Source organism: Saccharopolyspora indica, assembly GCF_027853965.1.
GTDB classification, from domain to species: domain Bacteria; phylum Actinomycetota; class Actinomycetes; order Mycobacteriales; family Pseudonocardiaceae; genus Saccharopolyspora; species Saccharopolyspora indica.
In genome coordinates this window covers 1-54,195 of sequence record NZ_JAQGLB010000034.1, presented here as the reverse complement: position 1 = coordinate 54,195, position 54,195 = coordinate 1, and the positions used below count along the sequence as shown (strand labels likewise).

Here is a 54,195-nt window from a genome sequence, read left to right as displayed (position 1 = left end):
GCGGGCCGGCCCACCACCTCTCGTCAGGAACCGGGACCCTCAGGTGGCCGCGGCCAGTTGGCGGATCGTGTGCTCGCCCAGGACCAGTTCCACCGGGAGCTCCACGCCCATCTCCCGGGCTCGCATGACCACCCGCACCGCGCGCAGGGAGTTGCCGCCGGAGGCGTAGAACTCCTGGTGCACGTTCACCGCGTCGACCTCCAGGATCTCCGACCACAGGCGGGTCAGCAGCAGCTCCGCCGGGGTGCGGGGCGACGGGTCGCCGCCCTCCGCCGCCTGCTGGACGGGCGGCGCCTCCGGCAGCGGGGCGTCTTCCAGCGGGCGGGCGTCGGCGATGGGGCAGGGCAGGTCGGCCAGGCGGGTGCTCGGGCTGGTCACCGCGGTACGGAGGATCGCGGTCAGGGACTTTGCCGCCAGGGCGGCCGAGTCCTCGGTGAACAGGTCCGCGGAGAGCGTCAGGGTGCCGGTCAGGGCGTCCTGGTGCTCGGCCAGGTCCGCGGTGATGTCGAAGTGGGCGGAGGTCGTGGGCAGCGGGAGGGGTTCGACCGCCAGACCCTGGATCCCGGTCGCCCGGGGCAGGCTGGTGTTGTTGATCGCCAGCATGGTCTGCACCAGCGGGAGCCGGCCCGCGCGGCGGTCCGGTTTCAGCTCCTCCACCAGGAGCTCGAAGGGGACGTCGGCGTTGCCGTAGGCCGTCAGGGAGCGGTCGCGGACCTGGGTCAGCAGGTCCAGGAAGGTGGGGTCGCCGCTCAGGTCCAGGCGGATCGGCAGGGTGTTCACGAAGAAGCCCACCAGGGGTTCCAGCTCGACCTCGGTGCGGCCCGCCACCGGGATTCCCACCACCAGGTCGGTCTGGCGGCTCCAGCGGGACAGCATCGCGGCGTAGGCCGCCATCGCCACCATGGAGGCCGTCACGCCGTTCGGGCCCACCAGCCGGAGCTGGCGGACCATCGCGGCCGGGACCTTCACCGGAACCGCGTGCGCGCCGGAGGTGGTCCGCGCCGCGCGGTCGGCGGGCAGGCGCAGCTCCTGGACGCCGTCCAGCTCCTCGCGCCAGTGCTCGACCTGGCCGTTCAGCTCGCCGCTGTCCAGCTGTTCCTGCTGCCACACCGAGTAGTCCGCGTACTGGACGGTCAGCTCCGGCAGCTCGGCCGCCGGGTCGGCGTACAGGCCGATCAGCTCGTTCAGCAGCACGCCCATCGACCAGCCGTCGGCCACCGCGTGGTGCACGACGTTCAGCAGCACGTGCTCCTCCGCCGACAGGCGCAGGAGGTGGCAGCGCAGCAGGGGTCCTTCGGCCAGGTCGAACGGGATCGCCGCCAGCTCCTCGGCCCGGGCCACCGCCGCAACCAGCCCACCATCCACTGTGGACTCCTCCAGCGCCACGGGCCCCGGGGCGCGGACCACTTGGACGACGTCGCCGCCCTCCAGCCGCAGCACCGTGCGGAGGACCTCGTGGCGCTCGACCACCGCGGTCAGCGCCCGGTTCAGGGCCGCGGCGTCCAGCGGGCCGCGCAGGTGCAGGGCCGCCGCCATCGTGTACAGCGGGGTGTCCGGTTGCACCTGCTCCAGCAGCCACAGCCGCTTCTGCCCGAAGCTGGCGGGCAGGACGTACAAGTCCTCGGTCATGGGGTCAGCTCCTGCGGGACGGTGGGCGGAACGGGGGCGCGGAAGCGGGAGCGGTCCACCCGGCGCAGGCCGGGACCGCTCGCCGGGCGCCGGGCGCCTTCCCGGACGGCCTGCGCCATGGCGGCCACCGTCGGGGAGGCGAACAGCTTGTTCAGCGGCAGCTCGACGCCGAAGGCCGAGCGCACGCGGAGGACGATCTGGGTGGCCAGCAAGGAGTGGCCGCCCAGGTCGAAGAAGTTGTCGGTGGTGCCGACGCGGGCCACGCCGAGCACTTCCTGCCACAGCCGCACCAGGGCGCGCTCGGTGTCGTCGGCCGGGGGCACGTGCTCGCCCTCGACGTCGGCCGCGGCCGGTTCGGGCAGACGGCGGCGGTCGAGCTTGCCGTTGGGGCTCAACGGCCACTCGTCGACCAGCACGAGATCGGTGGGCACCATGTGCGCGGGCAGCTTCTCCCGCAGCGCCGCGCGCACCCGGCCCAGGTCGGGCTCCGGCGACGCGCGCAGCCAGGCCGCCAGGCGCGGGCCGGTGTGCGCGGTGTGCAGCCCGGCCACCGCCGAGTCCACGCCCGGCAGCGCGGTCAGCGCGGCCTCGATCTCGCCCAGCTCGATGCGCATGCCGCGCAGCTTCACCTGGTCGTCGATGCGGCCCAGGTACTCGACCGCGCCGTCCGGGCGGCGGCGCGCCAGGTCGCCGGTGCGGTACAGGCGCTCGCCCGGGGCGCCGAACGGGTCCGGGATGAACCGGGAGGCGGTGAGCGCCGGGCGGTCGCGGTAGCCCCGGCACACCGGCACGCCGCCGATCAGCAGCTCACCGGGCATGCCCGCGGGCACCGGCGCGAGGTGCTCGTCCACCAGGTGGATCCGGGCGCCGTCCACCGGGAAGCCGATCGGCACCCGGTGGCCGTAGCCGTCGCGGCAGTCGTACCAGGTGACGTCGATCGCGGCTTCGGTCGGGCCGTACAGGTTGAACACCGGCACGTCCGGCAGCAGCCGCGCGCAGTCGTCGACCAGGCTCGCGGGCAGCTCCTCGCCGCTGCACACGATGCGCCGCAGCGCGCCGGCGCGGGCGAGGCCGGGCGCGGTGAGGAAGGCGGCCAGCATGGACGGCACGAAGTGCGCGGTGGTGATCGACGCGGATTCGATCAGCCCGGCCAGGTAGTCCGGGTCGCCGTGGCCGCCGGGCCGGGCGAGCACCACGCGGGCGCCGACCATCAGCGGCCAGAACAGCTCCCACACCGACACGTCGAAGCCGATCGGCGTCTTCTGCAGCACGCCCTCGCCGGGCTCGATCGGGAAGGCCTGGTGCATCCACAGGATGCGGTTGAGCGCGCCCCGGTGCTCGTTCATCGCGCCCTTGGGGCGGCCGGTCGACCCGGAGGTGAAGATCACGTAGGCGAGGTCGCGCTCGGACACCTCGACGGCGGGCCGGGTCTGCGGCTGGGCGGCGATCAGCGCGGCGTCCCGCTGCGGGCAGATCAGCTCGACACCGTCCACTGTGGATGACGTGCTGTCGCCGATCACCACGGCGGCGCGCGCGTCGGCGAGCATGAGCTCCAGGCGCGCGGCCGGGTAGCCGGTCTCCAGCGGCAGGTACGCGCCGCCCGCCTTGAGCACGGCGACCAGCGCCACCAGCAGCTCGATGCTCCTGGGCAGGCACACGCCGACCACGGTGTCCGGGCCGACGCCGCGCGAGCGCAGCAGGTGCGCGAGCTGGTTGGCGCGGCGGTCCAGCTCGGCGTAGCTGATCGCGGTGTCCTCGAAGCGCACGGCCTCGGCGTCCGGGGTGGCGTCGACCTGGGCTTCGACGTGCCCGTGCAGGGTGACCGGCCCGGAGCGCAGCGCGGGCACCGAGGCACCGCTCAGCCGGTCGACCACCTCGGCGCGGTGCTCGTCGGTGAGCAGCGGCAACCGCGACACCGGCAGCTCGGGCTCCAGCGCGGAGAGCACCAGCCGCAGGCTGTCGGTGAGCCGGGCTGCGGTCTCGTCGGCGTACAGCTCGCGGCTGTGCTCGACCTGCCCGGTCCAGCCGCCGTCCGGCAGCGGGGTGAGGTCCACGTTGAGGTCGAACTTGGCGGTCCCGGTGGTCAGCGGCACCACCTCCAGCTCGACCGCGCCCGCGGTGACCCGCTGGAACGGGGCCTCGTCGGTCTGGAACAGGTGCCGCACCAGCGGGGTTCGGCCACCGGCGTCGCGGGCCGGGCGCAGCTTCTCCACCAGGTGGTCGAACGGGATGTCGGCGTTGGAGCGGGCGTCGAGCACCGCCGAGCGGACCTGGCGCAGCAGGTCCCGGACGGTCGGGTCGCCGGAGAGGTCCAGGCGCAGCGGCAAGGTGTTGACGAAGAACCCGACCAGGGGCGCGACCTCGGCGCGGGAACGACCCGCGACGGGCATGCCGATGACCAGGTCCTCCTGCCCGGCCCAGCGGCCGAGCACGGCGGCGAAGGCGGTCAGCGCGACCACGAACGGCGTGGTGCGCTCGGCCTCGGCCAGCGCGGTCAGCGCGCGCCCGGTCTCGGGGGTCAGGCTGAAGGTGTGCGCGCCGCCGGCGAAGCCGGGTTCGGCGGGGCGGGCGCGGTCGGCGGGCACCTCGAGCAGCGGCGCACCGGCGAGGCGGTCGCGCCAGTGGGCGAGCTGCGCGTCGCCCGCCGGGGAGGCCAGCCACTCCTGCTGCCAGGCCGCGTAGTCGGCGTACTGCACGGGCAGCTCGGCGAGCGGGGCCTCGGGATCGCCGTAGCAGGCGACCAGTTCGCGCAGCAGGACCTCCAAAGACCAGCCGTCGCAAGCGATGTGGTGCACGTTGAGCACCAGCAGGTGGTCGTCCGCGGCGACGCGCAGCAGGTGGGCGCGCAGCACCGGACCGGTGGCCAGGTCGAACGGCTCCACCGCCAGACGGCGCGCCTCGGCCATCACATCGTCCACATCGGACACCGGCAGCTCGACGGGCGGTACCGGGCCGACGACCGCTACCGCACCACCGGTGTCGTCGGCGCGGTAGGTCGTGCGCAGCACCTCGTGCCGGGTCAGGATCGCGGTGAGGGCGCGCCGGAGCGCACCGCGGTCGAGGGCGCCGCGGAAGCGGACGCCCCCGGCCACGTTGTACAGCGCGCTGCCCGGCTGGAGGCGGTCGAAGAACCAGAGCCTGCGCTGACCGTGGGACAGCGGGGCGGGCGCGGTCGGGTCGGGGCGGGCCTCGATCCTGGGCACGGCGCCGCCGAGGCCCTTGCGCTGTTGCAGCTGACGCAGCAGGGCCTTGCGGTCCTCGCTCAACCAGGCCGATCGCATGGCAGGGGCTCCCTAGCAGTTGGTGTACCGGTAGGTGCGGAGCAGCTCGGTCAGGCACTGCGTGCCGAACTCGAGGGCCTCCACGGGGATGCGCTCGTTCGCGCGGTGCAGCAGGCTGCGGTAGTCGGTGCCCGCCGGGAGCTTCATGGGCAGCCAGCCGTAGCAGCGGATGCCCAGCTGGGCGAACAGCCGCGCGTCGGTGGACGCCGGGGTGATCATCGGCAGCGGCACGGCGTCCGGGTCGGCCTTGGTGAGGATCTCGACCAGGCAGTCGTAGAAGTCGCCGAACTCGGGCTCGGCCAGCGCGGCCGGTTCGACCTTCGAGCCCTCCAGCAGCAGGTCCACCTGGACGTCCTCGCCGATCAGCTCGCGCAGCTCGGCGGTGAAGTCGGCCACCGAGAACTCGCCGGGCAGGATGCGACCGTCCAGGTCCACCGAGATCTCGCCCGGCACCACGTTGATCTTCTCGGTGGTGCGCACCACGGTCGGGTTGATCGTGTGGCGCAGCACCGAATCCAGGTACAGCGCCTCCTCCAGCGGCAGACCGGCCGGGATGTTGTCGCGGACGCGGTCGGCGCGCAGCCTGCGCACCGCCTCGTCCAGCGGTTCCGGCAGCGCCGCGGCCAGCGCGGCCAGCATGCGGTCGGCGGCGTCGGTCTGGTGGCGGGGCAGGCGCACCCCGCTGAGCACGGTGAGCAAGCGGCCGAGCTTGGCCACCGCGCTGTCCGGCGGGGCCAGGCGCGAACCGTGGCCGCTCGGGCCGCGCAGCGTGATGCGCAGCCAGCACGCCCGCTTCTCCGCGACCACGACCGGGTGGAAGCGGCAGCCGCCGAGCTCGATGCCCGCGCCGCCTTCCTCGCCGATCGCGCAGCGGATGCCGTCGAAGAGCTCCGGGTGGTTGTTCATCAGGTACCCGGCGCCGACGCGGCTGCCGTTCTCCTCGTCGGCCACGACGGCCAGCACCACGTCCCCGGCGGGGCGCTCCCCGGCCTCGCGCAAGCGCATCAGGGCGGAGAGCATCATGGCCAGCCCGCCCTTCATGTCGATCGCGCCCCGGCCCCACACCTCGCCGTTGACGAGCAGGCCTTCGAAGGGCGGGTAGAGCCAGTCCTGGCCGGTCACCGGGACGACGTCGGAGTGGCCGTGCAGCAGCAGCGGGGCCGCCTCGCCCCGGCCGGGGAAGCGGGCGACGAGGTTCGTGCGGTTGTCGTCGGGGCCCAGGACCTGGACGTCGACCTCCGGGCACTGGGCCAGGATCTCGGCGATGTGCGCCACGCAGGCGCCCTCGTCACCGGGCGGGTTGGTGGTGTTGATCCGGATCAGCTCCTGGAGCAGGGGCACCGGGTCGGTGGCTGGGGTCGTCACAACGTCTCCGTCTCAAACCGTGTGTGCGTTCGCGAGCAAGGTGGCGGCCAGGCGGCGCAGCCCGGCCGGGGTGCCGAGGGTGAGTGCGGCGACCGCGGCCCGGCGGTGGAAGACGCTCGCGTCGCACTCCTCGGTCAGCCCGCGCGCACCGTGCAGGTGCACGGCCTCGGCGGCCGCCTCGCGGGCCAGGTCGGCGGCCAGGAACAACGCCTGCGCCGCGGGCATTCGCACGTCCGCACCGGCCCCGGCGGCCCGGTCGGCGGTGCGGGCGAAGGTCAGCACGGCGGTGGTGCGCGCGGCGAGCGCGGCCAGCCGGTGCGCCAGGACCTGCTGGCGGGCCAGGGGCGCACCGAAGGCCTGCCGGTCTTTCAGGTGCGCGGTGGACAGCTCCACGGCGCCGCGCGCGATCCCGGCCAGGTGCGCGGCCAGCCGCAGCCGCGCGTTCGCCAGCGCGGTGGCGTAATGCCCGCCCGAGGTGAGCAGCTGGGCCTGCGCACCGGTCAGGACCACCTCGTAGAGGTCGCCGCGGCCGAGGTCGTCCTGCCTGCGGGTGCGCACGCCCGGCTGCCGCACGGGCACCAGGGCCAGCACCGGTTCCGGGCCGCCGACGACGAGCAGGTGGTCCACGTCGGCGGCGAAGGCGACGAACCGGCGCACACCGGTGACCCGGCCCTCCGCCACGGTCAGCTCGGCCGGCTGGTCGGGTTCGTCGGTGCCGTGCTCGCGCATCGCGACGGCCAGCGTCAGCTCCCCGGTGGCGATGCGGTCGAGCTCGGCGCCGAAGCGCCCGTCCGCGGCGAGCAGCTCGGCGGCGAAAACGGTGTCCAGGAACGGACTCTGGTACAGGCCGGGCCCCATCAGCTCGGCGGTGTCGAGCAGCCCGGGGCCGCGCAACCCGTCCAGCTCGGCGAGAGTGGCCCACACCGTCTCGCGCACCTGGCTGTCCTCTTCGGACGGTCTGGCCCGGCCCGCGCCCTTGGGCCGCTCGCCCAGCCTGCGCAGGGTCGGGTTGAGGTCGGGGTGGAAGAGTTCGGCGACGGCGGTCATCAGAGCAGCCCCAGTCCGTTGGTCGCGATCAGCATCAGCATCACCTCGGAGGTGCCGGAGGCCAGCCGGTGCGAGGGCCCGAACCGGTAGCCGGCCTCCAGCTGACCGAGCGCGGGCGCCTCGCCGTCCCAGGCGGTGAGCACCGCGTCCAGGCCGTCGACGTCGGCCGCGGCGGTCAGGATCGGCTGGAACAGCTCGGTGACGTACCACTTGGACATGGCCGAGGCGACCGGGTCCGGTTCGTGCTCGCCGAGGTTGCGGACCATCTGCCAGGCCAGGGCGTGCCCGGCGCGCAGCTTCGCGTCCAGCTCGGCCAGCGGGATGGCGCAGGCCGGGTCGGCCAGCCGCCCGGTCTCGGCCGCGCGCCGGAGCACGAGGTCGAGCAGGCGGCGGGCCTTGGCGTGAAAGTCGATGCCGGTGCGCTCCAGCTGGAGCAGGTCGTTCATCAGCACCCAGCCGTCGTCCACCCGCCCGACCACGTCGGCCTCGGTGAGCCGGACGCCGTCGATGACGACCAGGTTGAACCGGTCGTTGGCGCTGCTGGGCACGGGTTCGACGTGCACGCCGGGCGAGCGCAGCGGCAGCAGGAACAGCGTGATGCCGTGCATGGCCACCGGGCCGTCGCTGGTGCGGGCCGCGCACAGCGCCACGTCGCCGTGCTGGGACTTCATGTTGAAGACCTTGCTGCCGGACAGGCGCCAGCCGTCGCCGTCGCGGACCGCTCGGGTCTGCAGCGAGGCCAGGTCGGACCCGGCACCGGGCTCGGTGAAGAGCACGGTGGCGATGCGCTCCCCCGCCGCCAGCGCGGGCAGGTGCGCGCGCTTCTGCTGCTCGGTGCCCTCGAGCAGCAGGAACATGCCGACGATGTCGATGCTGAGCACGTGCACGTCGTCGGGGATGCCCGCCAGGGTCATCTCCTCGGTGACGATGGCCGCCTCGACCGAGCCGAGCCCGGCACCGCCGTACTCCACGGGCCAGTTGGGGGCGAGCCAGCCCCGTTCGCCGAGCCAGCGGTAGACCGGCAGCAGCGCGGCCTCGGTGCCCACCGGGTAGCCGGCGATCTCCTCGGCGAGCTCGCGCACCCGGTCCTCGGCGAAGAAGGCCCGCACCTGGCTGCGGAACTCCGCCTGCGCCGGGGTGAGCACCGGGTCGTGGTCGAGCAGCGGCGCGCTCATCCCTCCACCTCCTGCAGCAGCCGCAGCAGCTCCGCGTCGTCGACGTCGGCGATCTCGTTGGCTTCGACCAGTTCGGCGAGCTCGGCGACGCTGGCCCTGGTGAACAGGTCCTGGAGTTCGAGGGTCACGCCGAAGCGGTCGCGGATGCGCGAGGCCAGCCGGGTGATCTTGAGCGAGGTGCCGCCCGCGGCGAAGAAGTTGTCGTGCACGTCGACCGGCGCCTGCTCCGGCAGGCCGAGCAGCTCGCGCCAGATGACCGCCAGGGCCTCCTCGGTGGGGTTGCGCGGTGGCACGGGGTCGTGGACCGCAGTGGCCGCCCCGGGTTCGGGCAGGCGCTTGCGGTCGAGCTTGCCGCTGGCCGCGCGGGGCAGCTCGGGCAGCACCGTGAACACCGCGGGCACCAGGTAGGCGGGCAGTTCGCCGGTGAGGTGCTTGCGCAGCTGCTCGGTGTCCAGCTCCTGACCGTCCACTGCGGTCAGGTAGGCGAGCAGGCGGGCGTCGGCGCCGTGGCGCTGGCCGATCACCGCGACCTCGTCGACCGCGGGGTGCTGCTTGACGACGTGCTCGATCTCGCTGGGCTCCACGCGCAGGCCGCGGATCTTGACCTGGTCGTCCACCCGGCCGACGAACTCCAGGTCGCCGTTGGCGCGGCGGCGCACGAGGTCACCGGTGCGGTACAGGCGGCTGCCCGGGGGCCCGAAGGGGTCCGGCACGAACTTCTCCGCGGTCTGCCCGGGCCGGTTGGCGTAGCCCCGGGCCACGCCAACCCCGCCGATGTGCAGCTCACCGGGCACGCCGACCGGCACCAGGTTCCCGCGCTCGTCGAGCACGTGCGCCTGGTAGTTCGCCAGCGGTGCGCCGATGGGCGGCATCGCGGTGTGCTCGACCTGCGGGCAGCGGTGGTCGATGCACGCCACGGTCGCCTCGGTGGGCCCGTAGCCGTTGTGGAACTCGCGGCCCGGCGTGTTCCACCGGTTGACCAGCTCGCCGGGGAAGGCCTCCAGGCCGACGAACAGGGCGCGCAGGTCGGGGAACGCGGTGGGGTCGAGCAGGCCGAGCACGGCGGGCGGCAGGTCGGTGACGGTGACCCGCTCGGCGCGCATCAGCTCGGCCAGGTCGTCCTGGTCCAGCAGGGTGCGGCGCGGGGCGTGCACCAGGGTGGCGCCGGAGCACAGGGCGGCGAAGAAGTCGAACAGGCTGACGTCGAAGGAGGGGTTGGCGAACTGGAGCACGCGGTCGCCCGCGGTCAGCCGGAACTCCTCGATGATGCCCGCGGTGAAGTTGACGATGGAGCGGTGCTCGACCTGCACGCCCTTCGGGCGGCCGGTGGAGCCCGAGGTGAAGATCAGGTAGGCCAGGTTGTCCGGCCGGGCGGTGACCGGCGGGCGCTGCGCGGACTGCTCGCCGAGCGCGTCCAGGCAGATCGCGGTGACGCCCTCGGGCAGCGCGCCGGCCCGATCGGTGGTGGTGACCACCAGTGCGGACCGGGCCTCGCCGAGCACCAGCTCCCAGCGCGCGGCCGGGTGGTCCGGGTCCAGCGGCAGGTAGGCACCGCCCGCCTTGTGGATGCCGAGGAAGGCCGTGGGCAGGCCGGGGCCGCGCTCCAGCAGCACGCCGACCACGGTCTCCGGGCCGACTCCGCGGGCGCGCAACGCCCATGCCACCTGGTTGGCGCGGGCGTCCAGCTCGGCGTAGGTCAGCGCCGCGCCCTCGAACCGGGTGGCCACCGCGTCCGGCTGTCTGTCCACAACGGACTCGAAGAGCTGGTGCAGGGTGATGTCGGGAACCGGGCGCGCGGTGTCGTTCCAGGTTCCGGTGAGCGCCTCGCGCTCGGCCGCGGTCAGCACCGGCAGCTCGCTCAGCCGCGGTTCGGTGCTCGCGGCGACAGCGGTGAGGATCTCGGTGTAGTGGTCGAACAGGCGCTGGATGCGGTCGGTGTCGAACAGCTCGGTGGAGTACTCCGCCCACAGGCGCAGGCCTTCGGGGATCTCGGTGAGCTGCACGGCCAGGTCGAACCGCGAGGTGCCCATCTCCATCGGGAAGGCCTCGGCCTCGATGTCGCCGACCGTCGCGGACTCCACGGTGGCGTGCTGCAGGGTGAAGCAGGTCTGGAACAGCGGGTTGCGGCTGGGATCGCGGTCCGGGCGCAGCTCCTCGACCAGCCGCCCGAACGGCAGGTCCTGGTGGAAGTGCGCGCCGAGCACGGTCTCGTTGACGCGGGCCAGCAGCTCCCGGAAGCTCGGGTCGCCGTGCACCGGGGTGCGCAGCACGAGCGTGTTGGCGAAGAAGCCGACCAGGCCTTCGACCTCGGGCCGGTTGCGGCCGGAGAACACCGAGCCGAGCACGACGTCCTCCTGCCCGGTGTAGCGGGCCATCAGCGCGGTGAACGCGGCCAGCACCACGGTGAGCAGGGTGACGCGCTCCTCGCGGGCCACCGCGTTTAGCCGGTCCCGCAACTCGGGCGGCAGCAGGACTTCCAGGGTCGCGCCCGCCTGGCTGGGGATCGCCGGGCGCGGCCGGTCGGTGGGCAGGTCGAGCGTGGGCAGGTCGGTGAGGCGCTGCCGCCAGTAGGCCAGCTGCTCGTCCAGGACGTCGCCGGTGAGGTGGCCGCGCTGCCAGACCGCGTAGTCGGCGTACTGCACCGGCAGCGCGGGCAGCAGCGTCGGCCGGTCCTGGCGGCGGGCCTGGTACAGCTCGACCAGCTCGGCGGTGACGATGCCGGTGGAGGCGCCGTCGGTGGCGATGTGGTGCATGTTCAGCACCAGCACGTGCTCGCGGTCGGCGAGCTTGCCCAGCGCCGCGCGCAGCACGGGGCCGCGCTCCAGGTCGAAGGGCTGCTGGGCGAAGGCCGACACCCAGTCCTCGACCTCGGCGCGCGAGGCCCCGGTCAGGTCGGTCACCGGCAGCGGCACCGACTCCGGCGCGGGCTCGATCTCCTGGTAGGGCACGCCGTTCTCGACCGGGTAGCGCGTGCGCAGCACCTCGTGCCGCGCCACCAGGTCGGTCAGCGCGCCCTGGAAGGCCGCGTGGTCCAGCTCGGTGCGCAGCAGCAGCGCGACCGGCGAGTTGTACACGGCCTGGCCCGGCGACCACTGGTCCAGGAACCACAGCCGCTGCTGGGTGAACGACAACGGCAGCGCCCGGTCGCGCGGGACCGGGGTGACGGTGTCGCTGGTGGCGCGCACCGACTTCTGCTGCTTCTCCCGCAGGGCGAGCAGCGCCTTGCGGGTGTCCGCGAGGCTGCGCCCAGCGGGCCGCACCGGACTCGACATCAGTGACTCCCTGCCAGTTCGGCCACCCGCACGCGGGTCCCGGCACCGGCGAGCGCGCTGCTCACCGGGCTGCCGCCGCGTCCGTCGGCGATGACTACCGTGCCCACGCCGCCCCGGAGGGCGTCGCGGGCGGCTTGCAGCTTGACGGTCATGCCGCCGGTGGCCTCCGCGCCGACCGGACCCTCCGGCGGCACCCGGAAGTCGGGCAGCAGCGTGCTCTCGTCGGTGTGGTCCGCCAGCACCCCGGGCGCGGCGGTGAGCAGCACCAGGTCCGTTGAGACCACTGCGGACAGCGCGGCGGCGATGGCCGCGGCGGCCCGGTCGGCGTCCACGTTGACCGGCTCGTCGTCCTCGCCCAGCGCGGGTGGGGACACCACCGGCACGATCCGCTGGTCCAGCAGCGCGGTCAGGATCGCGGGGTCCACGGCGGAGATGCGGCCGTTGTGGTCGTCGCGGACGACCACCTTGCGCCCGTCCAGCACCGCCCGGTGGGTGGCGGTGCGCTTGGCGCGCACCAGGTTCGCGTCCATGCCGGTCAGACCGGCGGCGCGGGCGCCGTGCCGGGCGAGCGCGGCCACCAGGCCGGGTTTGACCTTGCCGACCAGCGCCATCAGCAGCACCTCGAGCGTGGCCGGATCGGTGTAGCGGCTGGAGGAACCGCTCGGCGTGGTCAACCTGCGCTGAGGCACGCCGAGCCGCCCGGCCAGCTGGTCCGCGTCGGCCGCGCCGCCGTGCACCAGCACCACCGGCTTCCCGGCGGCGGACAGCTCGGCCAGGTCCCGGCAGACCGCCTCCCGGTCCAGCGCGAGGCCGCCGCCGCACTTCACCACGGTGACGTGGTCGGTCATGATGATCTCCCTGGATCGGAGCGGATCAGACGGGGTGCAGGCCCGGGAAGCCGAGGCCCAGGCGCTCGTCCCAGCCCATCCGGATGTTCAGGCTCTGCACCGCGTTGCCCGAGCCGCCCTTGACCAGGTTGTCCAGGGCACCGATGACCAGCAGCTCGCGGGTGTCCGCGTCGAGGGCGAAGCCGACGTCGCAGAAGTTGGAGCCGAGCAGGATCTTCGGTTCGGGCAGGCGGTAGTTGCCGCGCTTCTGGGCCACCACCCGCACGAACGGCTCGTCGGCGTACGCGGCGCGGTAGGCCTTGCGGATGTCGGTCTCGGTGACGCCCTCCCGCACCTGCGTGCGGCAGAGCACCTGCACCCCGCGCACCGCGTCCACGCCGGTGGCGGTCATGCGCACGGTCAGGCCGGTGGCCTGGCCGATCTCGGCCTGGTGCCGGTGGCCGAGCGGGGCGAACACGCGGAGCACGTTGGCGCGTTCGGCGTGCAGGTTCATCTCGCCCGCCGAGGCGCCGGAGCCGCTGGAGCCGACTCGTCCGTCCACTGTGACCGGTCCGTCGACGAGCTCGGCGAGCGGGCGCAGGCCGAGGATGCCCGCGGTGGCCATGCAGCCGGGCACGGACACCAGGTCCGCGGTGCGCAGGGCCGTCCGGTCGACCTCGGGCAGGCCGCGGGTGGCGGTGCCGAGGACCTCCGGGGTCGGGTGCGCGCCGTAGTGCGCGGCGAACAGGGCCGGGTCGGTGAGGCGGAGGTCGGAGCTGAGGTCGAAGACCAGCTTGGCCCGGCTCGCCTGGGCGGCCCGCCGGGCCGGGTCGTCGAGGCCGGAGCTGGCGAAGAAGACCGCGTCGCAGTCGGGCAGGGCGTCGGGGTCGCTGTAGGTGAGGTCGGTGAGGCCGCGCAGGTTCGGGTGGCTGCCGTCCACCCGCCTGCCGGCGAGCCGGGCGGAGGTGCTGGCCACCAGCTCCACCTCGGGGTGCCCGAGGAGGAGCCGGAGGAGTTCACCTCCGATGTACCCGGCTCCACCGACGATCGCGGCGCGAATCACTCGCCCCAGTCCTCCTCGGCCTCGGGCGCGACCGCGATGATCAGCGGGTCGACGGAGACGACCTCCAGCTCGCCCGCGCATTCACCGCATTCGATGATCTCGTTGAGTTCCGGAGCATCGGCGACGGACACGTCCGCCGCGCATTCCGGGCAAGCCTGAACGCTCACTTCAGCATTCCTCCCGCATCGTCCGCCGACGAATTCGGCGGATTGAGGACCAGACGGAATTAGAATGGCGGAAACGGGGCCCCGGCCGGGAGTAGGGGAAATCCCCTACCCGAGCACGCGCTCGATCTCGTCCAGCACGAGCTCGTGCTCGGCGAGCAGCCGCCGGGCGCGGCGGTGCAGCGACGGCACGGCCGCGGCGCGGTCGTCGCGGCAGGTGGCCACGGCGATGCGCAGGGCGGTCCAGTGGTGGGCGATCCGGTCGACCAGGCGCGCGCACTCCAGCAGGCGGTGGTCGTCGAAGCGCCGTCCCGCCAGCGCCAGGTACTCGGCGTGCAGGCCCGCGACGGCGAGCACCGGGCCGATGACCACGAACATCTCGTCGACCAGGCCGGGTTCGTCGGCCAGGGCGTCGATGTTGCCGGTCAGGAAGGTCCGCAGGCCGCTCAGGCCGCTGGTCGCCGGGTCGGCCGGATCGGTGAAGCCGCGCTGGTTCCCGGCGAGTACGTGCCGGAAGAAGTCCTGGTCGAAGGCGGGTTGCCCGTCCTCGACGGTGAGCTCCAGCCAGCGGTTGCCGATGGGGTTGGCGGTGAAGAACAGGTCGCGGTCGTGCTTGACCGGGTTGCCGGAGTCGCGGGCCGCGGTGAACTCGGCGAGCGGGATGGCGCCCTGGAACGCTGGCGGCACCGGGTCGGCGACCAGCACCTCCGCCGCCTCGTCGTCGAAGCCGTGGACGACGAGCAGGTGGTTGGTGTGCACGTCCCGGTGGGCGGGGCGGAACGGCAGGTGGAAGTTGTCCGCGGCCACCGCGACCGGCCGCCCGGCCAGCAGCTGCGCGCGCACCTCCAGCCAGCCGGTCTCGGCGTCGGCGGGGGTGTGCCAGCGGGAGCTGATCCGGTGGTGCGGGGCCAGCCCGCTGAACAGCGACTCGGCCGCGCCGGGCAGGTAGTACTCCTCCCGCCGCAGGTCACCGGGGTAGTGGAAGCCCCACCCGGCGCCGAGCACCTCGACCGGGTCCAGGCCGTGGTGGTCCAGCAGCACACCGGCGGTGGTGTGCAGGCAGTGCCCGAGGTCGTGCCGCCAGTAGCGGACGGGGGCCAGCTCAACTCGCACGACGGGCCTCCAGGTCGGTGCTGAGGGTCAGGGCGAAGACGTGCATCGCGGGGTTGTCCGGCAGCCGCACCGCGGTGATCTCCCCGGGCACGGTGACCGGGACGCGCTGCTGCCAGATCGAGGGGGCGTGCGAGCGGTGCGTGTGCCGCGGGTAGCGCATCGCCGACGTGCGGAAGGCCAGCGGCTCGCCGAACCGGGCATCGGTCTGCGGCCAGAAGTCGGACATGCGCAGCCACTCCTCGCGCACGGTGCCGTCCCGGTAGTGCAGCAGCACCTGGTCCTCGGTCCGCCGCTCGGCCGCGCCGAGGAGGTGCAGCCAGTCGTACTCCCCGGGCGGCACCTCCACGAGCTGGCCCCGGCACCGGATGTTGTCCCCGCCGGGCGCGGGCCGGGCGGGGAACTCGAAGGGGACGCCGGCGACCGGTACGAGGCCGCCCGGCTCGGGCAGCTCCTCGGCCGGGAAGGTGTTGGACCAGACGTTGAACCCGTATTCCCCCTCGGTTCCCGGTGGTTGTATTCCGCGGTTGTCGCAGAGCGCGGAAATGTCGACGACGGTGTTCTTCATGCCATCACACTCGCGTATGTTGTCGGTCATGACTTCGCTGGAAGAAAAGACCAGCCAATTCGAAATCACAGCGGTCGAATCGCTTTCCGATGAGCTGGCCGAGACCATTTCCCGGATCACGTCGGCGGCCTACGCCGCGGGCGACCTGGTTCCGGGCCTGCCGACCGCCGACGGGGCGTCGAGCACCCCGGAGCAGGTCCGCGCGGACCTGGCTGCCGGGCTGCGGCTGTGGGTGGCCACCGCGGACGGCGAGGTCGCGGGCGCGGTCCGCGCGGCCGTCGGCGAGACCTGGGAGGTCCGCCGCCTGGCCGTCGCGCCCTGGGTGCGCCGGGCGGGCACCGGCCGGGCCCTGCTGCGGAGCCTGGAGGGCGCGGCCCGCGCGGAGGCCGCGCGCGGGGTGGTGCTGGACGCGGTGGTCGAGCGCGGCAACCCGGCGTTCTACGCCCGCGTCGGCTACCGGACGGTGCGGCACTTCCCCGCCGGGGACAAGCCGCTGTCCGAGGTGCACATGGTGCGCGACCTCGCGGACCCGCTGCCGTACCCGGAGGCCGGGGACGTCGCCGAGGGCGTGGCGGTGACGTGGTGGGACACCGGCTCGGGCACGGCGGCGAGCGTGACCGAGGGCGTTCCCTCGCACCGCGAGCACCTCCTGGGCGCCGACCTGTGGCCCGGCGCCGGACCCGAGGAGCTGGCAGCGGTGCGGGAAACCCTTGCCGCGCAAGCCGGTTCGCCCGATCTGCGCTTCGACCGCCCGGCTCGCGAGATCCCCGCGTTCGCGATGCCCCGCACCGCGCACCCGGAGCTGCTGGCCTGGTGGCGCCTGCCCGGCGTGCGCGGCCAGGCCTGAACGCGCGGACGTGGCGCTCCCCCGCCGACCCCGGGCGGAACGCCACGTCCGGCCGACCGTCACCAGCCGCCGACCGCCAGCGCGGCCTCGGCGATGCGCTCCGGGCAGACCCCGGCGTGCACCAGCAGCTCGCGCTCGTCGGCGACGTGGTCGAAGTAGGCGTCCGGCAGCCCGATGCGGCGCACCGGGCACGGCCGCTCCTCCGACACCACCTCGCACACCGCCGCCCCGAGCCCGCCGACGACCACGTGGTCCTCGACGGTGACGATGCCCGCGGTCTCGGCGGCCGCGCGGACCAGCGCCGCCCGGTCGATCGGCTTGACGGTGTGCATGTTCAGCACCCGGGCCCCGATCCCCCGCCGCGCCAGGATCTCCGCCGCCTCCAGGGCCATGTGGACCGGGTGGGCGCCGGTGGCCACGATCGTCACGTCGTCGCCCGAGCGCAACCAGCGCGCCTCGCCCAGCACGAACTCGTACGGCTCGGTGTTCACCAGCGGTGTGGCCCCGCGCCCCAGCCGCACGTACAGCGGACCCGGGAGGTCCACGGTGGACCGGATCACGCACTCGGTCTCGGCCGCGTCGCTGGGCACCACCACCGTCATGTTCGGGAAGGTGCGCATGATCGCGACGTCGTCCAGGGAGTGGTGCGTGGGCCCGTACGGTCCGGCGGAGACTCCCGAGTGGGTGACCACGATGCGCACCGGCAGGTTGTTGCCCGCGATGTCCACCTTCACCTGCTCGCAGGCCCGCGCCGCGGCGAACCCGGCGATCGTGTTGGCGTACGGCAGGAACCCGGTGTCGGCCAGGCCCGCCGAGACGCTCATCAGGTTGGCCTCGGCGATGCCGACGTTGACGTACTGCTCGGGCAGCGGCGCGCCGAAGACGTCCTCCAGCCCGCCCATGTCGGAGTCCACGCAGAACAGCCGGGGATCGGTGGCGGCCAGCTCGGCCAGCACCCGCCGGTACACCTCGCGGGAGGAGGCCGAGTAGCGCTCCGCCCAGGTGGGCGCGGCGGTCTCGAGCTCAGCAGTGGTCATGACGGCCTCGTCGACTTCAGGCCAGCCACGGCGCGCTGGTACAGGCGCGGCGTCAGCTGGACGGAGTGGCTCTTCTTCTTGTCCTCGAACAGCGGCACGCCCTTGCCCTTGACCGTGTTCGCGATGACCACGACCGGTTTGCCGGTGGGCAGGTCGGCGAACACCGCGCGCAGCGCGGCCAGGTCGTGCCCGTCCACCTCGACGGCGTGCCAGCCGAAGGTGCGCCAGCGCTCGGCCAGCGGCTCCAGGCCGGTGGTGGGCCCGGTGATCTGCAACCCGTTGCGGTCCACGACCGCGATGAGGTTGTCCAGCTGCTGGGTGCCCGCGAACATCGCGGCCTCCCACACCGAACCCTCCTGCAGCTCGCCGTCGCCGAGCAGCACGAACGTGCGGCTGTCCCGGCCGGTGCGCCGCAGCCCGAGCGCGACCCCGGCGCCGAGGGAGAGGCCGTGCCCGAGCGAGCCGCTGGGGAACTCCACCCCGGGCAAGCGGCGCAGCGGGTGCCCGGCCAGCCGGCTGCCCTCCCGCGCGTAGGTGGCCAGCTCCTCCTCGGCCAGGTAGCCGCGCTCGACGAGCGCGCCGTACAGCGCGGCGCTGGCGTGGCCCTTGCTGAGGACGAACCGGTCCCGCCCGTCCCACCGGGGATCCTCCGGCCGCAGCCGCAGGACCTCGGTGAACAGCAGGGTCAGCACGTCCGCGCAGGACAGGCTGCCTCCGATGTGCGTGCCGTGCGCGCCCGTGCCCATCTTGAGCACGCGTTCGCGCACGCGGTAGGCCGCGGCCTCGGCGCTCATGCGCTCGCCTCCATCGTCATCGCCGCGTGCCACGGCGGCCGGTAGTCCATGCTGCGCGCGACCGGTGCCAGCGAGTCCAGGTTGGCCCAGACCTTGGCGAAGGCGTCGGCGAAGCGCAGCAGCAGCGGCGCGGACGCCGGGTTGAGGTGCACGCGCTGCAGGGTCAGCGAGTCCTCGATGACCGCCAGGCTGACCGGGTGGTCGTCGATCCGGTAGCTGACCGGCGCGGCCCCGGGCAGCCGCCACGGGTAGCCGCCGAGCCCGGCGAGCCGCTGGAACGCCTGCTGCCCCGGCAGCGGCACCACCTGGTACGGCTGCACCGGCACGCCCTCGGCCTTCAGCGCCCGCGCGAGCACGGCCCGGAAGGCGCCCGGGTGCACGTCGGGCAGGCCCGCCGCGGCCGGGTCGAAGCGCAGCCGCAGGATGTGCCAGGCGTGCGTGCGATCGGCCGGGCAGTGCGGGGTGGTGATGCCGGGCAGCTGCGCGAGCCGGTCCAGGAACGCCCGGACGCCCCGGTCCCGCGCGGCCTGATTGGCGTCCAAAGTGGACAGCTGCGCTCGGGTGAACGCCGCCTGCACGCCGGAGAGCTTCTCGTTGCCCGCGAGCACGCGCGAGATGTAGTCGCGGTCCTTGCCCGCGCGCAGGTCCTCGCCGAACTGCCGGTGCAGCACGACGCGCTCGTGGAGCTCCTCGTCGTCGGTGGTGACCAGGCCGCCCTCACCGCAGGTGGGCAGGTTCTTGACCACGTTGAGGCTGATCGCGTTGATGTCGCCGAAGGAGGCGACCTTGCGGCCCCGGTACTCCGCGCCCTGCGCCTGGGCGGCGTCCTCGACGAGGTGCAGCCCGTGCTTGTCGGCGAGCGCGCGCAGCGCGGTGAGGTCGCAGGGCAGCCCGTGCAGGTGCACCGCGATGATCGCGCGGGTGCGCGGGGTGATCGCGGCCTCGGCGGCGGCCGGGTCCACGGTGTAGGTGACCGGGTCGACGTCGACGAAGACCGGGACGAGCAGCCGCTGCACCACCGGGATGGCCGAGCCGATGAAGGTCAGCGCGGGCACCAGGACCTCGGCGCCGGGCTCCAGGCCGAGCGCGGCCAGGGACAGCTCCAGTGCGGCGGTGCCGTTCGCGACCGCCGCGCAGTACCGGACGCCGGTGTAGTCGGCCCAGTCGCGCTGCAACCCGGACACCGCGCCGCGGCCGCCGTCGTTGGAGGTGTACAGCCCGGCGTCGAAGACCCCGAGCACCGCCTCGCGCTCGGCCTCGGTGACCACCGGCCAGCCGGTGCGCTCCTTGGTGTTCTCGGACTTGGCCACCTCGCGCTTGCCGCCGAGCATGGCGAGCCTGTCAGCCATGGGACGCCCCCACTTCCGCACCGGCCGGGCTGATCAGGGACACCGAGCGGACGACCAGCTCCGGCGCGTCCGGCAGGCGCACGCCGAGCAGGACGTCCCGGCGCGGCACCGCGAGCCGGGTCCAGCCGGCGGTGCCGCCGGGCACCACGAGGATCTCGGGGTCCAGGCCGCCCGCGTAGTGCAGCCACGCGGTGTGCTCGTCGGCCACCGGCGCGTCGACCTCCAGGTGCAGCCAGTCGTAGACGCCTGCGGGCAGGTCGAGGACCTGGCCCCGGCTCGCCACCGGCCCGGCCAGCGCGAGCGGCGCGGTCCGGGGGCTCACCGCTGGCCCCACAGGTCGAGCTGGCCGAGCGCGTAGTCCAGGTAGGCGCCGACCAGGTCCACGCCCAGCACCTCGATCGCGCCGTGGAACTCGGGGGTGTGGTTGACCTCGTTGACGTACGCGGTGCCGTCGCGGTGCTGGATGACGTCGATGCCGAGCACGCCCTCGCCGACCGCGCGGGCGGTGTCCTGCAGCAGCTTCTCCAGCTCGTCGGTGAGCGGGCAGACCTCGGCCCGGCCGCCGCGGGCGGTGTTGGTGCGCCAGTGGTCGTGCACCTTGTAGATCGCGCCGATGACCTCGCCGCCGAAGACGTAGGCCTTGATGTCGCGGCCGGGCTTGTCGACGTACTCCTGCACGAAGGTGATCTGGTGCTGCGGCCCGGGGAAGGCGCCGCGGTGCTCGAGCACGACCTCGGCGTCCTCGTGGTCGCGCAGGCGGGCCATCAGCTTGCCCCAGGACCCGGTGAGCGGCTTGACCACGGCCGGGTAGCCGAAGTCGTCCATGTTGGACAGAGCGGCCTCGGGCACCAGGGTGGCCATGGCGCGGATGGTGGGCAGGCCGCCCTCGCGCAGCGCCAGCGTGGTGAGCAGCTTGTCCCCGCACAGGTCGATCAGCTGCGAGCTGTTCACCACGGGCACGCCCGCGTGCTCGAAGAGCTTGCTGACGTAGGAGTTCCGGGTGTGCGAGATCTCCCGGCTCAGCGCGCCCCGGTAGGGCACGGCCAGGTCCTGGCCCGTCTCCAGCCGCAGGGCCAGGGTGCGGGTGTCGACCTGGACGAAGTCGACGTCGCGGCGGCGCAGTTCGGCCAGCAGCAGCCGTTCCTCCAGCCGCACCCGCGAGGTGAGCACGGCCAGGGGCCGTTGGTCCATCGTCACGACGTGCTGCCTCCACTTCGGCTAGATCCGCCACCGGCGGTGGCGAGCTGGGGCCGCACCGAGGCCGCCAGGCGCGGGAGCGCGTCGGCGAGCACTTCGATGGCGGCGAGGTATTCGGGGATCCGGATGTGCTCGTCCGGGGTGTGGCAGAGCCGGGAGTCGCCGGGCCCGTAGGCCGCGACCGGGCACTGCCAGCTCGGCCCGACCACGTTCCAGTCGGCGGTGCCGAGCTTGAGCTTGGGCACCGGGCTGCCGCCCGCGGCGCGGATCGCCGCGGTCAGCGCCCGCACCACGGGGTCGGTGCGGGGCGAGCGCACGGCGGGCACGCTCTCGATCACGTGCACCCGGTGCGCGCCCGCCGCCTCGGCCAGCTCGTGCAGCTCGGCGGTGAAGGCCTCCGGGTCGAAGCCGATCGGGACCCGGCAGGAGACCTCCACCGAGGCGTTCTCCAGGTCACCGCGCAGGTCGACCACCGACGGCAGCGCCTGCTCGAACAGGGGCAGCTCGCCGGGGTAGCGCCGGGCCAGCCGGTCGCGCACGGTCTGCCACAGCTGCACGACCACCTCAGCGGCGGTCGCGGCGGCCGAGGAGGTGTGCGCGCTGGGCCGCACGACCTCCACCCGGAACCGGAAGACGCCCTTGTAGCCGATGCCCACGCGGTGCACCCCGCTCGGCTCGCCGATGACCAGCGCGTCCGGCCGGATGCCGGAGAGCAGCAGGTGGCGGGCACCGACCGAGGTGCGCTCCTCGTCCACCGCGCCGATCACGCGCACGCGCGCGGCGATGGTCTCGGCCACCCGCGCGGCGGCGCACACGAACGTCGCGAACGGTCCCTTCGCGTCGACCGAGCCGCGGCCGTGCAGCACCTCGCCGTCGGTGCGGACGGGCAGGTCGCCGGGCACGGTGTCGATGTGCCCGAGCAGCACGATCTCGGGACCGCCGCTGCCGACGACCCCGTGCACGTTGCCGACCGCGTCGACGTGCGCGTCGAAGCCCGCGGCCCGCATCCGGCCCGCGAGGAAGGCGGACACGGCCTGCTCCCCGCCGGAGACCGACGGGATCGCGATCGTGGAGCGGAGCAGCTCCACCTCGTCGGTGATCACTTCGCTACTCCGCCCCGGGTGCGTTGAGGTCGACGAGCAGCATGTCCCGGATGCCGTCCACCACCTCGGCCGCGCGGGTCGGGGAGACCTCGTGCATGACGCGGTTGTCGTCGACGAACATGGAGTCCAGCGGGTCGGTCAGGGTGAGGCTGACCGGCTCGCGCCGCTCGGGGTACACAGTGGACAGACCGCCGTCGCAGTCGTCGCGGCGCAGCAGGTGCATGCCGACGAACAGGTGCCCGTCGCGGTGGCGGCCCTCCGGGGTGGGCTTGCCGACCGCGCCGAGCGGGGCGATCACGCGGATCAGGTGGATGCCCACCGTCCACGACGTGCGGCCGGAGACCGCGCTGGCCAGCTGCGCGTCGAGGCCGACCAGGGCCCGCATGCCCGCGCCGAGCAGCACCTCCTCGCTGATCGGGGCGAAGGAGCGGTCCTTGCCCTGCCACAGCGGGATGACGTCCTGGCGGAAGGTGGCGTGCGGCAGCGGCGCGAACTGCACCCCCTGCTCGGTCACCTCCACCGCGAGCCGCCCGTACCGGCGGTAGCGGTACGTGCCGCCGTCGGCCAGCTCGGTGTCCAGGCACAGGTCGTTCCAGGCCCGCCGGAGGGAGCGGAAGTCCTCCCCCGTCATCAACGGGCGCAGGTCCTCCCGGCGCATCACCGTGTACCCGTCGCGGACCGTGAGGTCGGCGAACCGGTCCCGGTCCTTCTCAGTGAGACCACCCGTGGCTACGCCAAAGGCACTCATACACCCCTCCGCTGCACTCGAACTCGGTAGGAAGACTGGAGTCGGCGGCGCCGGTGACTGGTCGGCGCGGCCCTGGGGAATCGCTCGCCCGCTTCCGGGCAGGCCGACCGTCGCACGCCGACGCGCGTCCGGGCCTGTCGGTCATTACCCCGACTCCCGGGCGCGCGGGCCGGGGACGAAGCTCCGAGCTGGCTGAGTCCGGCACCGGAGAAGGGGCAGCGAAGGCGATGGCGGCAACCCGACAGGACCTGAAGCGACGACTGGCGGCGCTCTCGCCGGAGCAGCGGGCGAAGCTCCTCGCCGAGGTGCGGGACACCCGCAGGGACCAGGCGGCGGACGACCGCGTCCGCCGGGTACCGCGCACGGGGCCGCTGCCGCTGTCCTTCGCCCAGGAGCGCCTGTGGTTCTTCGACCGCGCCGCCCCCGGACTGGCCGTGTACAACACCCCTCTCGCCCTGCGGCTGCGCGGCGAGCTGGACGTGACCGCCCTCCAGCGCGCGCTGACCACGGTCGTCGGCAGGCACGAGATCCTGCGCACCCGCTACCTCAGCACCCCGGACGGGCCGCGCCAGCTGGCCGGGCCCGCCCCGGAGCTGGTGCCGCTGCCGGTGACCGACCTGACCGGCGAGCCGACGACCGCGCTGGTCGACTTCGCGGCGGCCGAGGGCACCCGGCCGATCGACCTGGCCACCGATCCCATGCTGCGCGCCGGCCTGGCCAGGGCCGCCGAGGACGACCACCTGCTGGTGCTGTGCACGCACCACATCTCCATCGACGCCGAGTCGGTGCCGGTCCTGCTCGGCGAGCTGGCGCAGGCCTACCTGGCGCACGAGGCCGGGCGCGAGCCGGAGCTGCCGGAACTGCCCGTGCAGTACGCCGACTACGCCTCCTGGCAGCGCAATCAGTCCACAGCGGACGGTCTGCGGTACTGGACCGAGCGGCTGGCGGACCTGCCGACGCTGGCCGTGCCGACCGACCGCCCCCGCCCCGCCGAGCCCACCTTCGCCGGGCGCGACCTGCACCACCTGCTGCCCGCCTCGCTGCACCGCGACCTGCTGGACCTGGCCGCCCGCACCGGCACCCGGATGCTGCCGGTGCTCACCGCGGGCCTGGCCGCGGTGCTGTCGGTGTACTCCGGGCAGCGCGACATCGCGCTGGGCTCGACCTTCGGCGGCCGCACCCGCACCGAGCTGGAGGGCCTCATCGGGTTCTTCACCAACTCGGTGGTGCTGCGCGTGTCCACCGACGGCGACCCCACTTTCCGGGAGCTCCTGGCCCGGGCGCACGAGACCGTGCTCGGCGCGCACAACCACCAGGACGTGCCCTTCGACGAGGTGGTGCGCGCGCTCCGCCCGGACCGCGACCCCGGCCGCAACCCGCTGTTCCAGATCTCGCTGTTCCAGACCGAGGCGGGCGACGACGAGGCCCGGTTCGGCTCGCTGACCATGTCCCCGGTCGCCTCGCCCGGCCGCACCGCCCGGTTCGACGCGGGCCTCGGGTTCGGGGAACGCGCGAACGCGGGCGGGATCGAGCTGAGCCTGGAGTACTCCACCGAGCTGTTCGACCAGGACCGCATGGTGCGCCTGCTGGACCACCTGGAACGCCTGCTCACCGCCGCCGTGGCCGATCCAGGCGCACGACTGTCCGAACTGGACCTGCTCGCCCCGGTCGAGCACCGGCTCCTGGCCGAGCGCAACGCGACCGCGGTCGAACGGCCGGAAGCCCTGCTGCCGCAACGGTTCGAGGCCCAGGTGCGGCGGACGCCGGACGCGGTCGCGGTGCTGGACGACGCAGGCGCCCTGACCTACGCCGAGCTGAACCGGCGGGCCAACCAGCTCGCCCGGCACCTGCGGGCGCGCGGCGCGGGCGCGGGGTCGGTGGTGGCCGTGGTGCTGCCCCGCTCGGTCGACCTGATGGTCGCGCTGCTCGGGGTGCTCAAAGCCGGAGCCGCCTACCTGCCCGTCGAGTCCGGCTACCCGGCCGAGCGGATCAGCCTGCTGGTCGACGACTCCCGCGCCGAGGTGGTGCTCACCGAGCTCCCGTCGCTCGACGGCCCCGGCGACGACCTGGACCTGGCGCCCCACCCGCGCACGGCCGCCTACCTGATCTACACCTCCGGTTCCACCGGGCGGCCCAAGGCCGTGGTGGTCGAGCACGCCTCCCTGGCGGCCTACCTCAGCGAGGCGGCGGCGCTGTACCCGGCGGCCGCGGGCGAGACGCTGGTGCACTCCTCGGTGGCCTTCGACATGCCCGTCACCAACCTGTTCACGCCGCTGATCACCGGCGGCCGGGTGCGCTTCGGGGACCTGGGCGAGCACACCGCGCGCCCGGACCTGCTCAAGATCACCCCGAGCCACCTGCGGCTGCTGGACGCCCTGCCGCACACCGCCTCCGACGCCCGCGACCTGGTCATCGGCGGCGAGGCCCTGGACGGCGCGGTGCTGCAGCGCTGGCGCGACCGGCACCCGGGCGCGCGGGTCGTCAACGAGTACGGGCCCACCGAAGCCACCGTGGGCTGCGTGGTGTTCGAGCTCGAACCCGGTGCTCCGGCGGTCACCGGCCCCGTCCCCATCGGCCGCCCCATCGGCAACACCCGGGTGCACGTGCTGGACGAGCATCTGCGGCCGGTGCCGGAAGGCGTGTGGGGTGAGCTGCACGTGGCGGGCGCGGGCCTGGCCCGCGGGTACTTCGACCGGCCCGGCCTGACCGCCGAGCGGTTCCTGCCCGATCCCTCCGGCCCGCCCGGATCCCGCATGTACCGCACCGGTGACCACGTGCGCTGGACCGCGGAAGGCCTGGCCTACGCCGGGCGGATCGACGAGCAGGTGAAGGTGCGGGGCTTCCGGATCGAGCTGGGCGAGGTCGAGGCCGCGCTGCGCGCCCTGCCCGGCGTGGCCGCCTCCGTGGTGGTGGCCCGCCGCGACGCCGCGGAGACCCGGCTCATCGGCTACGTCTCCGGTCCCGCCCCGGTCGACGAGGCGGAGGCCAAAGCCGCGCTGCGGGAACGGCTTCCCGAGCACCTCGTGCCCGCGCGGGTGCTGTGGCTGGCCCGGCTGCCGCTCAACCCCAACGGCAAGGTCGACCGCGCCGCGCTGCCCGCCCCGGACTCGACGGGGCACCAGCGGGCCCACGTCGAACCGGCCACCCCGGCCGAGCGCGCGCTCGCGGACGTGTGGGCCGAGGTCCTCGACCTCGACCGGGTGTCCGCGGCGGACGGCTTCTTCGACCTCGGGGGCAGCTCGCTCAGCGTGATCCGCGCGGTGGAGCTCGCCGCCCGGTCCGGGATCGCGGTGACCCCGCAGCAGTTCTTCCGCCACCCGACGCTCGCCGAGCTGGCGCGGGTCGTCGTGCTGGGCGAGGTCCCGGCCGCCGCCGACGCCACCGCGCCGGTGGTCGCGGTGAAGGAATCCGGCACCGGCGCACCGCTCTTCCTCGTGCACCCCGTCGGCGGCACCGCCCTGCCCTACCTGGCCCTCGGCGAGCACCTGCCGGAGCACCTGCCCGCGTACGGGCTGCAGGCCCCCGGGCTCGCGGGCGGCCCGGTGCTGGACGAGATGTCCGCGCTGGTGGACCGGCACCTCGCGACCGTGCGGGAGATCGCCCCGGCGGGCCCCTACCACCTGGCGGGCTGGTCCTCCGGCGGCTGGCTGGCGTTCGCCATGGCCACCGAGCTGGCCGCGCGGGGCGAGCAGGTCGGCCTGGTGGCGCTGCTGGACTCCAGGCCGCCCGGCGGACTGCCCGCCGGACTGGACGAGGCGGACGCGCTCGCCGAGTTCGTCGCGAGCTGCGGCCTGTCCACCGGCCTGCCCCCGGTCACCCTCGACCCGGCGGAGCTGCGCGCCCTGGCCGAGGCGGAGCGGTACGAGCACGCGGTGACCGCGCTGACCACGTCCGGCCAGGTCCGGCCGCGCGAGCGCCGGAGCGCGCTGGCCCGCGCGCGGGTCGCGGTCGCGGCCACCACGGCCGGGGCGCGCTGGCAGCCCGGCACCTACGCGGGCCGCGTGGACCTGCTGGTGGCCGAACCGCGCTCGACCGAGGAAGCGGCCGCGGGCTGGCAGCCCCACGTGCGCGGCCCGCTCACCGTCCGCCAGGTTCCCGGCGACCACCACGCGATGGTGCGCGCACCGCACGCCGCCGTCCTCGGCGCGACCCTCGGCGAACTGCTCGCCGACCACCGCACCCGCACCGGCCGGAGGTGACAATCGACGCACCCGTCCGCGAAAACCGGACAGCACCCGCATGCGACCTGGTTAAATTCCAGGTCAAGAGCGCGTGTGCTCTCCAGAAACCCCCGATCGCACAAGGCGCGCTACCGCAGTCTGCCCGAGAGGGCAAGATCCAGTTCTGGTCACCGCCAGAACCAGCTGTTTCCCCCGCCCGACGGTTACGCTGACTAACTACGATGATGATCAAGTTCGAGGGCGGCGCGGGGGTACCGGTGCACCAGGAGCTGGGTCCTGAGTCGGTGCGGCTGTACAAGATGGCGGTGGAGAACCCGGCGTGGCGCCGGGAGGACGCGCAGGCGGAGCTGGGGATCTCGGGCGAGCGGCTGGACGAGCTGGTCGCCACGCTGCGCGAGCGCACCCTGTTCCGGCGCTCCCTGGACCCCGAGCGCGAGTACGACGCGGTGGGCCCGGAGACCGCGGTGGCCGAGCTGCTGGCCGAGGAGGAGAAGCAGATCCGCCAGCGCCAGAACGAGATGGCCAAGGTGCGCGCCGAGATGCTGTCCCTGCTGCCCACCTACTTCGAGGCCCGGCAGTCCCGGCGGGCGGCCGAGGCGGTCGACGTCATCGAGGACATCGACATGGTGCGGCACCTGCTCGGCGACCGGGCCCGGCGGGTCAAGCACGAGCTGTGCATCGCCCACCCGGGCAGCGGCATGAGCGACGACGGCCTGGCCCGCAGCCTCGCCCTGGACCTGATGATGCTGGAGCGCGGCGTGGTCATGCGCTCGGTGCTCCAGCACTCCACCCGCCACCACGCCGCCACCCAGCGCTACGTCGGCGAGGTGCTGCGGCACGGCGCCCAGGTGCGCACGGTGCCGATCGTGCCGCGCCGCCTCATCGCCTTCGACCGCGAGGTCGCGTTCATCCCGCCGGAGACCGGCGATCCCGTGAAGGGCGCGGTGCTGGTGCAGGAACCGGGCGTGGTCGAGCACCTGCTGTCGAGCTTCGACCTCATGTGGCACAACGGGAGGCCGTTCCCGATCACCGAGGTCGGCGACAAGGACGCCGAGGTGGCCGACGACGCCGACCAGGCCCGCGACGAGATGGTGCGGGCGATCCTGGAGCAGATGGCCTCCGGCGCCAAGGACGAGATGATCGCGCGCCGGCTGGGCATCTCGGTGCGCACCTGCCGCCGCCACATCGCCACCATCACCGCCGATCTCGGCGCGGACAGCCGCTTCCAGGCCGGGGTGCTCGCCCAGCAGCGCGGCCTGCTCGACTGAGCCGAACCCCGCTGCTCCTTCCGGCGCACGCCCGTGCGGCATGTGCCGCCTCGGCCTGCCCGCAACCTTTCCCACCTGCGATTACGGTCCCGGTGGGAACTTGCTGCCAGGCCACTTCATGAACGTTCCAACCCCTGGCCCCGGCCCGCGGAATCGAGGAATGTAGTTACTGCCGGACCGAACGGCGGATGCGAAACAAAAGCGCCGACCCGGTCCGACTGGGAATTCACCGACCGCCCGATCCACCAGAGGAAGGAAACATCACCATGTCCAGCAACCGCGCCATTCGCCTTGCCGCCTCCGCCGCCTTCTTCGTCGTCGCCGGGCCGATGTCCCCCGCGTCCACGCAGGTCACCGCGCAGAGCGTGCAGCACGGCGTCCGTGGTGGCGGCGGCACGGACTGGTGATTCCGACCCACCTCCGCCCGAACTCTTTCCGATGAAGAATTCACCAGAAAAATTGGCAACAGCGTTAATGCCGCGCGACTTGCGTTCACACCTGCCTGATCAGGGCCGTGCCGACACGGCCGAAAAGAGGAGTCGGAATGCTTCTGGCCAATACCTCGTCCGTGTCGCGTCCCGAGGAGGCCGACCCCGAACTCGCCGCCGCGCTGCGCGCCGAATCGGGACCGCAGGACTCGGTGCTCGTGCTGGCCAGCTCGGCCAGCCTGCTCGACCCCACCGCGCTGGCCTGCCTCGCCGACCCGGCGCTGCAGACCGCTAGCGAGGACCTGCCGCACCGGCCGGCGCACGCGCAGCTGGAGGCCCTGGCCACCACCCGCGCGGTGCAGCTGTTCGGCGCCCGCTACGCCGACGTGCGGCCGGACTCCCCGGCCGCGGCGACCACCGTGGTGCTGGACGCGCTGCTGGAACCCGAGGACGTGGTGCTGGACCTGCGCCTGGCGCACGGCCCGCACTCGGCGCTGCGACGGCTGAGCACGCACCGCTGGGTGGGGCACGGGATGGGCGCGGACGGTCGCCTCGACCACGAGGAGGCCGCCGCCCTGGCCCGGGAGCACCGCCCGGCGGTGATCCTGTGCGGCGCGGGCAGCTACCCGAGGCACGTGGACTTCGCCCGCTTGCGCGCCCTGGCCGAGGAGGTCGACGCGCTGCTGGTGGCCGACATCGCTGCCGGTACGGGCCTGGTCGCGACCGGGCTCGCGCCGAGCCCGGTCGACCACGCGCACGTCACCGTCGCCAGCACGCACCAGCAGCTGGGCGGCCCGCACGGCGGCCTGGTGCTGTGCGGCCGCGACGCCGACCTGGTGCTGGACGGCAGCGCGCGCACCCTGGCCGAGCGGCTGCGCCGGGCGGGCGGGCACGCCACCGCGGCGGGCCGGCCGGCCACCGCGGCAAAGGCCCGGGTGCTCGGGCACGCGGGCGGCCCCGAGTTCCGCGTGCTGGCCGAGCGGATCCTCGCCGGCGCGGCCGTGCTGGCCGAGGAGCTGGTGCTGCGGGGCCGCACCCTGGTCTCCGGCGGCACCGACACCCAGCTGTGCGTGCTCGACCTGACCGGCACCGACCTGACCGGTGCGCTCGCCGAGCGCGTGCTCGCCGAGGCCGGGGTGGTCGGCACCCGCTGCCGCGTGCCCGCCGACGACCCCCGCGACGCCGACTGCGGCGGCATCGCCCTGTCCAGCACCGTGCTCGCCCAGCGCGGGTTCGGCGACGCGGAGGTCCGCGAGGTCGCCGCGCTGGTGGACGAGGCGTTGCGCGCCGTGCGCACCGAGGACCGGGGCGTGCTGGCCGTGGACGGCACGGTGCTGGCGGGCGTGCGTGCCGCGGCCCGCACCCTCACCCGCCCCTGATCACAACCGCTGAGAAACCACTTGTGAGGCAAGCGATGCAGGACACCGAGAACAAGAGCACGTACGCCGTCGTGGTCAACGACGAGGAGCAGTACTCGATCTGGCCGCAGGCCCGCGAGCTGCCCGCCGGGTGGCGCGCGGTCGGCGTGACCGGCAGCAAGGACGAATGCCTCGCGCACATCGACGAGGTGTGGACCGACATGCGCCCGCTGAGCCTGCGGCGCGCGATGACCGAGCAGGCCGGTTAAGCGACAGCTGCGGTTCCGGGAGGGGCGGCGAGGATGAACGACACGGCAACGCGGTTCGCCGGGAGGCGACGGGAGCTCACCGCGCTCACCGACGCGCTGGGCGGGCACGGGGCACGGCTGGTCGACCTCGTCGCCGAGCCCGGGATGGGCCGCAGCGCGCTGCTGGCCGAGTTCCTGCCGGCGGCGGCCGGGCACGAGGTGCTCGCCGCCGCCGGGGGCACCGGCGGCGCGCACCCCCGGTTGACGGCCGAGCGGCTGCGCGGCCCGCTGCCCGAGGTGCTGGTGGTCGACGACGTGCACCAGGCGAGCCCGGAGGTGGTGACCGCGCTGCGCGAGCTGCTGCGCACCCCGCCACCGGACCTGCTGCTGGTCCTCTCGCACCGCCCGCGCCAGTCCCCGACCCACCTGCTGGCCGCGCTGGGCACGGCCGCCACCACGTGGCGGACCACGCGGCTGGAGCTGCCGCCGCTGACCGCTGCGGAAACCGAATCGCTGCTGCCGGGCGCGCTGTGCGGGCGGCACCGCACCACCGCGCACGCCGACAGCGGCGGCAACCCGCGCTACCTCCGTCTGCTGCTGTCCTGGTGCGCGGGCCCGGACTGCGGCGGCGGCGAGCTGTTCGAGGAGGCCGCCGCACTGCCCGAGCAGGACGCGGCCGAGCTGCTGCTGGAGCTGGAGGCCCTGCCCGCGCGGGCCCTGCTGGTGGCCCGGGCGGCCGCGGTGGCGGGCCCGGACACCTACCTGGCCGCGGCGCTGGCCGGGCTGGACCACGCCGAACTTCTGTCCGAAGTGGACACCCTGGTGGCGGCGGACGTGCTGCGCCCGACGAACATCCCGGGCCGCTTCGCCTTCCGCCACCCTGCGCTGCGCGCGGTGACCTACGCCGCCTCCCCGGCGGGCTGGCGCCTGGGCGCGCACGCCCAGGCAGCGGAGTCCCTGCGCGAACGCGGCGCCTCCGCCGCAGGCTACGCCCGACACGTGGAACGCGCGGGCCAGGCCGGCCCGGCCGGTACCGCAACGCTGCTGGCGGCGGCCGACGAGCTGGCCGAGCGCGCCCCGGGCACGGCGGCCGGGTTCTACCGCGCGGCCCTGCGCGAGCTGCCGGAGGCCGAGGCACCGGCCCCGCTGCTGGCGCTGGCGCGCTGCGCGGTGGCCACGGGCGACCTGCGCGGCGGCGCGGAGGCCCTGTCCCGGCACGACGACCTGCCCTCGGCGGCGCCGGGCGCGGGCGCGGAGACCCGTGCCCTGCTGGCCCAGCACGCGGGCCGCTACACCCAGGCCCGCTCCCTGCTGCGCAAAGCGCTGTCCACCGTGGACTCCCCGCAGCTGCGCCTGCTCCTGGCCCAGACCTCGTTGTGGGACACCGGCTGGTACTTCTCCGACGACGCGCTGCTGACCGCGACGGGCAGCGGCGACCCGGCCCTGCAAGCCCTGGCGCTGGCGGTGCACGCGATCACCCGCCTGGCCAACGGCTCGGCGGGACCGGCGCAGCGCAGCGCCCGGGAGGCGGCCCGGGTGGCCGACCGCCAGGCGGGCGCGGACCTCGCGCGCACCCCGTCGGTCCTGACCAGCCTGGGCTGGGTGGAGACCCACCTGGAACAGCACTCGGCGGCCCTGCGCCACTTCACCCAGGGCCTGGCGCTGAGCCGGGCCTCGGGCCGCTGGCCCGCGATGATCCCGGCCCTGACCGGCCTGGCCACGGTCCACCTCCGCGAGGGCGACCTGCGCGCGGCGGCCGGCGCGGCCGACCAGGCGGTGAGCCTGTCGGAGCCCCCGGGCGCGGAAGACCTCCGGGCGATGGCCCTGACCGCCCGAGCCCAGGTGAGCCTGGCCCGCGGCGAAGTCCTGGCCGCGCTCGCGGACAGCCACCAGGCGGCCATCCTGGTCCCCCCGGACAGCCCGTGGTGGCGGCGGGCCCACCTGACCGCGGCGGCGGCCCACCTGCACGACGGCGACCCGGCCACGGCGGTCGCCCTGACCCTGGACGCGGCGGGCGGCGACACCCTGCTCGAGGTCCCGGCCTGGGACCACGTGACGGCGGGCAGCCAGCTGGCGCACGCGGAACTCCTGCTGGGCAACCCCGCCGAAGCCACCCTGTGGTCCAAGCGCGTGACCGAGTCGGCCCGAACCCTGGGCCTGCCGGCGCTCACGGCCCAGGCCGATCTCACGGCGGCCCGGGTAGCACAGGGCCCCGGCGAGGCCCTCGTCCACGCGACCGCGGCCCTGACTACCCCGAACCCGCTCCTGAAGGCCACGGCCCACACCCTGGCGGCCCAAGCCCTGACCAACCTCAACGAACACGCCAGAGCGGCCGACCACCGAGCGGCGGCTCAGGCCCTGACCACCCGCCACGGCACCACCCCGCTGCCCACAGCGACCCCGCCCCAGCAACCCCCGAACGAACAGCACGTGCTGAGCCAGCGCGAGTACGAGATCGCCACCCTGGTCAGCCAAGGCCGCACCAACCGCCAAATCGCCCGAGAACTGGACGTGAGCCACAAAACAGTGGAAACCCACCTCGGCCGAATCTTCACGAAGCTCGAAGTCTCCTCCCGAGCGGAGATCGCCAACATGGTCGGCCGAGCCACGATCAAACCCCGCCCCAAACGCACCAAGACCACAACCTGACGAACAGCCCCACCACGGCTCAACCAGCCGGAGACTCGAACCTCACCACCCCCGGCCGCAATCCGTCCTCAATGGCCAGTCCCGAGCCGAAACCCCACCACCACAACAAACGCGCGAAACACAAAAGCCCGCAAGCCCAACCACCGATGTCTTGGAGAAGCAGGCCGGGAACCCCACCCCACGCAAGGAGCCGACGAAACGCCACCACCGCACCGTGGGGGTCCGCGGGGGCTCGGCCCCCGCGATAAAAACGTGGAACGCAAAAAAGGCGAGCGCTCTCCGCGAGCACTCGCCTCCCACTGCGTGGAACGTGGAGCTGAGGGGAATCGAACCCCTGACCTTCTCGATGCGAACGAGACGCGCTACCAACTGCGCTACAGCCCCTTGCCTCGAGGACTTGCCTCTCGGCTTCGTTGTGTCAGTACTCTAGCAACCCCGAAAACCGCACTCGCAGCACCCCCCTCTTAACCGGGTCGGTCACTCGCCGGACGCGCGCCGGTACGGCTCCCAGGTGCGTTCGTCCAGCTCGTCGAACACGGGGTCCTCGTCGTCGATCTCCACGCGGACCGCGCGCGCGGCCGGGCGGGGCTGCTCGCGGCGCTCGACGTCGTCGTCGGCTTCCTCGTCGTACTCGTCGTCGTGGAGGCCTTCGTCGTACTCGTCGTCGTACTCGGCCTCGTCCCGCTCGCCGTTCATGCGGGCGAGGCGGCGGGAGCGGACGTCCTCCTCGATGCGGACCTGGCGGCGCAGGTAGGTGAGGTAGCCGACGATCACCAGGTCGATGACGCCGTGCAGCCACCACACGACCGGCCACACCAGCCCCGCCAGCAGGGCGGTCGCGATCGCGGTGGCCAGCATGGCGACCACGATCCGCTGCCGCCGGGCGTACTTGGCGCGCGCCGCCAGCGCCGCGGCCTCCGGGTCGAAGCCGCCGCGGCCGGGCCGGTAGCGGCGGCCGGCGCGGACGTCGTCGCTGTGCACCCGGCGCCACGAGTTGTCGTCGGCGTCGTGCTCCTCGACCGCGTCGTCCAGCTCGGTGTCAGACATCCCGGACTCCTCCACCATGTCGGTTGTCTCGGCCCCGGGCGTCGCCGGTCGCCGACCGCTGCCGCGTCGGACCACCCTCGCGGCCAGCGCGGAGTCGGTGGTCTTGGACACTTCCTGGCGGCGGCGGGCGAACATCGGCACCAGCACCACCAGCCACGCCGCCGCCAGCGCGGCGAAGATCAACGAACTGGGCATGCCTCGCCACCTCCCCCTGGCCACCGGCAGCACACAAGTCTGCGATCGCCACGCTAGTCACTCCCGTCACTCCCGTGTTGGAGGCACGCCGAACACGGGAGGTTCCCCGGGGCCAGAAAACCCCACGTTCAGCGGAGTCAGCGGCACCATCGACATCGGCGTGTCGGCTTCCGTACCGCCGAACGCTGCCGATCGCTGGTCCGTTCAGCTCAATTTCGGCCGGATTCGCCCGGAGCCGCGGTGACCGTGCGTGATCAAGATCTCCCGGCGTTCAGGGCCGACCGGCCCCACCGCCGCGCAGCAACCGCTCGACCGCGCCCTCCGGGACCTCCTCGGCGGTCAGCGCGTACACGTAGTGATCGCGCCAGTCCCCGGCCACGTCCAGGTACCGCCGGAACAGGCCCTCGCGGCGGAACCCGGACTTCTCCAGCACCCGGACGCTCGGCCGGTTCTCCGGGCGCACGGTGGCTTCCAGCCGGTGCAGCCCGACCGGGCCGAAGCAGTGGTCGACGGCCAGCGCGACGCACGCCGTCGCCACGCCGCCGCCCGCCAGCCGCTCGGCGACCCAGTAGCCGATCCACCCGGAGCGCAGCGCACCGCGCACGATGTTGCCGATGGTCAGCTGACCGGCGAACTCGCCGTCCACGGTGATGCTGAACGGCAGCGCCTGCCCGCGCCGGGCCATGCCGCGCAGCGCGGTCCACTGCGCGGGCCAGGCCGTCCTGGCGTTGCGCTCCTGCCAGCCGCCGACCGTCGTGGGCTCCCACTGCTGCAGGTAGGCGCGGTCGTGCAGCCGAATGCGGCTCCACGCCCCGGCATCGCGCAGGCGCGGTGGGCGCAGCGCGACCGCACCGCGCGCGGTGGTCAGCGGCCCGAGCCGGGCCGGCCAGCCGGGGTGGCGGCCGACCGGGAACCCATCAGCGTCGGTGGGCTGCATCGGCGGCTCAGGCGCGCTGCGACAGGAAGCGGACCTGGACCTCGTCGCCCGCACCGACCTCGGTGACCTCGTCGTCCACCACCACCAGGCAGTTCGCCTCGGCCAGCGAGGCGAGCAGGTGCGATCCCGACGTGCCCAGCGGTTGCACCAGGTAGGCGCCGTTCTTCGGATCGCGCAGCAGCTGGCCGCGCAGGAAGCCCCGGCGGCCTTCGGTGGAGGTGATCGGCGACAGCAGCTCCGCCGTCACGGTGCGGCGGTGCGGGTTGGGCTTGCCGAGCGCGGCGCGGATCAGCGGCCGCACCAGCACCTCGAACACCACCAGCGCGCTCACCGGGTTGCTGGGCAGCATGAAGGTCGGGATCTCGTCCGGGCCCAGCCTGCCGAAGCCCTGCACCGAACCGGGCTGCATCGCGACCCTGGTCACGTCCAGCTCGCCGAGGTCGGCCAGCGCCGCGCGGACCTCGGCGCCCGCTGCGCCGCCCACACCACCGGCGACGACCACGATCTCCGACAGCAGCAGCCGCCCCTCCACGACCTCCCGCAACCGGCGCGGATCGCTGCTCATGATGCCGACGCGCGTGACCTCGGCGCCTGCGTCCCGCGCGGCGGCGGACAGCGCGTAGGAGTTGACGTCGTAGACCTGGCCCTGGCCGGGCGTGCGGTCGACGTCCACCAGCTCCTCGCCGACGGAGATCACCGAGACCCGCGGCCGCGGGTGCACCAGCACCTTGTTGCGGCCCACCGCGGCCAGCAGCCCGACCTGCGCGGAACCGATCGGCGCCCCGCGGCGCACCGCCACGTCGCCGGTCTGCACGTCCTCACCGGTGCGGCGGACGAACGCCGCCGAGGGCACCGGGCGCCGCACGGTGACCTTCGCCGGGTGCTCGTCGGTGTGGTCCAGCGGGACCACGGCATCGGCCAGCGTCGGCAGCGGCGCGCCGGTGTCCACCCGGACCGCCTGGCCGGGCTGGAGCCTGCGGGGCTGCCGGGAACCGACCGAGATCTCGCCGACCACCGGCAGCACGGTCGGCTCGTCGGCGGCGGCCTGCACGTCCACGCTGCGCACCGCGTAGCCGTCCACCGCGGCCTGGTCGAACCCGGGCAGCGCCTGTTCGGCGACGACCTCTTCCGCGCACAGCAGACCCTGCGCCTCGGAGATCGCCACCCGGACCGGCGCGGGCCGGACAGCCGCCGTGAGCACGCGTGCGAGCTGCTCGTCCACTGACCTCATGGCTGCCGTCCTCTTCCCGCGCACCGGGCCGCCGCCCGGCGTGGCTGTCGTCACGTCCTGTCCCGGCGGAGGTGGCCGCAGCGTTCGGGCGACCGCCGGTCAGGACATTTCGTCGTTCTCCGCGATCCGCTCGACGAGCCAGGCCCGCAGGTCCGGTCCGTACTCGGGATCCTTCAGCGCGAAGTCCACCGCAGCTTTGAGGAAACCGCCAGGATTTCCCAAGTCGTGTCGCCCACCGCGATGGACCACCACGTGCACCGGGTGTCCTTCGGAGATCAGCAACGCTACGGCATCGGTGAGCTGCAACTCACCTCCGGCACCGGGCTCGATGCGCCGCAGCGCGTCGAAGATCGCGCGGTCCAGCAGGTATCGACCGGCCGCGGCGAAAGTGGACGGGGCCTGCTCCGGCGCGGGCTTCTCGACCATGCCCCGGACCTGCTTGACATCGTCGTCATCGGTGTCGGTGACGTCGAAGACGCCGTAGGCCGAGATCTGCTCGCGCGGCACGTCGAAGGCGCACAGCACGCTGCCCCCGCGGCGGGCGCGCACCTCGGCCATCCGCTGCAGGACGCCGGTGGGCAGCACCAGGTCGTCGGGCAGCAGGACGGCGACGGCGTCGTCGGCGTCGGTCAGGCTCGGTTCCGCGCAACCCACGGCGTGCCCCAGTCCGAGGGCCTGCTCCTGGATCGCGGTCTCGGCGGAGAGCAGGCCGGGCGCGCGGCGGACCTTCTCCAGCAGGGCGTCCTTGCCGCGCTCCTTGAGGGTCTGCTCCAGATCGGGCTGCGGCTTGAAGTAGTCGGCGACCGAGCCCTTGTCCGGCGAGGTCACGATGATCAGGCGTTCTGCGCCCGCTTCAGCCGCTTCGGTGGCGACCAGTTCGATCCCGGGGGTGTCCACGACCGGGAGCAACTCCTTGGGCACCGCCTTCGTGGTCGGCAGGAACCGGGTTCCGAGTCCGGCTGCGGGCACGATGGCGGTCCGGAACGCGATGGGCGTGCTCGTCGGGCTGCTCATGGCCAGGAAGCCTATCGGCCACCCCTAAGGTGGGAGCGTGAGCTCGCTGGACGAATCCGCTACGACGAAGGCCGAGTGGCGCAACACGCTGCTGGAACAGCGCCGCGAAGTGGACCAGACCACCCGCTTGGCCGAAGCGGCGGCGCTGCAGGAGGCGGCGCTGGCCTGGCTGGCCGAGCACCCGGTGCGGACCGTCGCGGCCTACGTGCCGGTCGGCGACGAGCCCGGCTCGCCCGACCTGCTGGAAGCGCTGCGCGCAGCCGGGCTGCGCGTCCTGCTGCCGGTGGTGGTGAACCGCCGCGAGCCGCTGGAGTGGGCCGACTACACCGGCCCGGACTCGCTGCGCGGCGCGGGCTTCGGCCTGCTGGAACCCGCAGGTCAGCGGCTTGGTGCCGCGGCCATCGGGGAGGCCGGGGCGCTGCTGGTGCCCGGCCTGGCCGTCGACCGGCGAGGGGTGCGGCTCGGGCGCGGCGCCGGCTACTACGACCGGTCGCTGCCGATGGCCGCGCCGGGAGCGCCGCTGATCGGCGTGGTCCGGGACGCGGAGTTCGTGGCCGAGCTGCCCGGCGAACCGCACGACGTGCGGATGACCCGCGTGCTGACACCGCGGCGAGGAGTCGTGCCGCTACCCGTGTGACATAGGCCTGTTTGCGCTGGACACCTGTTCTGAAGCATTATCGGGTTAGCACTCCTGTAGTTCGAGTGCCAGGACTAGACGCCGGAGGTTCACGGCCGTGCCCACTTACCAGTACGCCTGCACCGAGTGCGACCACCGTTTCGAGCAGGTGCAGTCGTTCAGCGAGGACTCCCTCACCGAGTGCCCGAAGTGCACCGGAAAGCTCCGCAAGCTGTTCAACGCGGTGGGCATCGTCTTCAAGGGCTCCGGCTTCTACCGCACCGACAACCGGTCGTCGAACTCGTCGTCGAGCACGAGCAGCACCTCGTCCTCGTCCAGCGACTCCTCGTCGAGCAGCTCGTCGTCCTCCTCGTCGACGTCTTCGTCCTCGTCGTCGAGCAGCTCGTCGACCAAGACGGCCGCCGCCTCCTGACTCACCCGATCTGATTCGCCGACCGCTGCTCACCGCGGTCGGCGACTGCTTTGCGGGCGCAGCGTGATCACCGGAATTTCGTTCGTGTGATCCGAGTTGTCCACAACGGACCGGTTTGTCCACAGATTCCCCAAACTCCCTCGCGCCGCGGCCGAGCGCTCCCTAACTTCGGATGAGTCCCATCTCACCCGAGCAAGCGGAGCCGACCATGACGCCGAAAGACCGCCTCAACGCGACCCTGCGCGACCGCATCGCCGCGCTTCTCCGCGCCCGGCGCGGAGTTCTCCTGCTGCGCAGATCCGCCGCAGCCGCGCTGCTGCTGCTCGCGGCCGCACTGGCCGTGCAGCACCACGGCCCGCCGCGAGCGGGAGTGCCGGTGCTCGTCGCCGCCCGCGACCTGCCGCCCGGCCGCGTCCTGTCCGAAGTGGACGTGACGCGCCGGGAGATGCCGGTCGAGCTGGTCCCGGACGGCGCGGTGCGGGCTTCTCCCGACGCGCTGGGCCGGGTGCTCAGCGCCGCGGCCCGCCGAGGTGAACCGCTGACCGACGCGCGCTTCAACGGCCTGACCACGGCCTCCGGCGACACGGGTACTGTGTCGGCGCCGATCCGGCTCGCCGATCCCGAGGTGGCCGACTTCCTGGCACCCGGCAGACGGGTGGACATCGTCACAGCCCTCGCCCGATCGGGGGATAGTTCGGTGCTCGCCGAGAACGCCCGGGTGATCGCGGTCCAACCCGAGCCGGACCACCGCGACCAGGGAAGACTCGTCTTCGTCGGGTTGCCGGAACGGCTGGCGGGCGAGGTGGCAGCGGCGTCCCTCAACCAGACGGTGACCGTTACGCTGCGCTGAGTAGCATCTTACGCCGTTTACCCCATCGATTCGGCGTTCATCCATCCGTGAGCTCGCCGAGATGACCATGCTTTGAGAGGAGCAGCAAGCGTGTTCAAGGGCTTCAAGGACTTCCTGATGCGCGGCAACGTGATCGACCTGGCCGTCGCGGTGGTGGTCGGCAGCGCGTTCACCGCGCTGGTCACGTCCTTCACCAGCAGCATCATCAAGCCGATCATCGCCGCCACCGGCGGTGGCAACGTCACCGGGCTGAGCATCCAGCTGCGCGAGGGCAACGAGGCCTCGATCATCGACTTCGCCGCGGTGATCAACGCGGTGATCACCTTCCTCATCACCGCCGCGGTGGTCTACTTCCTGTTCGTGCTGCCGATGAAGACGTTCAACGAGCGGCGCAAGAAGGGCGAGACGACCCTGGCGGACCCGACCGACGTCGAGCTGCTGCAGGAGATCCGCGACCTGCTGCGCCGCGAGCAGGGCCTGCCCGCCGTCAAGGGCCTGGCCAGCGAGTCGGAGAAGGTGGAAGCCTCCACCGACGGCCAGCAGAAGTAGCCGCCCCGGCCCGTCGTGCGTGACGGGCGCGCGGCTCGCACCGACCTCGGCTCAGCGGGGGTCGTGGTGCGGGGGCCGGTTCTCGCGGTACCAGCGCTCGTCGTCCTCGGCGGGCGTCCGGTCCGGCCGGTCGTCCGAGGTGGTCTCCGGCAGGACGTCGCCGAAGATCTCCGCGAGCTTGCGCCGCCGCTCCCGCTCGTCCCGACCTGTGTCGCCGTTCAACTCCAGTCCTCCCCGACCGCTCCGCGCCCGCAGGGGGCGCACCTCCATCATCCCGTACTCCGGGGAGCGGCCGGGGACGCCACCGACCACGGATGTGATGTCGACTACAGTTGACGGTGCGAGGTCCGTACAGCCGCGGGAGCGGCGCCAGGCGTGGCTCACCGGGCGTCTAGCCGCGGGAGGCGAAGAGATGGGTTTCCTGGACAAGGCCAAGGAACTGGCGAACCAGGCCAAGGGGAAGGCGGAGGAGCTCGCCGAGAAGGCGGGCCCGAGCGCCGCGAAGGGACTCGACGCCGCCAAGTCGAGCCTGGACAAGGCGACCGGCGGCAAGTACCACGACAAGATCGAGAACGTGAGCGGCAAGGTCGAGGGCATGCTCAAGCGCGAGCACCCCGACGGCCAGCAGCCGAAGGCCACCGACGACAAGGGCCCCCAGCAGCCCGGCACCCCCGAGGACAAGGGCCCGGACGAACCCGGCCAGGCACCGAAGAACCCCTGAAGCGAAACAAAGCGGTGGCGGCTCCGCGTGGAGCCGCCACCGCTTTGTCCTGTCGGGCTCGCCTCAACGCGGGATCGCCGTTGTCATGCCGCGTCGGCGACGACCAGCCGCTGGAGAATCCGCCCGGTCCAGGGAATCGCTGATGACGCGCTCCACCTCGTCCCAAGAGGTGGCACGCCCCCGCCCGAGTAAGCAGGCAGATCAGCATTGAGCATCGTCAAGACCAAGTTGGTGTCGTGGCATGAGCGGGGTCGTACTGCCAAGCGATGCACTTCGGCTGCCGCGCGGTTCGGAGGAACTCCGCCACAGCCGCGTGAACTTGGCCCATCGGGATTTCACAGTAGGAAGGAAACTCGGTTCCGTTGTACCAAGGCCGGTCTGACGGGCCTGTCCCGCTGCTGTAGCACTGCGGCGCATCGTCTTCGCCCCAGTACCAAATAGCCCCCCGAACACCATCCCGAACGCCGAACACGAACTGGTGGTCGGGAACCTCAATGCCTGGAACCGCGGTTGCGGCCATCGGCCTTCCGGAGTGCACGGCCTGCACGTCACCGACGATCTCTCCGGCACTGAGGCGACGGAAGAAATCCGCCAACTCAGCCTCATCAGCAACGATCTCGGTCGTTTCCGCAGGGCCTCGTCGCCCCTCCACGGCAACCCAGTACACCAGCTCAAGAGTCATCGTCCGGACCCCCCTTTCCGGTATAGCTGTACCGAACACCATCCGGGTCCACCACTGTCAGTCTCGCACCTTTCGGCAACCAGTAGGGCAACATGGCATGACAGGTGGCTCCCGGCGGGCGTCCACTCGCTCCGCACGGCGCCTTGGGCAGCACGATCACTTCATCCTCGTACTGCGGGTGCGCTCGCATGAACTCGGCGAACTTGATTTCCACGTGATCAGAAATCGCAGCGCGTCCCGGAGGGCGGCTGATCCCAAGCCGCTTCGCACGGGTTTCAGCCGCCACAGCCCACCTGTCACGCCTCCCATCCTTAAGAAACTGGCCACTAGCCACCGGCGCTGAGGTTCCCTGTGCATCGAGCCACTCACCGCGGATCTGTCCGCCAGTGTTGTCCCACTGCATACGGTCGGCGATCTCGTCGGCCTTGCGCATGCGCTCTTCGTACGGGAGCTTCTCCGGGACTGCCTCGGACTCCAGTGCGCGATCACGTGGAATCGGCCGAGGACAATCCGGAGCTCCGCTGATCGCTCGCCGCCACTGGATGACGAGCTCGCAGATCCGGTCGAGCACTTGGTGGATGCGGACCAGGTCGTTCGCGACCTGATCCGCGTCGGCTAGGGCGGACTGAGCCGCGTCGTCGACCGAGCCGAGGAGAACCCCCAGCCCCGCTGGCTGACCAGCTTCATCCATGCAGTCCTGCGCTTGAACCACCTTGTCCTGTCCTGCTCTGAGCTTTTCGAGCGCGTCGTCCACGCGCATCAGGACGCGCGCTACGGCTGAGGCCATGGGACTGGAGAAGTAACCGAACGTCGATCAGCCATGACGGTGAGTGTGCACAGGTGGGCCGACGAAAGCGGTGGCGGCTCCGCGTGGAGCCGCCACCGCTTCGTCCTGTCGGGTCAGGCCGTTTCGAGGCCGGACAGCTGTTCGATCACGTGGGTCACCAGGGGCGTCAGGGTGGCCATTCCGTCGCGGACCGACGCACGCGAGCCCGCGAGGTTGACCACCAGCGTGCTGCCGGAGACGCCGACCAGGCCTCGCGAGACGCCCGCCTCGACCGCTCCCGCCGCCAGGCCGGACGCCCGCAGGGCCTCCGCGATGCCCGGGATCGGCCGGTCCAGGACACCGGCCGTGGCGTCCGGGGTGACGTCCCGCGGCGACACACCGGTGCCGCCGACGGTGATCACCACGTCCACTCCGCCGATCACCGCGGTGTTCAGCGCGTTGCGGATGTCCACCGTTTCACCGGCCACCGCGACGGTGCCGTCGACGATGAAGCCGGCTTCCTCCAGCAACTCGGTCACCAGCGGACCGATGTTGTCGTCCTGCTCGCCCTGTGCGACGCGGTCGTCCACCACGACCACCAGGGCCCGTCCCAAACGCTGCGCGCTGCGTTCCATGCCGGTAACCGTAGTGCCAAGGGGCTGGCCGGTCAGATCCAGCGAGCTGGTGAGTTCGGTCAACCGGCGCCGCGGCACCACGCCTGTTCCGTCGGACATGTTCCTCCTCATCACGAAGAAGCCGAGCTCCGGCGGGGTCTGCCGTCGAAGCCGGTTCTGGTCTTCGTCCTGGAAACGTCGAAAGCGTTCAACTCACCCTCGCAGCTCGCACCGCCGCGTGAGACGTGTTCCCGCCGTCGGCCGCTCCGGGGGCACGGAGGGGGCAGGCCAGCCCGGTGGGCGGCCGACGGCGGGGGAACGGAGGGGGCAGGCCAGCCCGGTGGGCGGCCGACGGCGGGGGAACGCGGCCCGGCGGTGCCGGGCCGCGCGTTCGGTCACCCCTGCCCGGCGAGCGTGGCGTCCACGGTGCGTTCCCCGCCGGTCCCGCCGATGGTGATCGTGACGCGGTCGCCCGGGGCGTGTGAGCGGACCGCTGCCACCAGCGAATCGGGATCCTGGATCGACCGGGTGTCCACCTTGGTGATCAGGTCACCGCTGCGGATCCCGGCCTGTTCGGCGGGGCCACCGGGCACGACGTTGCGAACCAGAGCTCCCGGCTGGTCGCCTGCGCCGATCAGCACGCCGAGCGTCGTCTGGGTGGCCGTTCCCTTTTCCTTCAGCTCAGTGGCGATGCGCCGGGCCTGGTCTACCGGGATCGCGAACCCGAGACCGACCGAACCGGCCTGCCCCTGCCCGTTGCCGGGGCTGTAGATCGCCGAGTTGATGCCGACCACGTTGCCGTCCATGTCGACCAGCGGACCGCCGGAGTTGCCCGGGTTGATCGCCGCGTCGGTCTGCAGCGCGTTGAGCACGGTGTCCTCGCCACCGGACTCGCCGCCCGCGCGCACCGGGCGGTCCTTGGCGCTGATGATCCCGCTGGTCACGGTGCCGGACAGGCCGAAGGGCGAACCGATGGCCACCACCGGGGCGCCGACCGGCAGGTCGTCGCTGCGCCCCAGCTCGGCCGGGGTGAGCCCGGTGATGTCGGCCTTGACCACCGCGAGGTCGGACTTCGGGTCGGTGCCGATCACCTGGGCCCGCGCGCTGCGGCCGTCGTGGAACTGCGCGGTGAGCCTGCCGCCCGAACCGCCGCCCGCCACCACGTGGTTGTTGGTCAGGATGTAGCCGTCGCTGCTGAGCACGATGCCGGAGCCCTCGCCCCCGCCGCGGGCGGTGACCAGCTGCAGCTGGACGACGCTGGGCAGCACCTTGTCGGCGACCTGCTGCACCGAGCCCTCCGGCGCGGTGCTGACGCTGCGCGCCGGGCGCGACTCGTCCAGCGACGTGACACCGGGTGACCCGGCGCCGCCGAACTGGTAGCCCACGTAGCCGCCGACCCCGCCGCCGACCAGGCCGCACACCAGGGCGAGCGCGGCCACACCCGCGATGAGCCCGCCACGGCGGTTGCGCGGTTGCGGCGGCGCCACGGCGGTGTGCCCGCCTGCGGACGGCCAAGGCGCGTGCGGGAACTCCCGCGTCATGTGCGGCTGCGCTCCCTGCGCCGCATACGACTGCTGCCCTTCCGCCTGCTGCGCCGCGTACGGGCTCTGGCCCTCCGGCTGCTGCGCGGCGAAGGACTGCTGGGCCTCGGGCTGCTGCGCCGCGTACGGGCTCTGCGACTGGGACTGCGGCCTCGCGTACGGCGAATCCGGCTGCTGCGGCGGCACCCCGGCTGGTGGCGTGCCCGCCGAACCGCCTTCCGGCTGCGACGTCGGTTCTTCCGGCTGGTTGCCGGAACCCGGGGTGTGATCGGTCATGACCCCACTCTGCTGCACGCGGCTGAGAACCGCCTGAGACCGCGCTGTGGACCTACCAAAACTCGTCCTCGCTGTGACACAAGCCGCACCACCCGCACCAGGCGGCGCAGGACGCGCCGCGGCGGGATCAGCGGAGGCGGTCGGCGATCTGCTCCGGGGTCACGTCGTTGATCCAGACACCCATGCCGGATTCCGAGCCGGCCAGGTACTTCAGCTTGTCCGCGGAGCGGCGCACCGAGAAGACCTCTAGGCGCAGCCAGGACAACTCGCGCCCCACCCGCACCGGTGCCTGGTGCCAGGCCGCGATGTAGGGCAGCGGGCTGTCGTAGAGGCCGTCCAGGCGGCGCAGGACGTCCAGGTACGTCACCGCGAAGTCGTCGCGTTCCGCGTCGGTGAGAGCCGCGATGTCCGGCACCTTGCGGTGCGGCACGAGGTGCACCTCGACCGGCCAGCGCGCGGCCGCCGGGACGTAGGCCGTCCAGTGCTCCGAGTCGACGACCACGCGCCGCCCGGCAGCGCGCTCCGCGGCGAGCACGTCGCCCTGCACGTGGCGGCCGTGCTGGTTCAGGTACTCCTCGGCGACCCGCAGCATCTTGCCGGTCTTCGGCGTGACGAACGGGTAGCCGTAGATCTGGCCGTGCGGGTGGTGCAGCGTGACACCGATCTCCTCGCCGCGGTTCTCGAAGCAGAAGACCTGCTCCACGCCCGGGGTTTCGGCCAGCGCGGCGGTCCGGTCGGCCCAGACGTCGACGACGGTGCGCGCCTGCGCCTCGGTCAGCGCGCTGAACGAGGAGTTGTGGTCGGAGGTGAAGCAGACGACCTCGCAGCGCCCGGTCGCGGGCGCGGAGGGCACCATCGGCACGCCCTCCACAGTGGACTCGTCGCCGGGGATGCCCTGGGCGAACGACGGGAACTGGTTCTCGAAGACCACCACGTCGTAAGCGGATTCCGGGATCTCGGTGGGCCGCCCGGGGCTGCTCGGGCACAGCGGGCACAGCTCGGCGGGCGGCTTGTAGATCCGCGACTGGCGGTGCGCGGCGATCGCCACCCACTCGCCGGTCAGCGGGTCCCGGCGCATCTCCGACGCGGGCGCCTGCGGCGGCAGCTCCCGGGTGTCGACGGCATCCCTGACCTGCGCCGGGTCGGCGTCGAAGTAGATGATCTCCCGACCGTCGGCCAGCCGTCGCGCGGTGCGCTTCACCGCGCCGCCTCCCCGCGATTCGCACCGGCCGGGCCTGCTCTCGCGTTCCGGGGTTTCCGCCGAGGGCGCGGTCGAGTCGTGCTGGGGTTGGTGCAGGTCGCCCATCAGTCCTCCTCCACGACTTCCTGATCCGCCAGCAGCAGCTCGGCGTGCTCGCCCAGCGCCTGCCTGGCTTCGGCGGGCAGGCCCCGGTCGCTGATCAGCAGGTCGATCTCGTCGAAGTCGACGATCGTGGAGATCCCGACGGTCGACCACTTGGAGCTGTCGGCGACCACCACCAGCCGGCCCGCGGCCTCGGCCAGCGCCCGGTTCGTCTCGCCCTCGTTGAGGTTCGGCGTGGTGAAGCCCGCGCGGGGGGCCATCCCGTGCACGCCGAGGAACACCATGTCCAGGTGCAGCGAGCGCAGCGCCTGCACCGCGACCGGCCCGACCAGCGCGTCCGACGGCGTCCGGACCCCGCCGGTGAGCACCACCGTGCGGTCGGTGCGGCCGCGCCGCTGCAGCGCGTCGGCCACCCGGACCGAGTTGGTCACCGCGGTCAGGTCGGCGACGTCGTCGAGGTGGCGGGCCAGCGTCCAGGTGGTGGTGCCCGCGGACAGCCCGATCGCGGTGCCCGGCCGGACCTGCTGGGCGGCGAGCGCGGCGATGGCCTCCTTCTCCGCGAGCTGGCGGACCGACTTGGCCTCGAAACCCGGCTCGTCGGTGCTGCGGCCGACCACCGAGGTCGCGCCGCCGTAGACCTTCTCCACCAGGCCGCGGCGGGCCAGCGCGTCGAGGTCGCGGCGGATGGTCATGTCCGACACGGCCAGCCGCAGCACCAGGTCGGCGACCTGCACCGCACCGGTGCGCCGCACTTCGTCGAGGATCACTTCCTGGCGCTGCCGTGCGAGCACACCGGCCCCCTCAGGTACACGAGCGAACAAGAACCAACACTACCCGAACGGGTGATACGCGAAAGTGTGGTGTCCGTCTACCACTTTCGACGCAGTGCTGTTCATTGCTGTTCGGTCTGCGGGGTGTTGCCCGGCAGCGACATGCGCAGCAGCGCACCGCCCTCCGGCGCTTCGCCCGCCCACACCGAACCGCCGTGCCGCTCGGCGACCTGCTTGACGATCGACAGGCCCAGCCCGGAGCCCGGCAGCGTGCGGGCGTCCGACGAGCGGTAGAAGCGCTCGAAGACGAACGGCCGGTCCACCGGCGCGATGCCGGGACCGCTGTCGGCGACCTCCAGGACGATCTGCCCGGACGCGACGTCCGGCACCAGGTCCACCCGCACCCGGCCCTCGTCCGGGCTCCACTTGGCGGCGTTGTCCAGCAGGTTCAGCACCGCGCGCTCCAGCGCGGTGGCATCGCCCATCATCACCCACGGCTGCAGCCGCACGTCGAACTCCACGCGCGTCGCGCGCCGCCTGGCCCGGCTCAGCGCCCGCTCCACCACGTCCACCAGGTCCACCGGCTCGTGCACCGCCTGCGGGGTGTCCTCCCTCGCCAGCTCCACCAGGTCGCCGACCAGCGCGGACAGCTCGGTGACCTGCGCCTGGACGTCGGCGAACATCTCCCGCCGGTCCTCCTCGGCCAGGTTCGGCGCGTCCGGCCGGGCCGAGGCCATCAGCAGTTCCAGGTTGGTGCGCAACGAGGTCAGCGGGGTGCGCAGCTCGTGCCCGGCGTCGGCGACCAGCCGCCGCTGCCGCTCCTGCGACTCGGCCAGCGCGCTGAGCATCCCGTTGAAGCTGGTCGTCAGGCGGGAGAGCTCGTCGTCGCCGTCGACCGGGATCGGCCGCAGATCACCGGTCAGCGCCACCCGCTCCGTCGCGGCCGTCAGCCGCTGCACCGGGCGCAACCCGGCGCGCGCCACGGCGGTCCCGGCCGCGGCGGCGAGCAGGATCCCGGCACCGCCCATCACCACCAGCACCACGCTGAGCTGGGCGAGCGTGCGCTGCGTCGGATCCATCGAGGTGGACATCACCAGCGCCGCGTTCTGCCCGGTCGGCACGGCCACCACGCGGCTGTTGGACTGCTGGTCGGTGCGCAGGGACTGCGGCGCCTCACCGCGCGCCACCGCCAGCTCCGCGAAGCTCAGCGGCGGCCGCTGGTCCTTCGGGCCGAACTCGGTGCCGTCGGCGCCCAGCACGCTGATCTTGAAGTTCGTCGCGGTGAAGAACGCCACCGGCACCTGCTGCAGGTCGGCGGTGCGCACCAGCGGCCCCTCGGCGGCCTCCACCGCGCGCTCGGTCAGGCTGTCGTCCAGCTGCTGGTAGAGGCTGTCGCGCACGGTGACGAACGCGGCGACCGACACCAGCGCGACGGCGCCCGCCACGCAGATCGCCGCCAGCCAGGTCACGCGGTTGCGCAGCGAGACGCGCTGGAACCGGCCCCTGCTGGGCTGGGGCGGGCCGAGATCCGGCGGGGGTGGAGCGGGAACGGTCACGGCGGCGTCTCGCGGAGCACGTAGCCGACGCCGCGGACCGTGTGGATCAGCCGCGGCTCACCCTCGGCCTCGGTCTTGCGGCGCAGGTACCCGACGTAGACCTCCAGGGCGTTGCCCGAGGTCGGGAAGTCGTAGCCCCACACGTCCTCCAGCAGGCGGCTGCGGGTCAGCACCTGCTTCGGGTGCGCCATCAGCAGTTCCAGCAGGGCGAACTCGGTGCGGGTGAGGCTGATCGGGCGCTCGCCGCGGCGGACCTCGCGGGTGCCCGGGTCCAGCTCCAGGTCGGAGAAGCGCAGCGCCGCCGGGTGCTCGTCCTGGCCGAGGTCCGGCGGGCTGGCCCGGCGCAGCAGGGCGCGCAGCCGGGCGAGCAGCTCTTCGAGGGCGAAGGGCTTGGGCAGGTAGTCGTCGGCGCCCGCGTCGAGCCCGGCGACCCGGTCGGACACCGCGTCGCGGGCCGTGAGCACCAGGATCGGCAGGTCGTCGCCGGTGCTGCGGAGCCGCCGGGCGACCTCCAGCCCGTCGAGCCGCGGCATCATCACGTCGAGCACCATGGCGTCGGGGCGGCTGGCGGCCAGCTGGTCCAGGGCCTGTTGACCGTCCGCGGCGAGCTCCACCTGGTACCCGTTGAACTGCAAGGACCGGCGCAGAGATTCCCGCACGGCACGATCGTCGTCGACGACGAGGATGCGCATGGCAACAGTCTTACCGCTAGCCCTGAGAACGAGCTGAGAACCTCACCCGTAGTCGCGAAACACCGTGATGACCATCTCATCCCAGGTCCGGGCCGATCACCCGCGGTGACCGGCCCGGACCGGATGGGTCACCGCTGGTGGAAGTGCCGGATCAGGGCGCGCGGCACCAGCCGGCGCTGCCCGTCCACCACGATCGGCACCAGGTCCGGCGCCGCCGCCTTCCACTGCGACCTCCGGTGCCGCGTGTTGCTCCGCGACACCTTCCGCTTCGGAACTGCCATCCCGGTCTCCTCTCCTCGTCGGCGGGCCCTGGTCAATTTCGTGCGAAATTGACCAGGGCCCGGGTGAACGTCAATTTCGTGCGAAATTGACGGCGCGCTCAGCGGGTGCGACCGCCGTAGCGGCGGCGGAACTTCTCGACCCGGCCCTGGGTGTCGAGCACCCGCTGGTCGCCGGTCCAGAACGGGTGCGAGTACGCGGTCACGTCGACCACGATCAGCGGGTAGGTGTTGCCGTCCGCCCACTCGACGCGCGCATCGGAGGTGGCGGTGGAGCGGGTCAGGAAGCTCTGACCGGTGGCGCGGTCCTGGAACACGACCGGCCGGTACTCCGGGTGGATCCCTGGTTTCACGATGTCTCCTCGCGGTGTCGGGGTCGTGGGCTCACGACCGGTTGCCCCGTTCGCCCGCGGCGTCGGCGGAGCGCTCCGCCGGGTCGTCGCCGCACGGGTCGGTGTGCCACTCGCCGAACGGGTCGGCGTAGGTCGCCCAGACCTGCTCGCCGGCGGCGAGCTCGTCGTCGGTCAGCAGGGCGTGGCGGAGGGCGTGGACGATGTCCTGCGGGTTGGCCTCGTGGGCGATCACGACCAGCTCCTGCATCCGGTCGCCGTAGTAGTCGTCCCAGCTCAGCGAGGCCCTGACCTGGCGCTCCGCGGAGACCTCGGCCCACTGCTCGGGCGCCAGCGAAGCCAGCCACGGGCCGCCGTGCGCGATGCCGAGCCCACCGCCCGCGGACTCGATCCACAGCGCCACCTCCGGCTGGCTGGCCACCCAGACCCGGCCGCGGGTGCGCACGACGCCGTCCAGCAGCACGTCGATCGCCTCGTGCAGGCGTTCCGGGTGGAACGGCCGCCGCTCCTCGAACAGCACCGTCGACACCCCGGCGTCGGTGTCCAGCGACGGCTGGCCGCGCAGCAGCCTGCCGTGCGGGCCGTCGATCTCGCCGCGCCGCGCGCCGCCGGGAATCCGGGCGAGCAGCGCGGAAACGTCCAGGTCATCGAGGTCCGACCGCGATTTCGACGGAAGTCGCGGCGCGGTCGGGGTCAGCCGGGCGATGACGGCCTCGGTGCGCACCTGCGTCCAGCGGTCCTCGGCCTCGCCGAGCAGCACGACCGCATCGGCGAACTCGACCTGGCCGACCGCGACCTGGGCCACCGTGCGCTCGTCGTCGGGGCTGCCGCCGATCCCGCGCTCGACGAGCTCGTCCTGGCCGGTCGCGTCGGCGAGCCAGGTCGCCGGGTCCACGGCGGTGAGCACGGCCTCGACGCGGACGTCGGTGACCAGCGGCCTGCCGTCGACCTCGACGTGCTGCAACGCCCAGCAGATCGTGTCCGGCTCCAGGGCCGGGTCCAGCTGCACGACGATCCTGGTCACGTCGGGTGCGGCGGTCAGCTCGCGCAGCAGCGGGAGCAGGTCCAACCGCAAGGTGCAGGACACGCAGCCGTGCGCCAGTTCGAGCACCTCGACGCGCTCGGCGTCACCGTGGCGGATCAGGCGCCGGACCACGCCCTGGGCGACTTCGCGCAGGTCGTGGTGCACGAGCGCGGTGCCCGCCGGATCGTCCCGCCGCACCGCCTCGGCGGTCGACGCGACCTGGTCCGCGCGGATCCCGGCCACCAGGAGCAGCGGCACCCGCCGGTTCGCGGACGACTCGGTTTCCATCCCCACCTCAATCGACAACGGTTTTCATCTGGGTCGGGCACACTGTATCGTGCTTTGAAAATGATTGTCATTAGCGAGAGGTAGGTCATGTCCATCCGCTGCCAGGTGACCGGGATGCAGCCCGGCTACGGCAACCAGGTCTCCCACTCGAACCACCGCACCCGCCGCCGCTGGCTGCCCAACGTCCAGCGCAAGCGCTACTGGCTGCCCTCGGAGGGGCGCTGGATCCGGCTGCGCGTGTCGGCCAAGGGGATGAAGACGATCGAGAAGCGCGGCATCGACGCGGTCGCCGCCGAGATGCGCGCCCGAGGGGAGCGGTTCTGATGGCCAAGAGCACCGACAACCGTCCGGTGATCAAGCTCCGCTCCACCGCGGGCACCGGCTTCACCTACGTGACGACCAAGAGCCGCCGCAACAACCCGGACCGCATGCTCCTGCGCAAGTACGACCCGGTCGCCCGCAAGCACGTGGAGTTCCGCGAGGAGCGCTGATGCCTCCGCCCGGCGATCGTCTCGGCGGGCACAGGCCCGTGAGCGTTTTGCGGGGCTATAGCACCCCAAAACGCTCACGGCCGAGTGGAGACACACCCCCACCCACTACCTGGAGGAAAAGTGGCCAAGAAGTCCAAGATCGCCCGCAACGAGCAGCGGCGGGCGATCGTCGCCCGCCACGCCGAGCGGCGCGCCGAGCTGAAGAAGATCATCGCCGCTCCGGGCAGCAGCCCCGAGGAGCGCAGCGCGGCCCAGCTGGAGCTGCAGCGGCAGCCGCGCGATGCGAGCCCGGTCCGGGTGCGCAACCGCGACGCCATCGACGGGCGGCCCCGCGGCTACTTCCGCAAGTTCGGCGTCTCCCGGGTGCGGCTGCGCGAGCTGGCGCACTCCGGCGAGCTGCCCGGCGTGACGAAGTCGAGCTGGTGACGCCGTGCCGAACACCGACCGGCGCTTGCGCCGCAAGCCCAACCTGCTCCAGCGCGAAGGAGTCGTCCAGGTCGACTGGAAGGACACCGCGCTGCTGCGCAAGTTCCTGTCCGACCGGGGCAAGATCCGCTCCCGCCGGGTCACCGGCCTGACCGTCCAGGAGCAGCGCGAGGTCGCCACGGCGATCAAGAACGCCCGCGAGATGGCACTCCTGCCCTACCCCTCCAACGGCCGCAAGTGAGCAGCCGGGCGGTCAATTTCGTACGAAATTGACGTTCACCCGGGTGATGGTCAATTTCGTGCGAAATTGACCATCACCCGGTGCGCAGGGGCCCGGCCCGCCGCGCGGCGGCTCCGGCAGGATGGGGGCGATGACGATCGCCGGACGCCCCCAGTTGACCGACACCGCCCCCGCCGCCGACCTCTACGAGGTCATCAACCGCCGCCGCGACGTGCGACGCGAGTTCACCGGCGCCGAGATCCCCGAGCCGGTGCTGCGCCGGGTGCTCACCGCCGCGCACAGCGCGCCCAGCGTCGGGCTGTCCCAGCCCTGGGACTTCGTGCTGGTCCGCGACGAGTCCACCCGCCGCGCCTTCCGCGAGCACGTGCTCGCCGAGCGCAGCGTGTTCGCCTCCCAGCTCGACGAGGAGCGCGCCGGGACGTTCTCCAAGATCAAGGTCGAGGGCATCGCGGAGTCCTCGCTGGGCATCGCCGTCACCTACGACCCGCACCGCGGCGCGCCGCAGGTCCTCGGCCGCCACGCGATCGCCGACGCCGGGTTGTACTCGGTGTGCCTGGCCATCCAGAACCTGTGGCTGGCCGCCACCGCCGAGGGGCTGGGCGTCGGCTGGGTCAGCTTCTACCGGGAGGAATTCCTGCGCAGGCTGCTCGGCATCCCGACCGGTGTGCGCCCGGTCGCGTGGCTGTGCGTGGGCCCGGTGCGCTCGCTCGCCGACGCCCCCGACCTGGAGCGTCACGGCTGGCGGCAGCGGCTGCCGCTGGACGACGTCTTGCACTACGACAAGTACGGGAACGGTCGCAACCGGTAGCCTGAGCGCGACAAGACCGCACCGGCACGCGGTTCCACGACGAGGTGCGCCCCTGCGAGGAAGCGGTGCAGCACGATGACCCGCTGATGGCCGGCCACATCCCGGCCCAGGACCGCGAGGTGCGGTCGCTGCTGGACTCCGGCCGCTTCGCGGAAGCCGAAGCGGCCTTCGAGGAGCTGATCGAGGCCGGGGCGAACCGGGTCGCCGAGCAGTGGAACCGCTCCGCCGTGCTGGTGCACCGGGCGTCCCTGGCCTGGCGCTTGAAGCACATCCCGATCGCGCTGGAGCTGCTCGCCGAAGGGTGGACGGAACTCGACGTGGACCGGCCCGAAGGGGCGGCCGCCGCGCACACCGTCAGCATGCTCGGCTACCTGCTGGAGACCATCGGCCACCGCGGTCCGGCGCTGGAGATGATGGCGCTGTCGGTGCAGATCGCCCGCGGCACCGACGACTCGGCCGCGCTGGCGCACTGCCTGAACCGCGAGGGCAACGCCCGGATCTTCCGCGCCGCGACCCTCCCGCTGGAGCAGCGGGAAGAGCAGTTCGCCCTGGCCCGCGACCTGTTCGACGAGTCCCGGACGCTGACCAAGCCCGGCCAGGTGAAGCGCTCGGCGATGGCGGGGCTGGCGCGGGCGCTGGTCGGCGTCGGCGACCCGGACGCGGCCGAGCGCGTCGCGCAGGAGGCCCTCGCGCTGGCCCGCGCGGCCGACGACTGGTTCACCTCGTCGGTGGCGAACTGGGTGCTGGCGGTGGTGCGCCGCCAGCAGCACCGGCTGGAGGAGGCCCGGACGCTGGCCAGCCGGGCGCTCGACGCCGCGGAGACCATCCGCGACACGATGCTGATGATGCAGTTCTCGCTCGACCTGGCGGCGATCTGCGAAGCCCTGGCCGACCCGGTCGGCGAGGCTGCCGCGCTGCGCCGGACGGTCTCGGCGAGCCGGCTGGCCGTCGACGCGCTGCGCGAAGGGCTCGGCCAGGCCCTGGAGCAGCGCCGCGTCGCGGTGCAGGCCCAGCGCATGGCGCTGGCCGCCCGCGAAGCCGCGCTCCGCGACCCGCTGACCGGCCTCACCAACCGCCTCGGCCTGGAACGCCGCGCTCCGCTGCTGCTGGAGCAGACCGCGGCCGCGGGGCGCGTGCCGTGGCTGGTGCTGCTGGACGTCGACTGGTTCAAGGACGTCAACGACCGCGCCGGGCACCCGGCGGGCGACGTCGTGCTCCAGGAGGTCGCGCACCTGCTGCGCCGCGAGTGCCGCGCCGACGACCTGATCTGCCGCTGGGCGGGCGACGAGTTCGTGGTGCTGCTGGTCGGCTCCAGCGAGGACTCCCGCGAGGCCGGGCCGGTGGTCGCCGAGCGCATCCGCGCGGCGGTGCACAACCACGACTGGCGCCTGGTGCTGGGCCGGATCACCAAGCCGCCGACGGTGAGCATCGGCGTGGCGGCGGGTCCGGCGAACTTGGAGCACCTGTTCGCGGCCGCGGACATCGCGCTGTACCGGGCGAAGCGAGCCGGCCGCAACCGCGTGGAGATCGACGAGAGCCCGGCGTCGGACCCGTCGACGACCTCCTGACCGGACGCCCGCGCTGCGATTCCGCGCGGTACTAGGATGGACCGTCATGCGCACCGCGCGAGAGCCGGGAAAACCCTCCTCACCAGGTACAATGAAGCCCGGAAGCCCGGAAGCCCGGAAGCCCGGAAGCCCGGAAGCCCGGAAGCCCGGAAGCCCGGAAGCCCGGAAGCCCGGAAGCCCGGAAGCCCGGAAGCCCGGAAGCCCGGAAGCCCGGAAGCCC

The 54,195-nt window shown here is 73.1% G+C and carries 52 protein-coding genes and 1 tRNA gene; 18 read left to right on the top strand and 35 right to left on the bottom strand.

Translation table 11 applies throughout. The annotated features are described in order from the left end of the window. Window positions 1-39 precede the first annotated feature (39 nt). The 11 genes from OU416_RS38745 to OU416_RS38695 all read right to left on the bottom strand — a co-directional run bounded on the left by OU416_RS38745 (window position 40) and on the right by OU416_RS38695 (window position 15,501). Entirely contained in the window at window positions 40-1,629 is a 1,590-nt protein-coding gene (locus OU416_RS38745) for a condensation domain-containing protein (RefSeq protein ID WP_270932078.1), read from the bottom strand. After that, window positions 1,626-4,910, bottom strand: coding sequence for an amino acid adenylation domain-containing protein (locus tag OU416_RS38740; protein WP_270932077.1), 3,285 nt, complete (start codon window positions 4,908-4,910; stop codon window positions 1,626-1,628). Before OU416_RS38740 ends, OU416_RS38745 begins: the two co-directional genes overlap by 4 nt. Before the next feature lie 12 nt (window positions 4,911-4,922). Further along, complete coding sequence (locus OU416_RS38735; RefSeq protein ID WP_270932076.1) at window positions 4,923-6,275, bottom strand: M20/M25/M40 family metallo-hydrolase; 1,353 nt, start codon at window positions 6,273-6,275, stop codon at window positions 4,923-4,925. Window positions 6,276-6,287: 12 nt separating this feature from the next. After that, window positions 6,288-7,322, bottom strand: a complete 1,035-nt coding sequence (locus tag OU416_RS38730) for an acyl-CoA dehydrogenase family protein (protein WP_270932075.1) — start codon at window positions 7,320-7,322, stop codon at window positions 6,288-6,290. After that, the gene (locus OU416_RS38725) at window positions 7,322-8,497 is read right to left on the bottom strand and encodes an acyl-CoA dehydrogenase family protein (protein ID WP_270932074.1); all 1,176 of its coding nucleotides are present in this window, start codon (window positions 8,495-8,497) and stop codon (window positions 7,322-7,324) included. The genes OU416_RS38730 and OU416_RS38725 overlap by 1 nt, the downstream gene beginning before the upstream one ends. Continuing rightward, window positions 8,494-11,769: a non-ribosomal peptide synthetase gene (locus OU416_RS38720; protein ID WP_270932073.1), complete on the bottom strand. Its 3,276-nt coding sequence runs from the start codon at window positions 11,767-11,769 to the stop codon at window positions 8,494-8,496. The genes OU416_RS38725 and OU416_RS38720 overlap by 4 nt, the downstream gene beginning before the upstream one ends. After that, window positions 11,769-12,617 carry a [LysW]-aminoadipate kinase gene (locus OU416_RS38715; RefSeq protein WP_270932072.1) on the bottom strand — a complete coding sequence of 283 codons (849 nt, stop codon included), beginning with the start codon at window positions 12,615-12,617 and terminating at the stop codon, window positions 11,769-11,771. Before OU416_RS38715 ends, OU416_RS38720 begins: the two co-directional genes overlap by 1 nt. A 25-nt stretch (window positions 12,618-12,642) precedes the next feature. Beyond that, window positions 12,643-13,659 carry an N-acetyl-gamma-glutamyl-phosphate reductase gene (argC, locus tag OU416_RS38710; protein WP_270932071.1) on the bottom strand — a complete coding sequence of 339 codons (1,017 nt, stop codon included), beginning with the start codon at window positions 13,657-13,659 and terminating at the stop codon, window positions 12,643-12,645. Continuing rightward, a complete protein-coding gene (lysW, locus tag OU416_RS38705) occupies window positions 13,656-13,826 on the bottom strand; it encodes a lysine biosynthesis protein LysW (RefSeq protein ID WP_270932070.1) in 171 nt (56 codons plus the stop codon). The genes argC and lysW overlap by 4 nt, the downstream gene beginning before the upstream one ends. A gap of 105 nt (window positions 13,827-13,931) precedes the next feature. Continuing rightward, a complete protein-coding gene (locus tag OU416_RS38700; RefSeq protein ID WP_270932069.1) occupies window positions 13,932-14,936 on the bottom strand; it encodes a BtrH N-terminal domain-containing protein in 1,005 nt (334 codons plus the stop codon). Next, on the bottom strand, window positions 14,926-15,501 hold the full coding sequence (locus tag OU416_RS38695; RefSeq protein WP_270932068.1) for a hypothetical protein: 576 nt from the start codon (window positions 15,499-15,501) through the stop codon (window positions 14,926-14,928). The genes OU416_RS38700 and OU416_RS38695 overlap by 11 nt, the downstream gene beginning before the upstream one ends. A 28-nt stretch (window positions 15,502-15,529) precedes the next feature. Between OU416_RS38695 and OU416_RS38690 the strand changes: the two genes are divergently transcribed. Next, window positions 15,530-16,348 (top strand): GNAT family N-acetyltransferase, encoded by an 819-nt coding sequence (locus OU416_RS38690; RefSeq protein ID WP_270932067.1) that lies wholly within the window; start codon window positions 15,530-15,532, stop codon window positions 16,346-16,348. 59 nt (window positions 16,349-16,407) lie between these two features. Here the strand turns inward: OU416_RS38690 and OU416_RS38685 are convergent, their stop codons facing one another. From OU416_RS38685 to OU416_RS38655, 7 genes are read right to left on the bottom strand one after another with little or no spacing between them, the layout of a single operon-like run. Continuing rightward, window positions 16,408-17,385: a transketolase family protein gene (locus OU416_RS38685; RefSeq protein ID WP_270932066.1), complete on the bottom strand. Its 978-nt coding sequence runs from the start codon at window positions 17,383-17,385 to the stop codon at window positions 16,408-16,410. Beyond that, window positions 17,382-18,179: a transketolase gene (locus tag OU416_RS38680; RefSeq protein WP_270932065.1), complete on the bottom strand. Its 798-nt coding sequence runs from the start codon at window positions 18,177-18,179 to the stop codon at window positions 17,382-17,384. Before OU416_RS38680 ends, OU416_RS38685 begins: the two co-directional genes overlap by 4 nt. Next, entirely contained in the window at window positions 18,176-19,528 is a 1,353-nt protein-coding gene (locus OU416_RS38675; protein WP_270932064.1) for a DegT/DnrJ/EryC1/StrS family aminotransferase, read from the bottom strand. Before OU416_RS38675 ends, OU416_RS38680 begins: the two co-directional genes overlap by 4 nt. Beyond that, on the bottom strand, window positions 19,521-19,850 hold the full coding sequence (locus OU416_RS38670) for a hypothetical protein (RefSeq protein ID WP_270932063.1): 330 nt from the start codon (window positions 19,848-19,850) through the stop codon (window positions 19,521-19,523). Before OU416_RS38670 ends, OU416_RS38675 begins: the two co-directional genes overlap by 8 nt. Further along, on the bottom strand, window positions 19,847-20,719 hold the full coding sequence (lysX, locus tag OU416_RS38665) for a lysine biosynthesis protein LysX (protein ID WP_270932081.1): 873 nt from the start codon (window positions 20,717-20,719) through the stop codon (window positions 19,847-19,849). The genes OU416_RS38670 and lysX overlap by 4 nt, the downstream gene beginning before the upstream one ends. A 2-nt stretch (window positions 20,720-20,721) precedes the next feature. Next, window positions 20,722-21,828, bottom strand: a complete 1,107-nt coding sequence (locus OU416_RS38660) for a [LysW]-lysine hydrolase (RefSeq protein ID WP_270932062.1) — start codon at window positions 21,826-21,828, stop codon at window positions 20,722-20,724. A 4-nt stretch (window positions 21,829-21,832) separates the two neighbouring features. After that, complete coding sequence (locus tag OU416_RS38655) at window positions 21,833-22,576, bottom strand: 2OG-Fe dioxygenase family protein (protein WP_270932061.1); 744 nt, start codon at window positions 22,574-22,576, stop codon at window positions 21,833-21,835. Window positions 22,577-22,803: 227 nt separating this feature from the next. On the opposite strand from OU416_RS38655, the gene OU416_RS38650 reads away from it, so the two are divergent. The 6 genes from OU416_RS38650 (at window position 22,804) to OU416_RS38625 (ending at window position 32,708) form a co-directional block, all read left to right on the top strand. Then, window positions 22,804-26,775, top strand: coding sequence for an amino acid adenylation domain-containing protein (locus OU416_RS38650; RefSeq protein WP_270932060.1), 3,972 nt, complete (start codon window positions 22,804-22,806; stop codon window positions 26,773-26,775). Window positions 26,776-26,978: 203 nt separating this feature from the next. Then, window positions 26,979-28,025 carry a helix-turn-helix transcriptional regulator gene (locus OU416_RS38645; protein ID WP_270932059.1) on the top strand — a complete coding sequence of 349 codons (1,047 nt, stop codon included), beginning with the start codon at window positions 26,979-26,981 and terminating at the stop codon, window positions 28,023-28,025. A 266-nt stretch (window positions 28,026-28,291) separates the two neighbouring features. Next, window positions 28,292-28,432, top strand: coding sequence for a hypothetical protein (locus tag OU416_RS38640; protein ID WP_270932058.1), 141 nt, complete (start codon window positions 28,292-28,294; stop codon window positions 28,430-28,432). Between the two features lie 137 nt (window positions 28,433-28,569). Continuing rightward, entirely contained in the window at window positions 28,570-29,832 is a 1,263-nt protein-coding gene (locus tag OU416_RS38635) for a PLP-dependent aminotransferase family protein (RefSeq protein WP_270932057.1), read from the top strand. A 35-nt stretch (window positions 29,833-29,867) separates the two neighbouring features. Next, window positions 29,868-30,080 (top strand): MbtH family protein, encoded by a 213-nt coding sequence (locus OU416_RS38630; RefSeq protein ID WP_270932056.1) that lies wholly within the window; start codon window positions 29,868-29,870, stop codon window positions 30,078-30,080. A 33-nt stretch (window positions 30,081-30,113) separates the two neighbouring features. Further along, entirely contained in the window at window positions 30,114-32,708 is a 2,595-nt protein-coding gene (locus OU416_RS38625) for a helix-turn-helix transcriptional regulator (RefSeq protein WP_270932055.1), read from the top strand. Window positions 32,709-33,019: 311 nt separating this feature from the next. Here OU416_RS38625 and OU416_RS38620 read toward each other — a convergent pair. From OU416_RS38620 to OU416_RS38600, 5 genes are all read right to left on the bottom strand, one after another. Next, window positions 33,020-33,092 (bottom strand) — tRNA-Ala (locus OU416_RS38620). A 93-nt stretch (window positions 33,093-33,185) separates the two neighbouring features. Continuing rightward, window positions 33,186-33,950, bottom strand: coding sequence for a divisome protein SepX/GlpR (sepX, locus tag OU416_RS38615; RefSeq protein WP_270932054.1), 765 nt, complete (start codon window positions 33,948-33,950; stop codon window positions 33,186-33,188). 271 nt (window positions 33,951-34,221) lie between these two features. Then, window positions 34,222-34,887: a GNAT family N-acetyltransferase gene (locus OU416_RS38610; protein WP_270932053.1), complete on the bottom strand. Its 666-nt coding sequence runs from the start codon at window positions 34,885-34,887 to the stop codon at window positions 34,222-34,224. Between the two features lie 7 nt (window positions 34,888-34,894). Next, entirely contained in the window at window positions 34,895-36,118 is a 1,224-nt protein-coding gene (glp, locus tag OU416_RS38605) for a molybdotransferase-like divisome protein Glp (RefSeq protein WP_270932052.1), read from the bottom strand. A gap of 99 nt (window positions 36,119-36,217) precedes the next feature. Continuing rightward, on the bottom strand, window positions 36,218-37,132 hold the full coding sequence (locus tag OU416_RS38600; protein ID WP_270932051.1) for a UTP--glucose-1-phosphate uridylyltransferase: 915 nt from the start codon (window positions 37,130-37,132) through the stop codon (window positions 36,218-36,220). Between the two features lie 37 nt (window positions 37,133-37,169). Between OU416_RS38600 and OU416_RS38595 the strand changes: the two genes are divergently transcribed. From OU416_RS38595 to mscL, 4 genes are all read left to right on the top strand, one after another. Beyond that, window positions 37,170-37,769, top strand: coding sequence for a 5-formyltetrahydrofolate cyclo-ligase (locus OU416_RS38595; RefSeq protein WP_270932050.1), 600 nt, complete (start codon window positions 37,170-37,172; stop codon window positions 37,767-37,769). A 97-nt stretch (window positions 37,770-37,866) separates the two neighbouring features. Continuing rightward, a complete protein-coding gene (locus OU416_RS38590; protein WP_270932049.1) occupies window positions 37,867-38,181 on the top strand; it encodes an FmdB family zinc ribbon protein in 315 nt (104 codons plus the stop codon). A gap of 208 nt (window positions 38,182-38,389) precedes the next feature. Then, window positions 38,390-39,031 (top strand): SAF domain-containing protein, encoded by a 642-nt coding sequence (locus OU416_RS38585; RefSeq protein WP_270932048.1) that lies wholly within the window; start codon window positions 38,390-38,392, stop codon window positions 39,029-39,031. Between the two features lie 90 nt (window positions 39,032-39,121). Next, window positions 39,122-39,580: a large conductance mechanosensitive channel protein MscL gene (mscL, locus tag OU416_RS38580; RefSeq protein ID WP_270932047.1), complete on the top strand. Its 459-nt coding sequence runs from the start codon at window positions 39,122-39,124 to the stop codon at window positions 39,578-39,580. A 51-nt stretch (window positions 39,581-39,631) separates the two neighbouring features. Here the strand turns inward: mscL and OU416_RS38575 are convergent, their stop codons facing one another. After that, window positions 39,632-39,802: a hypothetical protein gene (locus OU416_RS38575; protein ID WP_170210205.1), complete on the bottom strand. Its 171-nt coding sequence runs from the start codon at window positions 39,800-39,802 to the stop codon at window positions 39,632-39,634. A gap of 190 nt (window positions 39,803-39,992) precedes the next feature. On the opposite strand from OU416_RS38575, the gene OU416_RS38570 reads away from it, so the two are divergent. Continuing rightward, window positions 39,993-40,301 carry an antitoxin gene (locus OU416_RS38570; RefSeq protein WP_270932046.1) on the top strand — a complete coding sequence of 103 codons (309 nt, stop codon included), beginning with the start codon at window positions 39,993-39,995 and terminating at the stop codon, window positions 40,299-40,301. Between the two features lie 217 nt (window positions 40,302-40,518). On the opposite strand, the gene OU416_RS38565 is transcribed toward OU416_RS38570, so the two are convergent. The 11 genes from OU416_RS38565 to mrf all read right to left on the bottom strand — a co-directional run bounded on the left by OU416_RS38565 (window position 40,519) and on the right by mrf (window position 50,441). Beyond that, entirely contained in the window at window positions 40,519-40,983 is a 465-nt protein-coding gene (locus tag OU416_RS38565; protein ID WP_270932045.1) for an Imm1 family immunity protein, read from the bottom strand. Next, the gene (locus OU416_RS38560; protein ID WP_270932044.1) at window positions 40,973-41,737 is read right to left on the bottom strand and encodes a DddA-like double-stranded DNA deaminase toxin; all 765 of its coding nucleotides are present in this window, start codon (window positions 41,735-41,737) and stop codon (window positions 40,973-40,975) included. The genes OU416_RS38565 and OU416_RS38560 overlap by 11 nt, the downstream gene beginning before the upstream one ends. 146 nt (window positions 41,738-41,883) lie before the next feature. Then, window positions 41,884-42,384, bottom strand: coding sequence for a MogA/MoaB family molybdenum cofactor biosynthesis protein (locus tag OU416_RS38555; protein WP_093156016.1), 501 nt, complete (start codon window positions 42,382-42,384; stop codon window positions 41,884-41,886). Between the two features lie 374 nt (window positions 42,385-42,758). Continuing rightward, on the bottom strand, window positions 42,759-44,180 hold the full coding sequence (locus OU416_RS38550) for a S1C family serine protease (protein ID WP_270932043.1): 1,422 nt from the start codon (window positions 44,178-44,180) through the stop codon (window positions 42,759-42,761). 127 nt (window positions 44,181-44,307) lie between these two features. Further along, window positions 44,308-45,381 (bottom strand): galactose-1-phosphate uridylyltransferase, encoded by a 1,074-nt coding sequence (gene galT, locus OU416_RS38545; protein WP_270932080.1) that lies wholly within the window; start codon window positions 45,379-45,381, stop codon window positions 44,308-44,310. A 104-nt stretch (window positions 45,382-45,485) separates the two neighbouring features. Further along, window positions 45,486-46,274 (bottom strand): DeoR/GlpR family DNA-binding transcription regulator, encoded by a 789-nt coding sequence (locus tag OU416_RS38540; protein WP_270932042.1) that lies wholly within the window; start codon window positions 46,272-46,274, stop codon window positions 45,486-45,488. 101 nt (window positions 46,275-46,375) lie between these two features. Next, complete coding sequence (locus OU416_RS38535; protein WP_270932041.1) at window positions 46,376-47,809, bottom strand: HAMP domain-containing sensor histidine kinase; 1,434 nt, start codon at window positions 47,807-47,809, stop codon at window positions 46,376-46,378. Then, complete coding sequence (locus OU416_RS38530; protein WP_270932040.1) at window positions 47,806-48,501, bottom strand: response regulator transcription factor; 696 nt, start codon at window positions 48,499-48,501, stop codon at window positions 47,806-47,808. The genes OU416_RS38535 and OU416_RS38530 overlap by 4 nt, the downstream gene beginning before the upstream one ends. Window positions 48,502-48,629: 128 nt before the next feature. After that, entirely contained in the window at window positions 48,630-48,782 is a 153-nt protein-coding gene (gene rpmF, locus OU416_RS38525; protein WP_270932039.1) for a 50S ribosomal protein L32, read from the bottom strand. Window positions 48,783-48,880: 98 nt separating this feature from the next. After that, window positions 48,881-49,132 carry a type B 50S ribosomal protein L31 gene (locus OU416_RS38520; protein WP_270932038.1) on the bottom strand — a complete coding sequence of 84 codons (252 nt, stop codon included), beginning with the start codon at window positions 49,130-49,132 and terminating at the stop codon, window positions 48,881-48,883. Window positions 49,133-49,163: 31 nt separating this feature from the next. Further along, window positions 49,164-50,441, bottom strand: coding sequence for a ribosome hibernation factor-recruiting GTPase MRF (gene mrf, locus OU416_RS38515; protein WP_270932037.1), 1,278 nt, complete (start codon window positions 50,439-50,441; stop codon window positions 49,164-49,166). An 87-nt stretch (window positions 50,442-50,528) separates the two neighbouring features. Here mrf and rpmB point away from each other — a divergent pair, with 87 nt between their 5' ends. The 6 genes from rpmB to OU416_RS38485 all read left to right on the top strand — a co-directional run bounded on the left by rpmB (window position 50,529) and on the right by OU416_RS38485 (window position 53,975). Next, the gene (gene rpmB, locus OU416_RS38510) at window positions 50,529-50,765 is read left to right on the top strand and encodes a 50S ribosomal protein L28 (protein ID WP_270932036.1); all 237 of its coding nucleotides are present in this window, start codon (window positions 50,529-50,531) and stop codon (window positions 50,763-50,765) included. Continuing rightward, on the top strand, window positions 50,765-50,932 hold the full coding sequence (rpmG, locus tag OU416_RS38505; RefSeq protein ID WP_270932035.1) for a 50S ribosomal protein L33: 168 nt from the start codon (window positions 50,765-50,767) through the stop codon (window positions 50,930-50,932). Before rpmB ends, rpmG begins: the two co-directional genes overlap by 1 nt. A gap of 120 nt (window positions 50,933-51,052) precedes the next feature. Next, complete coding sequence (rpsN, locus tag OU416_RS38500) at window positions 51,053-51,358, top strand: 30S ribosomal protein S14 (protein WP_093155832.1); 306 nt, start codon at window positions 51,053-51,055, stop codon at window positions 51,356-51,358. A 4-nt stretch (window positions 51,359-51,362) separates the two neighbouring features. Further along, window positions 51,363-51,599, top strand: coding sequence for a 30S ribosomal protein S18 (gene rpsR / locus OU416_RS38495; RefSeq protein WP_270932034.1), 237 nt, complete (start codon window positions 51,363-51,365; stop codon window positions 51,597-51,599). A gap of 130 nt (window positions 51,600-51,729) precedes the next feature. After that, a complete protein-coding gene (gene bluB, locus OU416_RS38490; RefSeq protein ID WP_270932033.1) occupies window positions 51,730-52,407 on the top strand; it encodes a 5,6-dimethylbenzimidazole synthase in 678 nt (225 codons plus the stop codon). Window positions 52,408-52,472: 65 nt separating this feature from the next. Then, window positions 52,473-53,975, top strand: coding sequence for a GGDEF domain-containing protein (locus tag OU416_RS38485; RefSeq protein ID WP_333779683.1), 1,503 nt, complete (start codon window positions 52,473-52,475; stop codon window positions 53,973-53,975). Window positions 53,976-54,195: the final 220 nt, after the last annotated feature.

What these genes read in the sequence shown, in the direction of transcription:
- OU416_RS38745 (WP_270932078.1), bottom strand. Translation starts at nt 1,629, where the DNA reads ATGACCGAGGACTTGTACGTCCTGCCCGCCAGCTTCGGGCAGAAGCGG.
- OU416_RS38740 (WP_270932077.1), bottom strand. Translation starts at nt 4,910, where the DNA reads ATGCGATCGGCCTGGTTGAGCGAGGACCGCAAGGCCCTGCTGCGTCAG.
- OU416_RS38730 (WP_270932075.1), bottom strand. Translation starts at nt 7,322, where the DNA reads ATGACCGCCGTCGCCGAACTCTTCCACCCCGACCTCAACCCGACCCTG.
- OU416_RS38725 (WP_270932074.1), bottom strand. Translation starts at nt 8,497, where the DNA reads ATGAGCGCGCCGCTGCTCGACCACGACCCGGTGCTCACCCCGGCGCAG.
- OU416_RS38720 (WP_270932073.1), bottom strand. Translation starts at nt 11,769, where the DNA reads ATGTCGAGTCCGGTGCGGCCCGCTGGGCGCAGCCTCGCGGACACCCGC.
- OU416_RS38715 (WP_270932072.1), bottom strand. Translation starts at nt 12,617, where the DNA reads ATGACCGACCACGTCACCGTGGTGAAGTGCGGCGGCGGCCTCGCGCTG.
- OU416_RS38695 (WP_270932068.1), bottom strand. Translation starts at nt 15,501, where the DNA reads ATGAAGAACACCGTCGTCGACATTTCCGCGCTCTGCGACAACCGCGGA.
- OU416_RS38690 (WP_270932067.1), top strand. Translation starts at nt 15,530, where the DNA reads ATGACTTCGCTGGAAGAAAAGACCAGCCAATTCGAAATCACAGCGGTC.
- OU416_RS38685 (WP_270932066.1), bottom strand. Translation starts at nt 17,385, where the DNA reads ATGACCACTGCTGAGCTCGAGACCGCCGCGCCCACCTGGGCGGAGCGC.
- OU416_RS38680 (WP_270932065.1), bottom strand. Translation starts at nt 18,179, where the DNA reads ATGAGCGCCGAGGCCGCGGCCTACCGCGTGCGCGAACGCGTGCTCAAG.
- OU416_RS38675 (WP_270932064.1), bottom strand. Translation starts at nt 19,528, where the DNA reads ATGGCTGACAGGCTCGCCATGCTCGGCGGCAAGCGCGAGGTGGCCAAG.
- lysX (WP_270932081.1), bottom strand. Translation starts at nt 20,719, where the DNA reads ATGGACCAACGGCCCCTGGCCGTGCTCACCTCGCGGGTGCGGCTGGAG.
- OU416_RS38655 (WP_270932061.1), bottom strand. Translation starts at nt 22,576, where the DNA reads ATGAGTGCCTTTGGCGTAGCCACGGGTGGTCTCACTGAGAAGGACCGG.
- OU416_RS38650 (WP_270932060.1), top strand. Translation starts at nt 22,804, where the DNA reads ATGGCGGCAACCCGACAGGACCTGAAGCGACGACTGGCGGCGCTCTCG.
- OU416_RS38645 (WP_270932059.1), top strand. Translation starts at nt 26,979, where the DNA reads ATGATGATCAAGTTCGAGGGCGGCGCGGGGGTACCGGTGCACCAGGAG.
- OU416_RS38640 (WP_270932058.1), top strand. Translation starts at nt 28,292, where the DNA reads ATGTCCAGCAACCGCGCCATTCGCCTTGCCGCCTCCGCCGCCTTCTTC.
- OU416_RS38635 (WP_270932057.1), top strand. Translation starts at nt 28,570, where the DNA reads ATGCTTCTGGCCAATACCTCGTCCGTGTCGCGTCCCGAGGAGGCCGAC.
- OU416_RS38630 (WP_270932056.1), top strand. Translation starts at nt 29,868, where the DNA reads ATGCAGGACACCGAGAACAAGAGCACGTACGCCGTCGTGGTCAACGAC.
- OU416_RS38625 (WP_270932055.1), top strand. Translation starts at nt 30,114, where the DNA reads ATGAACGACACGGCAACGCGGTTCGCCGGGAGGCGACGGGAGCTCACC.
- sepX (WP_270932054.1), bottom strand. Translation starts at nt 33,950, where the DNA reads ATGCCCAGTTCGTTGATCTTCGCCGCGCTGGCGGCGGCGTGGCTGGTG.
- OU416_RS38610 (WP_270932053.1), bottom strand. Translation starts at nt 34,887, where the DNA reads ATGCAGCCCACCGACGCTGATGGGTTCCCGGTCGGCCGCCACCCCGGC.
- glp (WP_270932052.1), bottom strand. Translation starts at nt 36,118, where the DNA reads ATGAGGTCAGTGGACGAGCAGCTCGCACGCGTGCTCACGGCGGCTGTC.
- OU416_RS38600 (WP_270932051.1), bottom strand. Translation starts at nt 37,132, where the DNA reads ATGAGCAGCCCGACGAGCACGCCCATCGCGTTCCGGACCGCCATCGTG.
- OU416_RS38585 (WP_270932048.1), top strand. Translation starts at nt 38,390, where the DNA reads ATGACGCCGAAAGACCGCCTCAACGCGACCCTGCGCGACCGCATCGCC.
- OU416_RS38570 (WP_270932046.1), top strand. Translation starts at nt 39,993, where the DNA reads ATGGGTTTCCTGGACAAGGCCAAGGAACTGGCGAACCAGGCCAAGGGG.
- OU416_RS38565 (WP_270932045.1), bottom strand. Translation starts at nt 40,983, where the DNA reads ATGACTCTTGAGCTGGTGTACTGGGTTGCCGTGGAGGGGCGACGAGGC.
- OU416_RS38555 (WP_093156016.1), bottom strand. Translation starts at nt 42,384, where the DNA reads ATGGAACGCAGCGCGCAGCGTTTGGGACGGGCCCTGGTGGTCGTGGTG.
- OU416_RS38550 (WP_270932043.1), bottom strand. Translation starts at nt 44,180, where the DNA reads ATGACCGATCACACCCCGGGTTCCGGCAACCAGCCGGAAGAACCGACG.
- OU416_RS38530 (WP_270932040.1), bottom strand. Translation starts at nt 48,501, where the DNA reads ATGCGCATCCTCGTCGTCGACGACGATCGTGCCGTGCGGGAATCTCTG.
- rpmF (WP_270932039.1), bottom strand. Translation starts at nt 48,782, where the DNA reads ATGGCAGTTCCGAAGCGGAAGGTGTCGCGGAGCAACACGCGGCACCGG.
- mrf (WP_270932037.1), bottom strand. Translation starts at nt 50,441, where the DNA reads ATGGAAACCGAGTCGTCCGCGAACCGGCGGGTGCCGCTGCTCCTGGTG.
- rpmB (WP_270932036.1), top strand. Translation starts at nt 50,529, where the DNA reads ATGTCCATCCGCTGCCAGGTGACCGGGATGCAGCCCGGCTACGGCAAC.
- rpmG (WP_270932035.1), top strand. Translation starts at nt 50,765, where the DNA reads ATGGCCAAGAGCACCGACAACCGTCCGGTGATCAAGCTCCGCTCCACC.
- bluB (WP_270932033.1), top strand. Translation starts at nt 51,730, where the DNA reads ATGACGATCGCCGGACGCCCCCAGTTGACCGACACCGCCCCCGCCGCC.